Raw genomic sequence first — 56000 nt, forward strand, 5'->3', positions numbered from 1 at the left:
CGCGAGCCCCCATGGCGGCGGCGCCTTCAGCGGCAAGGATCCGACCAAGGTCGACCGCTCTGCCGCCTACATTACCCGCTACCTCGCCAAGAACGTGGTCGCCGCGGGCCTCGCCACGCGCTGCACCATCCAGATCGCCTACGCCATCGGCGTGTCGGAGCCGCTGTCGCTCTATGTCGATACGCACGGCACGGCGGCGGACGGCGTGACGGACGAGGCGCTGGAAGACGCGATCCGCAACACCGGCAAGCTGGGCGGCCTGACCCCGCGCGGCATCCGCACGCATCTGGGCCTCAACAAGCCGATCTATCGCAAGAGCGCCGCCTACGGCCATTTCGGCCGCGACGTGGACGGCGACCACTTCCCGTGGGAACGCACCGACCTGGTCGACGACCTGAAGGCCGCGCTGGGCAAGTGATGCGATGACGGTGGCGGACCGCCCGGCACCGACATCCCTTGATACAGGCGCCGGGCAGGGCGCGCGCATCGTAGCGCTCGATGCGTTGCGCGGCATTGCCGTGGCGGGCATCGCGCTGATGAACGTCTACGTCTTCGCGCTGCCCGCGGTCGCCTATCTCGACCCCGCGGCCCTCGGCCCGCCCGATGCGCTGGGCGGGGCGCTCTGGGCGCTGAGCTTCGTCTTCGTGGAGGACAAGTTCCGCAACCTCTTCGCCATGCTGTTCGGCGCGGGCGTCGCGATCATGCTCGAACGGGCCGGGACGGGCCGGTTGCGCGGACACTACGCCCGCATGGCCGCGCTTCTCCTGATTGGCCTGGTGCACGCGACCTTGCTGGCGAACAACGACGTGCTGCGGCTCTACGCGCTGGCAGGACTGGTGCTGCCGATTGTCGCGGGGCTCAGGCCCCGGACGCTGTTCGCGATCGCGGCGCTCTTGATGACGGCGCATGTAATCGCGGTGGCGTCATACCTGCGCGACTGGTTGGCATACTGGTGGGCGCTCGATCCGGCCTTCGATGCGCAGGGCATGGCCGAGATGGAACGCGCCTTCGGCAGGGGTGCGGATGCGCTGGCCCTTGCGATGGAGCAGGGACGCGAAACCTTCCGCGAGCGTATCCCGCGGCGCATTGCCGGCATTCCGCAGCACCTGCTCACCGCGCTTGCCGCCATGCCCTCGACGCTGGCGGCGATGCTGGGCGGGATCGGCCTGTGGCGCGCGGGTATATTGCAGGGCGGGTCGGAGACGCGATCGCTCTTCGTGGGCGCGGCGCTGCTGGGCATTCCTTCGCTCGTGATACTTGCGCTGATCGGCGCGATGACCGCCGCTGCCGGCTTCCCGCCGATCCTCGTCTCCGTCGCCGCTCTGTCGCTGAGCGCACCCTTCGACCTGCTACTCGCGATCGCCTACGCGCTGGTCGCTATGGCGGTCTGGCAGCAGAAGGGCGGCGCCTTGCGCGCCCGCTTCGCGGCGGCCGGCCGCCTTTCGCTCACCAACTACCTGCTCACGAGCACGATCTTCGCCGCGATCTTCGCCGGGTGGGGGCTGGGCCTGTTCGGAACCCTCTCGCGCAGCGCGGCGCTTGGCGTTGCCCTGCTGCCCATCGCCCTGATGCTCTGGTGGTCACCCCTCTGGCTGCGCCAGTTCCGGCAGGGTCCCTTCGAATGGATATGGCGCCGCCTTGCCGGAGCGAAGCCGGGGCCGATGAGGATCAGCGCGCCGCGCGCATGAACTGGGCGCTCTGCTGCAGGACCGGGGCCTTCCCACGATAGGGCGAGGAAAGCGCCATCACCACGTCCTCGTGATCCAGCCCTTCGTAATTGATGACGGTGACCGGCGCACCCGCCTCTTCCAGCATGGCCGCGAGGTTGATGGCGTTGCGGGGCCGCACAGTCTCGTCTTCGGTCGATGTGATCAGGAGCAGGGGTGGGGCATCGGCGCGCGCGAAACTGATCGGCTGCGTCAGTAGCGGGTCCGGCGCGCCATGCATCGCGTCGATCGATCGCTTTGTATCGAAAGGATAGAAGTCGTAAGGGCCAGACAATCCGACGGCGGAGTCCACGATTTCCGGATCGACATCGACCGCGCGAAGCCAGCGTTCGTCCAAGGCGAGCATTACGGCGATATAGGCGCCCGCCGAATGCCCCGAGAAGGAGATGCGGTCCGGATCGCCGCCGAATCTCCTGGCGTTGTCGCGAGTCCAGCGCACTGCGTCGGCGCCGTCCTGCAGGAATGAGGGGAAGCGCACTCCGGGCACTTTCCGGTAATCCGGAACGACGACTAGGAAGCCTTCGCTGGCAAGCGCGCGGCCCGCGAACGCGTAGGCGTCTCGGTCGCCCTTTACCCAGCCGCCGCCGTACCAGAAAATGACGACGGGGCGCAGGTCGTCGGTCGCCTCGGCAGGTGCCCAGACATCGAGCGTCTGCCCCTGATCACCGAATCCGATCCCCGTACCGACCTTCACGGTGCCGTTTCCGCCGCCAGCCGCGCGATCGAGCAGGGACAGCAGCTTGGGTGGCGATGTGAAGGCGAGGAAAAGTCCGAAGCCGACGATGGCGATCGCAAGGACGCCGAGAACGAAGACCCTCATGCGTTTCGGCTCCAGAATATCGTGGTCGTTACAGCGCGACCTTGTATCGGGCGGTCGTGCTCTGTGCGATCTGGTCTTCGGTCACGTCGGATGCCAGTTCGATGAGGCGGAAGTCGCTGTCATGGTCGGGGCGCTGGAATACGCCCAGATTGGTGATGACCATGTCCACCACGTTGGTCCCGGTCAGCGGCAGGGTGCATTCCGGGATGAACTTGGCAGATCCGTCCTTGGCGGTGTGGTCCATCACCACGATGATCTTCTTGACGCCGGCGACCAGGTCCATGGCGCCGCCCATCCCCTTGATCATCTTTCCCGGGATCATCCAGTTGGCGATGTCGCCGTTCTGCGCCACTTCCATCGCGCCCAGCACGGTCAGGTCGATATGGCCGCCGCGGATCATGCCGAAGCTGGTCGCGCTGTCGAAATAGGCGCTGTGGGGCAGCTCGCTGATGGTCTGCTTGCCCGCATTGATCAGGTCCGCATCGACCTCGTCCGGATAGGGGAACGGGCCGATCCCCAGCATGCCGTTCTCGCTCTGCAAGGTGACATGCATGCCTTCGGGGATGTGGTTCGCGACCAGCGTGGGGATACCGATGCCGAGATTGACGTAATATCCGTCCTGCAGTTCCTTTGCCGCACGCGCGGCCATCTGGTTGCGATCCCATGGCATAGTCTTAGCTTCCTTCCTGCAGGGGCGGCGGCGTCAGGAACCAGCCCGCGCCGACCAGCTCGTCGAGCGGCCGGGCCGCGTCGCGGTCCCTCAGATAGAGATAGAGTTCGTCGAAATCGGAGCGGTCGTCACCGGCGATGGCGATGACGCAATGCGTTTCGCCAAGCTCGCGGCGACGGGTCTGCTTGCGCTCTTCCGGCGTGCGCAGCAGCAGGATCGGATCGCGGCCCAGCGGATCCAGCCCGCTGTCGATCAGGCGCCTGCGAATGGCACCGGCACTGGCGGCACTCTGGGACGAGATCCAGAAGACCTCCACGCCTTCGGCGCGAATGGCGCGCAGTGTGGCGACGAGCGAGGGATCGCCCATGCTCGGCGCATCGGCATCGAACGTGCCGGTCGCGGGGTCCAGATCGACGAGGAAGGCGGGCGGACGGATCGCGCAATCGCTGCGATCCGCCTTCAGCGACCCGGGAGAGGCCAGCAGCGCGGATTGGCGGGCAGTGTCGACCGGATCGCGCAGGGCCTGTTCCTCCACGTAGGAATACAGCGCCTGATAGGTCTCGCCGGAGATGGTCGCGTCGGGATCGACGGCGGCGATGCCGGCCGTTTCGCCCGCTTGCATTCCGGGCATGACCGGTGCCGGTAGCGGAGCCTGTATCTGCGGGGTCGCCCAGTCCGCTGGCCGCGTCTCACTCCCCCCGGCGGAGAAATCTGCCGTCTCCACGTCGCCTTGCGCCGGAACGGCCGCGACTTCGCGGACCGAGCCCTGCGGCGTCTCGTCGGCGAAGGGCGGGGGCGGGACTGCGGTGCCGTTGTCCCGCGCTTCGCCGACCCTGCCGTCCCGGGGACCGAGGACGAGTTCGTCACCGCCCGCGATCGTCCCGCCGGCCAGTACCGGGATCGCCGCAGCCGCAAGGCATCCGCCCAGCAGCGGCGTCGCGCCCATAAGCAGGATGGTGGCAGCGCGGCGGACCATGGATCAGGCCGCTTCCCTTTCGCGCGTGGTCTCGAACTCGATCTTCTTGTCGTAAGGCGCGCCCACGATCATCCGCTGGACGTAGACGCCGGGCAGATGGATCGTGTCGGGATCGAGCGATCCTGCCGGGACGATTTCCTCGACCTCGACCACGCAGACCTTGCCACAGGTCGCGGCGGGCTGGTTGAAATTGCGCGCGGTCTTGCGGAACACCAGGTTGCCGGTCTCGTCCGCCTTCCAGGCCTTCACGATCGCCAGGTCAGCAAAGATGCCGCGTTCGAGGATGAAATCCTCCATCTGGCCGTCGCGATTGGCAAACTGCTTCACTTCCTTGCCTTCGGCGACCTGCGTGCCGACGCCGGTCTTGGTGTAGAAGCCGGGAATGCCTGCGCCGCCGGCGCGCATCCGTTCCGCCAGGGTACCTTGCGGGCAGAATTCGACTTCCAGTTCGCCGGCGAGAAATTGGCGTTCGAATTCCTTGTTCTCGCCGACATAGGAGGAGATCATCTTCTTCACCTGCTGCGTGCGCAGCAGCATGCCGATCCCTTCGTTGTCGATCCCCGCATTGTTGCTGGCAAAGGTCAGGTCCTTCACGCCGCTGTCGCGGATCGCGGTCAGAAGACGTTCGGGAATGCCGCACAGGCCGAAACCGCCGCTCGCGATCAGAAGTCCGTCGGATAGCAGGCCGTCGAGAGCGGCGGCTGCATCGGGATAGAGCTTGTCCATGGATGGTCCCCTGAAACTTGGCCCGGTCCTTAGAGGTCGCGCCGCGCCCTGTCACCATGACAATCTTGTTGCAGTGCAATGCGTTACCACGCCGAGCCCATACAAAATCGTTGAGAATCAGAGATCTATGTGTGTTGCGTTTTGCGCAACCTAATCGGAACTTTTCGCACTTGCACAAAAGTGCGCACCGGCTCATATCGAACCTGCCTTTTAGGCATCCTCTCCCAAGACTTTCAGCCCCGGTCGCAAGGCCGGGGCTTTTTTCTTGTCTCGGGCCTGCGTGTCGCGGACCCGATAATGCGCTCGTTCATTTGCATGGGGTACGCCCGCTTCCTAGCTTGGGCCCGATAGACCCCGGACGAGAGGAAATGTCCCGCCCATGGCCGATGCCGAAAACGCCCCGAAGGACCAGGAAAAGACGGTCCGCCTGCAAGTCGCCGCCGCACGGCAGGAAGAAAGCGGGCAGGGCATTGCCCGCCTGCCGCGTTCCGCCTTCCAGGCGCTCGGCATCACCGAGGGCGACGTGGTCGAGATCGAGGGCAAGAACTCGACTGCCGCCATCGCGATGTCCGCCTATGACGAGGACCAGTCGCTCGAAGTGGTTCGGCTCGACGGTCTCCAGCGCGGCAATGCGGAAACGAGCAGCGGCGAACACGTGAAGATCCGCGCTGCGGAAACGCGCCCGGCGACCCGCGTGGTGTTCGCCCCGGCGCAGCGCGAGATGCGCTTGCAGGGCCCGACACAGGCGCTGAAGCGCAACTTCTTCAAGAAGCCGCTCGTCGCGGGCGACTTGGTGGCGACCACCGGCCAGCAACCGGTTCAGAACATGCCGCCGCAAGTGCAGCGCATGTTCAACGCGCCCGCCTACGCCCTGACCCAGATCCGCTTGCGGGTGGTCTCCACCGTCCCCAAGGGCTTCGTCCATATCGACGAGAATACCGAGGTGGAGTTGCGCGCCGAGTTCGAGGAACCCAAGGGCGGGCGCGGTACGGTCAATTACGACGATGTCGGCGGCATCGGCGACACGATCCAGCAGCTGCGCGAAATGGTCGAACTGCCGCTGCGCTACCCCGAACTGTTCATCCGCCTGGGCGTCGATCCGCCCAAGGGCGTGCTGCTGCACGGACCGCCCGGCACCGGCAAGACACGCCTGGCCCAGGCGGTCGCCAACGAAAGCGACGCGGAGTTCTTCACCATCAACGGCCCCGAGATCATGGGTTCGGGCTATGGCGAGAGCGAGAAGCGCCTACGCGAAGTGTTCGAGGAAGCGAGCCGCACCGCGCCGAGCATCGTCTTCATCGACGAGATCGACTCGATCGCGCCCAAGCGCGGCCAGGTCGCGGGCGAAGCGGAAAAGCGCCTTGTCGCGCAGCTGCTGACGCTGATGGACGGGCTGGAAGCACGCTCGAACCTCGTTGTCATCGCCGCCACCAACCGGCCCGACGCGATCGACGAGGCGCTGCGTCGTCCTGGCCGCTTCGACCGCGAAATCGTGATCGGCGTGCCGGACGAGAACGGCCGCCGGGAAATCCTCGCCATCCATACACGCGGCATGCCGCTGGGCGACAAGGTCGATTTGAAGGAACTGGCCAAGGCGACCTATGGCTTCGTCGGCGCGGACATCGCCGCGCTCGCCCGCGAAGCCGCGATCGAGGCGGTACGGCGCATCATGCCGAAGCTCGACCTCGACGAACGGACCATACCGACCGAAGTGCTCGAGGACCTGTGCGTCACACGCGAGGATTTCCTCGATGCGTTGAAGCGTATCCAGCCTTCCGCCATGCGCGAAGTCATGGTCCAGGTCCCCGACGTCTCGTGGGACGATATCGGCGGCGTCGACGAATCGATCGAGAAGCTGAAGGAAGGTATCGAGCTGCCGATGAAGAACCCGGAGGCGTTCGAGCGACTCGGGATCCGGGCGGCCAAGGGCTTCCTCCTGTACGGACCGCCCGGGACCGGCAAGACGTTGCTCGCCAAGGCCGTCGCGAAGGAGGCCGAGGCGAACTTCATTTCCATGAAGAGCTCCGACCTCCTTAGCAAATGGTACGGCGAAAGCGAACAGCAGATCGCCCGCATGTTCCGCCGGGCCCGCGCCGTGGCGCCTTGCGTGGTCTTCATCGACGAAATCGACAGCCTCGTGCCCGCCCGCGGGTCCGGGCAGGGCGAACCGGCTGTTACCTCGCGCGTCGTCAACACGGTGCTGGCCGAAATGGACGGGCTGGAGGAACTCCAGTCCGTCGTGGTGATCGGCGCGACGAACCGGCCGACATTGGTCGATCCGGCGCTCCTTCGGCCTGGCCGCTTCGACGAGCTGGTCTATGTCGGCACGCCGGACCGCAAGGGACGCGAGCAGATCCTGGGTATCCATACCGCCTCCATGCCGCTGGCCGACGATGTCGATCTGGGCGAGCTGGCAGGCAAGACGGACCGCTTCACCGGGGCAGACCTGGAAGACGTGGTGCGCCGCGCCGGCCTTAACGCGCTGCAGCGCGCGGGTCGGGAAGTGCAGCACGTCACCGCTGCCGACTTCGACGAAGCGCTGGAGGATTCGCGCGCAACCGTCACGCCGAAGATGGAAGAGGAATACAAGAAGATGCGCGGCGAGCTGAAGAAGCGCGCCGCCGAAGCCATGCCGATCGGCTTCATCCACGAAGGCATGGTCGAAAGCACCAGGCCTGCGAAGCACGGCGCGACGGAAGAGGAGCGGCGGCGCGAAGCCGCCACGCGCGAGGACTAGGCTTCGCCCGACGCCCGCTCGTTCGCCGCCGCCACTTCCAGGCGGTGGCGGATGAGCGCCTCGGGCTGGTTCTCACGCAACCAGGCGAGCATGTGCTCGCGCAGTTCGCACCGCAGCGTCCACAGGTCGCCGATGGTGCGCGCGCTGACCGCCAGGCGCAGCTCGATGCTTTCCGGATGCGCTTCCGTCATCAGGATACTGGCGGTCCGGCCGTCATGCAGCGGGTTTGCCGCCACCCACCGCTCGAATTCCGCCCGGATCGGCGTCACGTCGGTGATCGGATCGAGGTTGAGGAAGATCGGGCCGGTCAGCTTCTCGCTGCTGCGCGACCAGTTCTCGAAAGTCTCTTCCAGGAAACGCGTGGTCGGCACGATGATCAGCCGTTCGTCCCAAGTCCGCACGAGCACGAAGCTCATGCGGATTTCCTCGACCCGGCCGGTGTGCCCGTCGACGACCACCATGTCGCCGATGCGGATCGGTTCGGTGAGCGCCATCTGCAACCCGGCGATCAGGGATTTCAGCGCCGGCTGGGCCGCGGCACCGACCGCGATGGCGACGATACCGGCGGACGCCATCATGGTGACGCCGATCTCGCGCACGCCGGGAATGCCGATCAGGACCAGCGCGATGGTGATGACGATGATGACGACGGACGCCGTGCGGCTGAAGATCGCGATCTTGGTCCGGCGGCCGCGGATCGCGATCGGATCGTGCTTCTCGTCCATCCTCTGTTCCATGGCGCCCGCGAAACCGCGGACCACGGACAGGGCCAGCCAGCCGATGATGCCGGGGACGACGAAGCGCGCGACCGCTTCCCAGGGATCGGCGACGAGTTCGTTGCTGTTCGCCACGATCCCGATGGCCATCGCCACCGCCAGCCAGCGCATCGGCTTGTAGATGGTGACGACGAGGATATCGTCCGCCTGCGTATCCGAATGCCGCGTCAGCCGCTTGATCACCATGAAGGCGACCCGGTGGATCACCAGTGCGATGGTGATCGAGACGGCCAGCGCTACGCAGGCGACGGCGAGGTCGTCCCAGGCGATCTGGTAATTTCTCGGATCCAGGCGTTGGAACATCAGCGCCAGTTATGGGACGCGTGGCGGCGCCGCAAGCCCTGCAGGAAGGCGGATCAGTGCGCTTCGCCCCAACTCCTGCCCGATCCTGTCTCGATGCCGAGCGGCACGTCCAGTTCGACAGCGGGAAGCGCTGCCTCCGCCATCACCCGCTCGATGACGGGCGTTGCGTCCGCCACCAGTCCCTCGGGCAGTTCGAAAACCAGTTCGTCGTGGACCTGCAGCAGCATGCGCACATCCGTCAGGCCGGCGTCCGCCAGTGCCGGATTCATCCGCGCCATGGCGCGTTTGATGATGTCCGCGCTGGTGCCCTGGATGGGCGCATTGATCGCTGCGCGCTCGCTGCCCTGCCGTTCGCCCTGGTTCTTCGAATTGATCCGCGGGAACCACGTCTTCCGGCCGAACAGGGTTTCGGAATACCCCTTCTCGCGTACCGTCTCGAGCGTGCGGACGATGTAGCGCTGGATACCCGGGAAGCGCTGGAAGTATCGGTCGATGATGTCCTGCGCCTCGTCCGCCTCGATCCCCAGCCGCCCGGCGAGGCCCCAGCGGCTGATCCCGTAGAGGATGGCGAAATTGATGGTCTTGGCCTGCGCGCGCGTATCGCGGGTCACTTCGCCGTACATTTCCTGCGCGGTGCGGTTGTGGATGTCCTCCTCCTTGGAGAACGCTTCCTTCAACTGGGGCACGTCCGCCATGTGCGCGGCCAGTCGCAGTTCGATCTGGCTGTAGTCCGCCGCGAGCAGCACGTTGCCATCTTCCGCCACGAAGCATTCGCGGATCTGACGGCCGATCTCCGTGCGGATCGGGATGTTCTGCAGGTTGGGATCGGTGCTGGACAGGCGGCCGGTCTGGGCGCCCACCAGGCTGTAACTCGTGTGCACCCGTCCGGTGTCCGGATTGATGGCGGCCTGCAGCGCGTCGGTATAGGTCGTGCGCAGCTTGGTCAGCTGGCGCCATTCGAGTACCTTGCTGGCGATTTCCGCGCCTTGCGCGTCCAGTTTTTCGAGGATGCTCTGATCGGTCGAATACTGGCCGCTCTTGCCCTTGCGGCCGCCCTTGTATGCCATCTTGTCGAACAGGATCTCGCCCAGCTGCTTAGGGCTGCCGACCGAGAATTCCTGCCCCGCGATGGAGTGGATCTCGGTTTCCAGCGTGGCCGTCTGCGCGGCAAATTCCTCGGACAGCTTCGCGAGGCGCGCCTTGTCCACCTTGATGCCGTGCCGCTCCATCTGAGCGACCACCGGGATGATCGGCCGGTCGACCCGCTCGTAGACGCTGGTGCCGCCTTCGATGGCGAGGCGCGGCTTCAGCATCCGGTGGAGGCGCCAGGTCACGTCCGCATCCTCGGCCGCGTACTGCGTCGCCTTGTCGAGCGGAACCTGGCCGAACGGAATCTGCTTCTTGCCGCTGCCGCACACGTCCTTGAACTTGATCGGCGCGTGGGCGAGGTGGCGCTCGCACAATTCGTCCATGCCGTGTCCGCCGCCGATGCCCGTTTCGCTACGGCCGGCGTCGAGCGCGAAGCTGACGATCATGGTATCGTCGATCGGGCCGACCGCGATGCCGTGGCGGGCGAGGACGTTGAGGTCGTACTTGCCGTTCTGGAAGACCTTGAGCACCGCGTCGCTTTCCAACAGCGGCTTCAGCAGCGTCAGCGCCTCCGCCCGGTCGACCTGCCGGGGCCGGTCGTCGAACATGTCGCTGCCGCCGTGGGCGAACGGGATGTAGCAGGCATCGTTCGGCCCGAGGGCGAGGCTGACGCCGACGAGATCGGCACTGATGGCATCGAGACTGCTGGTTTCGGTGTCCACTGCGACGAGGCGCGCGGCAAAGGCGCGATCAATCCATTCGCGCAAGGACTCCATCGTCTGGACGCACTGGTAGGCATCGCGGTCGATGGCGGCCATTTCGGGAACCGGCTGGCGGCTACCTTCGGGCGCGGCGTCGGCGCTCTTGTTCTCGGCCTTGGCGGGATTGAGCCGATTGGGGCGGTCGGGGCTGCCGCTGCCGGCATCGAGCCGGCGCAGCAGGCTGGCGAAGCCGTGCTTCTCGAGGAATTGCGCCAGCGGCTCCTTCGGGACCGTCTTCAGCGCGAAATCCTCCAGCGGCTGCGGAAGGTCGCAATCTTCCTTCAGGGTAACGAGGACGCGCGAGAGTTCGGCATCCGCGCGCCCGTCCAGCAGCCGCTCCTTCAGCTTGGATTTCTTCATGTCGGGCGCCGCATCGAGCGCGCCGGCAAGGCTGCCATGTTCGGCAATCAGCTTGCTGGCCGTCTTGGGACCGATGCCGTAGATGCCGGGCACGTTGTCGACCGTGTCGCCCATCAGGGCCAGCACATCGCCGACGAGTTCGGGCGGAACCCCGAATTTCTCCTCCACCTCTTCCGGGCCGATGCGCACGCTCTTCATGGTGTCGAGCATGTCGATGGTCGCGCCGTCCACCTCGCCCACGATCTGCATCAGGTCCTTGTCGGAGGACACGATGGTCACGTCCCAGCCTTCCTTCTGGGCGGCGCGCGCATAGCTCGCGATGAGATCGTCGGCTTCCAGCCCTTCTTCCTCGATGCAGGCGAGACTGAAGGCGCGGGTGGCATCGCGGATCAGCGGAAACTGGGGGCGAAGGTCCTCGGGCGGTTCGGGCCGGTTGGTCTTGTATTCGGCATAGATGTCGTTGCGGAAACTGCGGCTGTCCTTGTCGAGAATGACGGCGAGGTGCGTCGGGCCGTCCGCCTTGTCGAGATCGTCCGCCAGCTTCCACAGCATGGTGGTGTAACCGTAAACCGCGCCGACCGGCGTCCCTTCCGGATTGGTGAGCGGCGGGAGACGGTGATAGGCGCGGAAGATATAGGCCGAGCCGTCGACGAGGTAGAGGTGATTCCTGTCTGCCATGATTTCGCGGTAGCAGCGCTTTGCAGGATGGTCAGCCGGGAAAGAATCTGGCGGCAAAAAACCGCGCAATCGCGACACTTTGTCGAAAAAATGGCGAGAATAAGGCAGAATGTGGCAAAATCGCTTGCGCGGTCACATTTTCGCCATTATCTGGCAGGCATGAAGTCGGTCCGGGAGGGTCGGTTTCTCACCGAGGCCTCGAGGCCAACGTGCCCCAAACTCGCAATGTAAGGAATTCATCCTATGCGTAAGTTCGTTATTGCTGCCGTCGCCGCTGGCGCCGCTCTCTCGCTCGCCGCTTGCTCGGAAGGCACCCAGGACGCCGCTGAAGAAACCGTCGAAGGCGCCGCCGCCGACACCGAAGCCAACGCCGAAGCCGCTGGTGCGGCCGTCGAAGGCGCCATGGACGACGCCGGCGAAACCGCCGAAGGCGCGATGGCCGAAGCCGACGAAGCTGCTGCCGACGCGGAAGCCGAAATGGACGCCACCATGGACGCCGAAACGACGACCGAAACCGAAGCTCAGTAAGCTTCTGGCGGTCAACGCTTCAAAAAAAGAAGGGCGGCTCGATCGAGCCGCCCTTCTTTCGTCCGGTATGCGCGCGAAAGACCGCGTCAACCCGAAAGACTATTCCGGGCTGTAGTCGGCGCGCGCGTAATTGCGGCCGGTCACCGAATATCCTTCGTAGAGAGCCTGCGTGATGGAGGCGATGCGCTGGTCGCGGCGTAGGCGCGCGGCGCTCTTGTTGCGGGCCTCGTCGCTCATCGAGGCGCTTTGGCCGGTCACGTAGATCGCCGCCGCGATGGGGCGCCCGTCGGGCGTGTAGAAGATACCGATGTCGCTGGCCGTGCGGTTGAGCGTGCCGGTCTTGTGCGCAAGCCGCGCGCTGTCCGGGAGGACGGAGGTCATGCGGCGCGATCCCGTCCGGGTGCCCTGCATGGTATCGACGATGAAGCGCGAACTGGATCGCGAAAGCCAGTCGCCCCGGTGAAGCCCGGCAAGCAGTTGGGCCATCGCCCGCGGGCTGGCGCTGTCGCGCTTGTCGACATAGGTCACCGGATCGAATTCACCGTCGTCGCGCACCAGCGTGGCAATGTCGCGGCTCAGTTCGAAATCCTGGATACCTGCCTTTTCGCGCATCCAGCGATTGACCGCCTTGGGGCCGCCCACGACATCCAGCAACGCATCCGTTGCCGTGTTGCTGCTGCGCGTGATCATCAGGTTGAGGAGGGTGCGCGCCGGGAGATACTTGCCCTTGGACACGGGCGCCTTCGAGCCGGAAAACCGGGCCGAGCGTTGCGGGATCAGGAGCGGAAATTCACTGTTGAGCGACCAGCGCCCATTATCGACCCCCTCCATGAACGTCGCGGCGATGGCGATCTTGCTGGTGCTGGCCATCGGGAAGCGCATGTCGCCGAGGATGGAAATCTCGCGCCCGGTGGTCAGGTCGATCGCGGCCACGCCGATCCGTCCGTCGGCGCCGTCGGCGAGCTGCGCAATGCGCTTCTCGAATCCAGTGTCGTATACCGCTTCGTAAGTGAGCGGTTCGCGGACCTTGGTGCCGAGCTCGCTATCGAAAGCGGCCTCGAAATCGGCGAAGCTGTCCTGCGCCGTGGCCGGTGCGGAAGCCACGCCAAAAGCGCCGAATGCCGCAAAGGCACTCAGCGTCGCGAAGATTTTGCGTCCCATGATCATTCCCGTTGCGTACCCCAATTATCCTTTTCAGGGGGTTAACGGGCCGGGATTCCCTCCTTCAAGCCGTGTCGCGACGAAAAGAGGCGCGAACGCGACGGAAGCCGGTTCGCGTCCCTTTTCGCACGAGTGTGAGGTCACGCGTCGCTGATCGCCTTCTCGATCCGGTCGGTCGGTTCGCCGGTCATCGTCTTGGCAATCTCCCCGGCGAGCCGCTTCTCAAGCTCTGAGTGATAGTGGCGCCGCATCTCGCCCAGCGTCTTGGGGTCGGCGATGATCAGCACATCGTCGAACGATCCGGCGATCGCTTGCTGGTTCAGCCATTCGGCGGCAGCTGCCCCGTGCGCCAGTTCATTGAGATCGGTTGCGCCGGTACGCTGCCCGGCATCGTCCTGGTGCTTCACGCCGGCGCTGAAGTTCGTGGCGGTCAGGTCGTGGCTTTCGGCATTGGCCAGCTTCGGCTCGAACAGCTGGCCTTCGTTACGCATCGTCTTGAACTGTTCGCCGTCGACAATGGCGACGAGGGCGCGTTGCGGCAGTTTCATGCAGGTCTCCTGTTGTTCTGTCGGAGATTCTACGTTCGAGCGGCGCATTCGTTGCGGCCCGGCCGCATCATCGCGCAATTGATCGGCGGAGCGAAACGGCTAGGCAGGTCGGCATGAGCACCTGGACACTCGGCATCATCGGCGGCAGCGGCCTCTACCAGATCGACACGCTGGAAGACGCGCAATGGATCAGGGTCGCTTCGCCCTTCGGCGAGGCGTCGGACGAGATCCTGTGCGGCAGGATCGGGGACGTGAAACTGCGCTTCCTGCCGCGCCACGGACGCGGGCATCGCATCCCGCCGGGCGAGGTGAACGCGCGCGCCAATGTCGACGCGCTGAAGCGGGCCGGGTGCACCGACATCCTCAGTATCAGCTCGGTCGGTTCGCTGCGGGAGGAACTGCTGCCGGGCCGGTTCTGCGTCGCCGACCAGTTCATCGACCGCACGAAGGGGCGCGCATCCAGCTTTTTCGGCACGGGCATGGTCGCCCATGTCAGCATGGCGGAGCCGGTGTGCGAACGCCTGTCCGCCTTCGCAGCCGCGGCGGTGGAGCGGGCCGGAGGCGACGTCGCGCATGGCGGAACCTATCTCGCCATGGAAGGCCCGCAGTTCTCGACCCGCGCGGAAAGCCACCTTTATCGCCAGTGGGGCGCGGACATCATCGGCATGACCGCCATGCCGGAAGCGAAACTGTGCCGCGAGGCGGAGATGCCATATGCGCTGATCGGCATGGTGACCGATTACGATTGCTGGCGCGAGGAAGAAGCCTTCGTGGAAGTCAGCCAGGTCATCGCGCAGATGCAGGCAAACGGAGAGATAGCCCGGCGGGCGATTTCGGAACTCGTCGCGGCGCTACCGGCGGAGCGAGCCGCTTCGCCGCTCGACACGGTCCTGGATCATGCGCTGATCACGGCGGAGGACGCGCGCGATCCCGCCATGCTGGCAAAGCTGGACGCGGTCGCCGGGCGCGTCCTCTAGGCCGAGCAACTCGCCCCGCCCAGCACGCAGAAGCGCGCGCAGTGGGGGTGGTTGAGCGAGACCTCGCCCGACGCTTCGGCCAGCGTCGCGCCCATGTCGAAGCCCTCGTCGTGGGGAATGAGCGTGCAGGCCGCGACGCGCGGTGCCGGTTCGCCCTTCCGGTGCACGACCATCCGGCTGGTGGCGCACATGATGTCGTCCGGCGACTTGCCGAGGATGTCCCAGCAATCGGTGGTGATCTCGGCGACATCTCTGGTCTCGTCCATTTCCGGGAACAGGACGAGCCGCATCGGGTCCTGCGCGTCGATCCGGATGTTCTGCTCCGCGAACAGGTCGGCGTAGCCGGCTCGCGCTTCGACCATACCTTCACCGGGCAGAAGGCGTCCGGCAACCGCGATGTCGAAGCCGTTGTCCGACAGCCACTTCAGACCCGCGATGGCCGGCTCCCAACTCCTCGATCCGCGCTCGCCCTCGTGACCCGCACGCGTGTGGTGGTCGAGGCTGACGCGGATGGTCAGCCGGTCGCCATATCGCCGCTTGAGGTCGAGCAGCGCTTCCTCGTGTCGCCGCATCGGTTTCATCGCATTGCTCAGCACCAGTGCCTCGAACCCTCGGTCCAGCGCATCATCCAGTATCGCTAGGAAGTCCGGGTTCATGAACGGTTCGCCGCCGGTGAAGCCGATTTCCCGCGTGCCGGTGCCCTGCGCCTCGTCGAGAAAGCGGGCGACGTCGCGAGCTTTGATATAGATCAGCGCGTCGTTGGTCGGGCTGCTCTCGATATAGCAGGTGGCACAGGCGAGATTGCACAGAGTGCCGGTGTTGAACCAGAGCGTTTCCAGCTGCTTGAGGCCGACCGTGGCCCGGCGTTCGCCTTTCGCGGTCAGAACGGGATCGGAGAACTTCTCGGCCGGGAGCGCAGCGGCATCGACGCGGAAGGGCGAGGGGCCTTGTGGCGCATTGCGTCCTGCCCCGCGCGTCCGCGGCTTATCCTCTCGGGCGGGGGCGTCGGCCATCAGGCGAATGTCCTGCGCAGGCCGGCGACGAAGGCGACCCAGCGCTTGGGTATCTTGCCGAACACGGTCGGCTCCCATGCGCTGAAAGCCGTGGCCTTGGTGATTTCCGAACGCGTGGGATAGGCGACGATCGCGCTGCCAATGGCAAAGCTGCTCGCCTTGCCGGTGATCAACTGGCTGAAGGGCAGGATGAGCTCCCCTGCATTCTTGCCACAGATGCTCGCTCCGACGACCTTTTTCCCCTTGAGCATGACCTTCAAATGGCCTCTGGTCTGGCCCTCGGCAATGGCTCGCTCGTTGTGGTCGAACCCTTCGCGCACGACCTTGAGTTTCTCGCCATAGGCTTCGCGCGCCTCGGCCTCCGTCATGCCGATCTGTGCGACTTCGGGCTCGGTGTAGGTGCACCAGGGCAGCGCCTTGAAGTCGACCTTGGTCGGCAGGCCGGTCGTGATCTCGAGCGCCACGTTGGAACCTTCGTAGCCTGAGACATGCGTGAGGCGCGGCCCCTCGCGGCAATCCCCGATGGCGTAGATATTGCTGACAGAGGTCCGCCGGCGCTTGTCGACCACGAAGCCGTTGCTGCCGGTCTCGATCCCGATCTCCTTCGCCCCGAAACCGTCCACCCGGGCCTTGCGCCCGGTCGCGACGAGCAGATGGGTGCCGGTGACCCGGTCGCCGCCTTCGAGTTCGACCGACACCGAACCGGCCGATCCGGCGACCCGGACGGCGGTGTCCTTCACGAAGACGACGCCTTCTGCCTTCATCGTATCGACCACGACATCGACCGATTCCGGATCGTCGCGTCCCATCGGGCGGCCGGGCTCGATCACGGTGACCTTGCTGCCGAGGCGGCAGAAGCTTTGCGCCATCTCCATGCCGACGACACCGCCGCCCAGCACGACCAGTTCGCCAGGCAGTTCGGTCAGTTCGAACAGGTTCTCGTTGGTGAGGTATGGCACGCCGCCAATCCCGGGGATGGGCGGCACCATTGGTTCGGAACCGGTGGCCAGCACGATCCGGGGTGCGCGCAGGATTTCGCCGCCGACCTCCACGCTCTGCCGGTCCTTCAGGGTCGCACGAGCACGCAGGACCTCGCAGCCCATTTCCTCGAACCGCTCTTCGGAATCGTGCGGGGCGATCTGCGCGATCGCGTCGTGGATGTGGCGATGGACGGCGGGGTAGTCGATCCGGGGCTCCGCCAGCCCCACGCCGAAGCGCGTACCTTCGCGACCCTGCTGCGCCCGGCGCGCCGCAGTGATCAGCGCCTTGGACGGCACGCAGCCATTGTTGAGGCACTCCCCGCCCATGGCATTCGCCTCGATCAGGGCGACCTTGAGGCCGAACAGCGCGCAGCCGCCCGCCGCGGTTAGCCCTGCGGCCCCGCCGCCGATCACGATCACGTCATGGGTGAATTTCATTGTCCGTCCGCCTTAACCCGATAGGGACGGGGCATGGAAGCAATCTCTGGCCTCGCGGTCGAATACCTGCGCCCGTTCTGATGCAGATCCTCGTCACCGGAGCCGCCGGCCTCGTCGGCGGAGAAGTCTGCGCCCGCCTGGTCGCAGACGGGCACCAGGTCACGGCAATGGTCCATCGCAATCCGGACATTCTCGCCAATGACGGCACGCCGGTTCCGGTGGCAGGGAGTGTCGCGGGAGACGTGCGGCAGGCACGGTTCGGCTGGTCCGAAGAGGAATTCCGGACAGTGGCATCCGACCACGACCTCCTGATCCATTGCGCGGCCACGGTGCGGTTCGATCTGCCGGAAGAGGACTACCTCACGACCAATGTGGGCGGAACTGCTCACGCGCTGGAACTCGCTCGCGAGGGCGACATGGATTTTCTCCACGTTGGTACCGCCTATGTCTGCGGCGCTCGGGATGGCCTTGTTCGCGAGGACGATCCACTCCCGGAAAGCGGCTTCGCCAACGGTTACGAAGCGAGCAAGGCGGCCGGCGAACGGCTGGTCCGCGCAAGCGACGTTCGCTGGGCGATCGCACGTCCCAGCATCGTTGTCGGGGCTTCCGATAGCGGCGAGATCCGGCAATTCGACACGACCTATGCCGCGTTCAAGTTGATCGCGGAAGGGCGCGTACGGCACATGCCGGCGCGGGCGGGGGCGACGCTGGATTTCGTCCCGATCGACCACGTGGCTGGCGGCATCGTGGCCATCGCCGACCGGATGGCGCGGGCCCGGGGCGGCACGTTCCATCTCGCGAGTTGCCAGCCTCTCCCGGTCGATCGCTTCACAGCCGCAATCGGCGCCTACCCGCAGTTCCACGAGCCCGAACTGGTCCCGCCGTACGCGTTCGATCCGTCCGGCCTGCCGGCGATGGAACGACGGCTGTTCCGCCGAGTGGCAGGTCTCTACGCCAGCTATTTCCAGCGCGATCCGCGCTTCGACGATCGCCGGTTCCGGGATCTGACCGGGATGGCGTGCCCGGCAACCGGGGAAGCCTATATCCGCCGGCTGATCGATCACTGCATCGCGGTCCGCTTCCTTCCGGACGGATGATCAGCGCACGTGGGGGTAGTGCTTTTCCATGCGTGAGCGGGCGCCCACCGCCCACAGGATGCCGACCTTGAAGTAGATCCAGTTCGCCCGCAACGGACCCCATGCCGCGATGCGGCGGTCCGACGTGACGATCCGGCGCGGGACCATCCGGATCTTGCCCAGGCGCGCGAACTTCACGCACAAGTCGGCTTCTTCCATGACCGCGTCGCCCGGCGTGCAGCCGCCGATTTCCAGGAACTGGGCGCGGCGGAAGAACATGGCATGGTCCCCGAACAGCAGGCGGACGCCGCGGAAGAAGAGGTGCGGCCTTGTGATGAGGGGCGCGTACCAGGTCTTGAGATAATTGTGCGCGCTCGTCACCCAGCGGGTTTTTTCCGGCCCGCGGATCAGCGGCGTGAAGCTGGCGAGGGCGATCCGCTCGTCGGAGAGGGTCCGGCGGATGACGCCCACCATGTCGACCGGCGGGATCGAGTCGGCGTGCAGGACGCAGACGAGGGGCGCCCGGGTCGCCTCGACGCCTGCGTTGATCTGTCCCGCACGGCCCGCCTCGCGTTCCAGCAGGCGCCAGCCCGCATCCTTCGCCAGCGCGCAGGTTCGATCTTTGCTGCCCCCGTCCACGACGACCACTTCGGCCGGTAGCGGATCCAGTGCCCGGATCGCGCGGACGAGGTCGGGCAACGCCTTTTCCTCGTCCAGTACCGGTATGACCAGCGCGACACCCGGATCGCTCACGGCAGGAACTCAGGCCAGTGTTCGAGGTCGGCCGCCGTATCGATGTCCGCCAGCTCGGGCAGGACGGCGGGCCTGATGCCGCGCTCCGCAAAGCGCCGCAGCGTTTCGGCGAAGACCGTGCTGGTGCTCCATTCCATTCCGGCGAAGGCGAAGTCCGATGGTTCGCGGTATCCCAGCAGATAGTATCCGCCGTCGCTGGCCGGACCGATGACCATCGGATCGGTCTCCAGCGTGTCGCGCGCCGCGCGCAGGACGGCCGGGCTAAGGCCGGGGCAGTCACTGCCGATCAGGATGGCGGGCGCGGGTACCCGGCCGAGTTTCGCGGTCAGGTCTCCGTCGCCCTGGTCCACGACTGCCAGGTCGTCGCCGAGCCCCTTGCGGAATTGCTCCGGCGGCGCGCCGGTCACGCGCAGTTCGAACGGGATTTCGCTGGCGCGGGCCACTTCCACCGTATGCGCCAGCAGTTTGGTGTAGATCGCGGCGGCGCCTTCTGCACCGAAACCCGGGATCAGGCGGGTCTTCGCCTTGCCCGGCTCGGGCCAGCGGCAGAATATGGAGATCAGCGGATCGGCCATCGCGCCTGCCCTAACCGCTTGGCCTTGGCGGGACCATAGGGCATGAGGGGACCTGATGGGGCTCGGCAGGACGCTATTCACGATCGCGGGGGCGGCAGCGCTGGTCGGCCTGCTGGTGGCCGAACGCAGGCGCCCCCTCAGGCGGCAGCATCATTCCGACCTGCCCCGCAACCTTCGCAATTTCGCCATGGGCGCAAGCTGCGCTGCCGTGGTCGCGGTCGTCGAGGTCCCGATCGGGCAGCGCATCGCGCGCGACAACCTTCGGCGCAGGCGCGGTTTCGCGCAGGCCCTTCCGCGCCCACTGCGACTGATCGGCGCAGGGCTGGCGATGGATTACGGTTTCTACTGGTGGCACGTCGCGACGCACCGCGTGCCGTTCCTGTGGCGCTTCCACCGGGTACACCATATCGATCCGGACATGGATGCGAGTACCGCCGTGCGCTTCCATTTCCTCGACATGCTGGTGAGCCTGCCGTGGCGGATCGTGCAGATCAGGCTCGCCGGGGCCAGCCCGAAATCGCTGCGCTGGTGGCGCCGGTTCTTCAACGCATCGATCCTGTTCCATCATGCGAACCTGCGCTTGCCCAAGGGCTGGGACCGTGCATTGCGGACCGTCCTCACCACGCCGGAAATGCACGGCATCCACCATTCGAAGGTCCGGCAGGAGCGGGACAGCAATTACACGAGCGGCATCAGCGTCTGGGACCGGCTGCACGGCACCTACCGCGACCGGCCCGCACCGCGCGCGATCGCGATCGGGGTGGACGAGCGGGACGAGGCGGACCTGCCGATCGCCCGTTCGCTCACCGCGCCGTTCCGGCGCACGCCGGCAGACACGAACGCCGACAGGACAGGATAACCCATGAACCTTGCGATCGAGACACGGGGCCTGACGAAGCGGCTCGGCGGGAAACCGGTGGTGCGCGATCTGGACCTGCGCGTGCCGGAAGGGTCGATCTTCGGCTTCCTCGGTCCCAACGGGGCGGGAAAGACGACCGCCATGCGCCTGCTGCTGGGCCTGCTGCGGCCCGACGCGGGGGACGTCCGCCTGTTGGGCAGCGACTTTCCGAAGAACCGCATCGCGCTTCTGGGGCAGATCGGCGCCTTTATCGAGACGCACGGCCTTTACGAACAACTTTCGGGCCGCGCCAATCTCGCCATCGCCTGCAGGCTGCGCGGACTCGACCCGTCCGAGATCGAGCCGGCGCTCGACATGGTGTCCATGCGCCATGCTGCGGACCGACGCGTGCGGTCCTATTCGCTCGGCATGAAGCAGCGCATGGCGCTCGCCCGCGCGCTGCTTGGCCGGCCGAAGCTGCTCCTGCTGGACGAGCCGACGAACGGGCTCGACCCGGATGGCATCATGGCCATGCGCGAACTGATCCGCGACTTGCCGTCCCGGCTGGGCGCAACCGTGTTCCTGTCCAGCCACCTGCTGGGCGAGGTGGAGGCCATCGCCACGGATATTGCCCTGCTGCGCAAGGGCGAGTTGCTGCACCAGGGCCCGTTGGCCGACTTCGCGGCGGACCATGCCGTGCTCCGGATCGGGGTGGAGCGTCCCGAAGACGCTGTATCGCTGCTCGCCTCGAATGGCATCGCCGCCGAAATCGAACCGGGTACGGCGCACCTGCTCGTCCGGCTCGCGAAGGACGGCGCCCGGCCGGCATCCGCCGATGCGGCCGGTATCAACACGCTGCTGGTCCGGGAGGGCTTTCCGGTTTCGCTGCTGAAGGAAGACAGACGCGGGCTCGAGGATCTGTACCGCGACATGATCGGGCCGGTCGGGACCGGGGAAGGGGACGGCGAATGATCGCTCTGCTGAGGTCCGAAATCGCGAAGCTGCGCGGTTCGCTGATCCTGCTGCTCGTGCTCGTGCCGCCACTGCTGCCGGGCCTGCTCATCTTCCTCGCCGTGGCCACGAACGAGGGGGCGCCGAGCTGGGCGCAACTGATCGGGCAGCTGACGATGCCGCTCTGGGCCATGTTCCTCAACGCTATGCTGCTCGCGACGCTGGCGACGCTGATGGGGCAGGTGGAATACCGGACCAACGGCTGGGCGTTCGTGCTCGTCCAGCCGGTCCCCCGGTGGCAGGTGTTCGTGACCAAGCTGATGATCCTGGTCGTGCTGCACGTGGCGATGATCGCGATGTGCATCCTGGGCGCGATCGTCAGCGCGCTGGCCGCCGGATATGCCTTCGACCGCGTCCCGACCGGCGACACCCCTCTGCGGCCGGCTCTCGACTTCGTCCTCGCCATGACCGGTGGGAGTTTCGCGATCCTCGTGCTTCAGCTGTGGGCGGCGCTGCGCTGGAACAATTTCACCGTGCCGCTCGCGATGGGCATCGGCGGAACGCTGGTCGGTCTCGCCGTGCTGATCGCGGGGACCGAGCAGGCGGACTGGTTTCCGTGGGTTCTCGCGCTGAAAGCGGGCGTGGCGGATTCGCCCCGATGGTTCATCACCACCGGGCTGGTGGCAGGCATCGTCGCTGCCGTGGCGATGGTCCTCGACTTCCAGCGGCACACCTTTCGATGATTGCAGGATGCTAAGCGGTCGCCACGAAAAAAGGCCCGGCAGGAGCGATCCTGCCGGGCCTTTTCGTTCGGTCGGGTGACCGGGTGGCGGGCTTAGAAGCCCATGCCGCCCATGCCGCCGCCCATGCCGCCCATGTCGGGCATGCCGCCGCCGCCGGAGTTCTTGTCTTCCGGCTTTTCGACGATCGCGGCTTCGGTCGTGATCAGCAGACCGGCCACCGAAGCGGCGTCCTGCAGCGCGGTGCGTACGACCTTGGTCGGGTCGATGACACCGGCCGAGACCAGGTTCTCGTACGTGTCGGTCGCGGCGTTGAAGCCCATGGTCTCGTCATTGCCGTCCATCAGCTTGCCCGCGACGACCGCGCCGTCATGGCCGGCGTTCGAGGCGATCTGGCGGACCGGAGCCTGCAGGGCACGACGCACGATGTCGACACCGCGGGTCTGGTCGTCATTGTCGCCTTCGAGACCGCTGAGGGCCTTGGTGGCGTAGAGCAGCGCGGTACCGCCGCCCGGGACGATGCCTTCTTCCACCGCGGCGCGGGTCGCGTGCAGCGCGTCGTCGACGCGGTCCTTGCGTTCCTTCACCTCGACTTCGGTGGCACCGCCGACCTTGATCACGGCAACCCCGCCGGCGAGCTTCGCCAGACGTTCCTGCAGCTTTTCCTTGTCGTAGTCGCTGGAGGTGTTGTCGATCTGCGTGCGGATTTCGCCGACGCGGGCCTTGATGTCCTCTTCGGCACCGGCACCGTCGACGATGGTCGTGTTGTCCTTGTCGATGGTGACGCGCTTGGCTTCACCCAGCATGCCGAGCGTGACGTTCTCGAGCTTGATGCCGAGGTCTTCGGAAATCATCTCGCCCTTGGTCAGGATCGCGATGTCCTGCAGCATCGCCTTGCGACGATCGCCGAAGCCCGGAGCCTTGACCGCCGCGACCTTCAGGCCGCCGCGCAGCTTGTTGACCACGAGGGTCGCCAGCGCTTCGCCTTCGATGTCTTCCGCGATGATCAGCAGCGGACGGCCCGACTGGACGGCCGCTTCGAGCACCGGCAGCATCGACTGAAGGTTCGACAGCTTCTTCTCGTGGATCAGGATGTACGGGTTTTCGAGTTCGACCGTCATCTTGTCCGGGTTGGTGATGAAGTAGGGGCTGAGATAGCCGCGGTCGAACTGCATGCCTTCGACGGTCTCGAGCTCGAATTCGAGGCCCTTGCTTTCGTCGACGGTGATCACGCCTTCCTTGCCGACCTTTTCCATGGCTTCGGCGATCTTCTCGCCGACTTCACGGTCGCCGTTCGCGGAAATGACGCCGACCTGCGAGATCTCGCTGGAGCCGGAAACGTCTTTGGAACGCGCCTTCAGGTCTTCGACGACCTTGGTGACGGCGAGGTCGATGCCGCGCTTCAGGTCCATCGGGTTCATGCCGGCCGCAACCGACTTCATGCCTTCGGTCACGATCGACTGGGCCAGAACGGTCGCGGTGGTGGTGCCGTCACCGGCGGCGTCGTTCGCCTTCGATGCGACTTCCTTGATCATCTGCGCGCCCATGTTCTCGAACTTGTCCTTCAGTTCGATTTCCTTGGCGACAGTGACACCGTCCTTGGTGATGCGCGGCGCGCCGAAGCTCTTGTCGATGACGACGTTGCGACCCTTCGGGCCGAGAGTCACCTTCACGGCATTGGCGAGCGTGTCGACGCCCCGGAGGATGCCTTCGCGGGCATCGCGGCTAAATTTTACGTCCTTGGCAGCCATCATGCTGTCCTTTCGGTTCAGATTTCAAATCAGGTTGATGAATGAAGTTGACACAGTTGACAGTGTCCTGAAGCGAAGAAGCGGATCAGGAAATGATCCCCATGATATCGCTTTCCTTCATGATCAGCAGCTCTTCGCCGTCGATCGTGACTTCGGTGCCGCCCCACTTGCCGAACAGCACGCGGTCGCCGGCCTTGACGTCGAGCGCGACACGGTCGCCGTCGTCGTCACGGACGCCGTCGCCCACGGCGACGACTTCGCCTTCGCTCGGCTTTTCCTTGGCGCTGTCGGGGATGATGATGCCGCCGGCGGTCTTTTCCTCGGCTTCGATGCGACGGACCAGAACGCGGTCATGCAACGGACGAAATGCCATATTGCACCTCTTTCATTAGAGTGGATGTTTCTGTTGGCACTCCCTGATGCAGAGTGCCAGCGCGGCGCATCTGGTGTCGCGGCGGCAGGGAGTCAACACGTCGCGAAGCAAAAAATCGTGCGCTGCGGGACGGGGCGGGCGGCGCGCCGGACGGTCCGTTGGACAATCGCGCCCCCGCTTGCCACATGCAGCCCCACAAAGCAGCCGGAGACTTAAGGAATGATCGCGGAAACCGATATCGCAGCCCTCAGCGTGCCGGAGCAGATATGGCTCTGGCTGCGCGTCAACATGGTCGAGATCGCGGGCGCCTTCGCCGTGCTCGTCATCGGCCTGCTGATCGCGAGCTTCGTGTCGCGCTGGGTGGAGCGGACTCTCACGAAATCGCCGCGCTTCGACCAGACCATTGCCGCTTTCCTGTCCAACCTCGTGAAATACGCGCTGTGGGCGCTGGTGCTGGTGACGGTGCTGTCCCAGTTCGGCGTGGAGACGACCAGCATCCTGGCCGCGCTGGGAGGACTTGCCCTGGCGGTCGGCCTCGCGCTGCAGGGCACGCTCAGCAATGTGGCGTCGGGCGTGATGATCCTGGTGCAGAAGCCCTTCAAGGTGGGCGAGGCGATCTCGGTCAACGAATTCACCGCCGTGGTCCAGCAGATCGGCCTGTTCACCACAGAGCTGAAGCAGTTCGACGGATTGTTCGTGATGGTGCCCAATTCCGAACTCTGGAACCAGCCGATCGTCAACCTGCATCGCCACCCCACCCGCCGTTTCGAACTGATCGTGGGGATCGGTTACGACGACAGCATGGAGCAGGCGCGCAAGGAACTGCTCGCGCTGGCCGAGGCCGACGAGCGGGTGCTGGACGATCCCGCACCGCAGGCCTTCGTCAATTCGCTGGACGACAGTTCCGTAGGCATCGGCCTGCGCGTCTGGTGCGCGACCGGCGATTACATGGCGGTGTCCTGGGACCTCACCGAAAAGGCCAAGGCGCGGTTCGACGCGGTCGGCCTCAACATCCCGTTCCCGCAGCGCGAAGTCACGATGAAGGCTGCCTGACGGGGCGCTGCGTCAGCCCCAGCGCATCGCGCCGCAGCCAGCGCCAGACCAGCAGGATCGCCGCGACCAGCAGCCCGGTCGCGAGGCCGATCCAGACGCCGGTCCCTTCCAGCGGGGTGCCGAAGCCGAGCGCGACCGCCGTGCCGAAGCCGGGCACCCAGTAGGCGAAGATCGCGATGACCATCGGGATGCGCGTGTCCTGCAACCCGCGCAGTGCGCCCGCAGCGACGGCCTGCAACCCGTCGGCAAGCTGGAAGGCGGCGGCGATGACCAGGTATTGCAGGGCGAAACCGATGAGGGCCGCGTTGGCGGCGGCATAGGGATCGACATAGATCGAGAGCAGGGCCCTGGGCGCAAGGATCATCGCGCCGGCGGTCAGCACCATGAAACCTGTGCCCAGCGCGATGCCCACCCAGCCGGCACGGCCCATGCCCTCGCTGTCGCGCGCGCCATAGAAATAGCCCACGCGGATGGTGCTCGCCTGGCCGATGCCGAAGGGGATCTGGAAGGCGAGCGCCGCGATCTGCAGTGCGATGGTGTGCCCCGCCAGCTGCGCCGCGCCGATATTGCCCATCAGGAACGCCGCGGCGCCGAAAATGCCCGCCTCTGCCGTAATGGTCAGTGCGATGGGCGTGCCGATCCGCACGATCTGCCACAGGCGCTGCCAGTCCGGTGCCCACCAGCGGCCGAGGATGCGGTAGCGGTGCAGCTTCGGGTCGAGCCGGATGGCCAGCAGGTAAGCGGCCAGCGTGACGAAAGACGTGATGATCGTCGCCATCGCCGCGCCGCGCAGGCCCAGTTCCGGCGCGCCGAAATTGCCGAAGATGAAGGCGTAATTGGCGAGCGCGTTCACGCCGATGCCCGCCGCGGTGATCAGCGTTGCGAAGATCGGCCGGTCCAGCGCCGATACGAAGCAGCGCAGGACGTTGTTGAACAGCATCGGGATCAGCGAGAAGATGATCAGCAGATTGTATTCGTTGGCGAGCGCGGTGATGCGCGGCTCCTGCCCGCTGGCGACCATCAGCGGGCCGAGCAGCAGGCACGCACCCATGCCCAGCAGCCCCGCGCCGATGGACAGCCACAGCGCCATGCGCATCCCGCGCCGCACCGGTCGCAAGGCGGGCGCTCGCTCGCCCAGTTCCGCCGAAATGACCGGCGCCACCGCCCCCGTCAGCCCGCTGAGCGCCCACAGCACCATGCCGAAAAGCGCGACCGCCAGCGCGGATGCCGCCAGCTGGTCTTCCCCCAGCCGCGCGATGAAGATCACGTCGACCGCGTAGGTCAGCATCTGCAGCAGGTTGGCGAGCGCGAGCGGCCAGCTCAGCCGCAGGGTCGCGGCAAGCTCGGTGCGCCAGGGTTTTTCGGGATCGACCTGGAGGGGAAGCGAATCGGACATAAAGCCGTCCCGGATAGCGGCGCCCCCATGACGGGGGAAGGCGGGATACGGCAATCCCGCGAATTCGCATTGTGGGCGGGTAGGACAAGGGTGTATGGGCCCGGTTCTGTATCCGGAGGGTCCGCATGAAATCCGTTGTTCTATCCGTCGCGCTGGCCGGTGCCGCGCTTCTCGTTCCCGGCGCGCAGGCGCAGGTCGTCACCGAAGAGATGACGGCCGAAAACGCCATGCACTGCAGCGCGTTCAGCGGCTTCACCGGCGGCATGGTGATGGAAGAAGACCCGGTCTTCGCGGCCGACCTGATGAAGGCTGCCTACACGTTCGGAACCTTCGCCTACGACCTCTACGAAGGTCCGGAAGAAGAAATGGACGTGGCGGCCGAGAACAAGATCGACTGGATCGACGACCAGCTCGACGGGTTCGGCGCGGACGAGGAAGCCACCATCTCGTTCATGGAAACGCATCTCGCGGCCTGCACCAAGCTGCGCGAGGCCAATCTCGAGGAATATTCTGAGGTCGAGGCGATCGTCGCGCGTGACTACGCCGCGCAGCTCGGCGCGATGGCCGGCGGGCAGGGGCTCATCGAAAACAACTGAGGGTCGTAGCGCGAGCGGCGGGCATCCCGGCCGCTCGCGCCCGATACTTCACCCGCCGTTGCGTAGGTTCGCCGCGATCCCGCGCAGGACGCCGGCCATGCGCTGGCCGCGCACATCGCTCTCGGTCATGCCGTCGGCCGCCGTTTCCAGCTGGTCCGCGACGCTGGCATCGCCGTCCTGTGCCCGCGCCAGCAGCGTGCGCAGCTCCGTCACCATCGGCATCTGCGCTTCGCCGGCCTCGTCCCGCTCGTACTGGTCGAGATAGGCGAGGGCGACCACCGGATCGTCCGGCCAGGTGACCGGCATCTGCTGCTGCGGATTGAAGAACTCGCCCTGGTCGGCGAGCTTGGCCGCGGCGATCTCGTTCTCGGTCAGCATCTCCGTCGGCACGAGCTCCAGCACGTCGAGGCCGCGCACGATCTCGGTGCCGTAGATCTTGCCGTCGAAGTAATAGACCGACCAGAAACCGCCGACCAGCGACTGGTCCTCGTCGATCGGGCCGCGGTCGAAATAGCCGATCTCGACCGGGTTGCTGCTGTCGGTGAAGTCGATCAGCGAGATGCCGCCCTGGTACCAGGCCTGAACGAAGATGTCGCGGCCCGGGACCGGCACCAGCGAGCCGTTGTGGGCGACGCAGTTCTCGGTCTCGCTTTGCGCGCTCGGGATCTTGAACAGGCTGCGCTGCACCAGCTTGCCGTCCACGATGTCGTAGATCGCGTCCGCGCCCCAGGTCATCGGGTCCTGGCTGCGGCAGCGCGGGCGGGCACCGCCGCCCCACTCGTCCGTGAACAGCACCTTGGTGCCGTCATTGTTGAAGGTGGCGGAGTGCCAGTAGGCGAAACCCTTGTCGGTCACGTCGTCCACGCGGACCGGCTTGCGCGGGTCCGAGATGTCGAGGACGATGCCGTTGCCCGAACACGCGCCCGCGGCGATGTTCTTCGCCGGGAAGATGGTGATGTCGTGGCACTGGTCCGTGGTCGCGGTGTCCTGCGTACCCGGACCGTGGTCGCCGCCCCGCCACAGGCCGGCAATGCGTCCGTCCTTGGCGAAGATGCGCGGGGAATCGATGATCCGCGCCTGCGAGGGATCGGCCTTGGGGATCTCGATCACGTCGATGCTGAAGAGCGCGCTTTCCTCGCCCCCGAAGCCGATCGTGCAGCCGGCCAGCTCCTCCTCGTCGCGCACGCGCGAGATGCCGGAATTGTAGACCAGCAGCGAATTGGCATCGTCCGCCACGATCGAGTGCGTGTGGCTGCCGCGGCAGGTCTGCACCTGGCCGACCTGGCGCGGGCGGTCGATGTCCGAAATGTCGAAGATGCGCAGGCCGCGGAACCGGTCGGGGCTGACGTCTTCGGACACGCCGCCGAGGCCGCAATCGGTCCGGCCGCGATTGTCCTCGACCGACATGATCAGCAGGTCGCCGGCGATCGACACGTCGCCCTGGCCCCCCGGGCACACGACCGAGCTAATAAGGTTCGGCATGCCCTCGTCCGACAGGCGGTAGATGTTGAAGCCGTGGTAATTGCCCGCGATCAGCAGATCGCGCGAGAACGCCATGTCGGTATTGCCGAAGCTGAGCAGGGGGAATCGCGGATTGGTCTGGGACGGGCGGGCATTGGCCGGCATGTCCTCGTCCGGTTCCGCGCCGATGGCGGAGACGGCGGCCATCGCCTCGTTCAGCTTGCGGAGCGCTTCGCTGCGCGGATCGGCCTCGTCGCTGTCGGCAGCCGCGCCACCGTCGATCGGGCTACGCTCCACGGGATCTTCGAGCACGGCCGGCAGGCGCAGACCGGCCGGGTTTTCCGGATCGAAGAAGCCTGCAGGCTTGGGCAGCGAGCGGACGAGCCGCAGGCCCTTCGCGGCCTGCTCCGCGTCGCGGAATCCGGCGGCAAGGCCGGTCCGCGGATCGGTCGCAACGTCGGCCAGGAGGTTGCTCATCACGGTGATTTCCGCCGACTGGTCGGCGACCACGTCGTTGACGAAGCGCGACAGGATCGGGTCGTAGGCCGCGCCCGGCGCGTCGTTCAGCATGTCCACCATGTCCAGCGCTCCCGCATGGTGGGCGATCATCAGCTGGAGGTACATGCGGTCGAACTCGGTCCCCGACAGCGAGGCGAGCTGTTCCATCTGTTCGGGCGTCGCCATGCCCTTCATCATCACGGGGCCGCCATCGGATGCGTGCATCATGTGGTGGGCGTGACCCTGCGCCGCGGCGGGGTCGGGAACGTCCTGCCCGCGCTCGCGCAGCCAGCTTTGCATGAAGGCGATCTCGTCCGCCTGGCTGACCTGGATCTTGCGGGCGATTTCCACGATGTCGTCGGTCGCAGTCCGGCCGTCTACCAAGCGGCCCATCTCCACCGCCTGGAAGTGGTGCCAGATCATGTTCTGCATGAAGTCGACATCGGCCTGGATGTAACGGTCGGCGACGATGCTGATCGCGTCGTTCGCGTCGATTTCCCGCGCGTCCTGGCCCACGCCGCCCGGCTGGACGATGGTCGCGTCCTGGGCGAGGGCGGGGCTGGCGAGCAGGGTGGCGCACGCCGCGGTGGCGAGCAGGCGGGTCTTGGCGAACATGTCGGGTGTCTCTCCGGTTTCGTTTGCAATCATGCTGGCGAAATTTCGTCGATGCCACAAGGCCGTTCGCCGACGCCCGTCACCCGCCGATGGAATAGCGGCACGAAAAAGGGGCGGCGCCTTGCGGCACCGCCCCCGTTCCTTTTCGCCTGAAGCGAGAAGAGCTTACTTGAGCTCGACGGTACCGCCGGCAGCTTCGATCTTGCTCTTGATGTCTTCGGCTTCCGCCTTGTTGACGCCTTCCTTGAGCGGCTTCGGCGCGCCTTCGACGAGCGCCTTGGCTTCGCCCAGGCCGAGGCCCGTGATGCCACGGACTTCCTTGATGACCTGGATCTTCTTGCCACCGTCGCCGGTGAGGATGACGTCGAATTCGTCCTTCTCTTCGGCGGGGGCAGCGGCATCGCCACCACCGGCGGGGCCGGCCACGGCCACGGCTGCGGCGGCGCTCACGCCCCACTCATCTTCGAGCGCGGTGGCGAGTTCGGCGGCTTCCAGAACGGTCAGCTTCGAAAGTTCTTCTACGAGGGCTTTGATATCGGCCATTGTTCAATACTCCTGAGATTCGTTTGGGGCGTCGTGCCCCGGCGAAATACGCTTGGAAAAACGGTCTATGCAGCTTCCTTGGCGCCGTAGGCACCAAAGACGCGGGCCAGCTTGCTGGCAGGGGCGTTGACGACCTGGGCGACCTTGGTCGCAGGCGCATTCATCAGACCCACCAGCTTGGCACGCAGCTCGTCGAGGCTCGGCATCGAGGCCAGCGACCTGATACCTGCTTCGTCGAGAACCTGCCCGCCCATCGAACCGCCGACGATTTCCAGCCGGTCGTTCGATTTGGCGAAGTCCACCGCGGCCTTGGCCGCCGCCACCGGATCCTCGGAGTAACCGAGGGCCGTCGGGCCCGAAAGCATGCCTTCGATGCCTTCGTAGGGAGTGTCCTTCAGGGCGAGCTTGGCAAGACGGTTCTTCGCAACCTTGTAGGACGCGCCGGCTTCGCGCATCTTCCCGCGCAGATCGGTGGATTCCGCCACCGTCAGGCCGAGGTTGCGGGTGATGACCACCACGCCGACCTCGTTGAAGACCGCATTGAGCTGGGCGACCGCGTCGGTTTTCTGCGAACGATCCATGCCTTACTCCTTCACTGTGGTCGCGATGGCCCGAAGGCCGCCGCGACCGGCTCAAACAGTCCCGGCGCGGATGCACCGGGACAAAGTCCAATGATGGGGAAGGAGGATGCGCCGGGGACGCACAGGGCCAGGCCGCTTGGGCAAGGCCGAAAAATCTCGTTTCCCCGTCTAGGCTGGAAATTAAGACCGGCATATTCCGGTCACCAACTGTCTCGGACGGATGATCGCGAACACCTGCAAAGGCTTTCGCGAACGGGCGCGCATCTAGCGCATGGCGGCGCAAAGTCAATCGGTATCCGCCGTCGCCGGCCGCGACCCGTCAGGCGATGAAGTCGCGCACTTCGGCGAGGAAATCGTCGAACCGGTCGTGATGCACCCAGTGGCCCGCGCGATCGTATTCGGTGACGCTGGCATTCGCGCCCCAGTGCTTCATCCGGCCGTCGGACTTCGGATTGGAAGCCCAGCTGTCGGCGCCATAGATCAGCCTCGTCGGGCAGGTGATCCGTTCCCAAAGCATCCGGGTCTGTTCCGGCGTGAAATCGTCCGGCGGCCAGGCGTGCAGGTGCGGATCGAACTTCCAGCTGAAGGTGCCGTCCTCGTTGCGGATGACCGCGTGCAGCGTCAGGTGGTGGGCTTGCGCGCGGCTGAGATAGCTGTTCGCCTCGTGCATGCGGTCGAGCGCGTCCTCGAAACTGTCGTACTTGCGGATCTGGCGGGCGCTTGCCTCGCGCTTCTTGTCGATCCAGTTGGTCCAGTGCTCGTGGAACGGCGTCTTCTGCATCTCGGTGAGACGATCGGGACTGGGGCCCAGCCCCTCGATCGCGACCAGCTTGCGGACATTGTCGGGGTAGAGGCCGGCATACCGGATCGCCACATTGCCGCCGAGCGAGTGGGCGACGATGGTCACCGGCGCCAGTTCCAGCTGGTGGATCAGCTGGCCGAGGTCGTAGACGTAATGCATCACCGGGTAATGCCCGGTCTCGTTCCAGTCGCTGTCCCCGTGGCCACGCAGGTCCGGGCAGATGACATGCCAGTCCTTGCGCAATTCCTCCGCCGTCCAGTCCCAGCTGCGCGAATGGTCGCGCCCGCCATGCAGCAGGATGAGCGGCGGCGCATCCGGATTGCCCCAGTCCACGTAGTGGAGGCGCGTGCGCATGGAGATGAGGACCTGCGAGGTGGGGCCGACGAGTTCGGTGCCGCTCATTTGCTTCCCTTCACGTAAGCGGAAAATGCGTTGCGGATCGCTACCGATGGGATAGGATCGAAGGCAACTATAAATTCGAGGAGAGGACAATAGCCATGCCCGTGATCGACGTCGCTCAGCCCGGTTTTGTGGAAGACGAGGAGATCGCGATCTTCTCAGACGCGGTCGGGAAATTCTACGAAAAGCACGCGCCCGAAAAGCGCGTCCTGAAATGGCGCGAGGACGGGCAGGTGGAACGCGAGTTCTGGACCGAGGCCGGTGCGGCGGGCCTGCTGGGCGCATCGGTGCCCGAGGAATATGGCGGGCATGGCGGCGATTTCCGGCACGAGATGGTGGTGATCGACCAGCAGGGCCGGCACAATGTGGACGGCTTCGCGGCCAGCCTGCACAACACGATCATCCTGCCCTACCTCGTGCGTCACGGGACCGAGGAGCAGAAGAAGAAATACCTGCCCAAGCTGGTTTCGGGCGAACTGGTCAGCGCGATCGCGATGACCGAACCGGGCGTGGGATCGGACCTGCAGAGCATAACCACGACCGCGCTGAAGGACGGCAACGGCTACCGCATCAACGGGGCCAAGACGTACATCTCCAACGGGCAGATCGCGGACTTCATCATCGTCGTCGCCAAGACCGACCCGGCCGAGCGGGCCAAGGGCATTTCGCTCATGCTGCTGGAGACGGAAGGGGCCGAGGGCTTCCAGCGGGGCAAGAAGCTCGACAAGATCGGGCTGGATGCACAGGACACCTCGGAACTCTTCTTCGACGACGTCTTCGTGCCGAGCGACGCGGTGCTGGGCGGCGAGGAAGGCAAGGGCTTCTACCAGCTGATGGGCGAACTGCCGCAGGAACGGCTGATCATCGCGATGGGCGCCATGACCACGATCGAGCGCGCGCTGGAGGAAACGGTCGCCTTCACCAAGGAGCGCAAGGCTTTCGGCAAGACGATCTGGGACTTCCAGAACACGCAGTTCGTCCTCGCCGACCTCAAGGCGCGCGGCACTGCGGCCAAGGTGTTCGTCAACGACTGCATCGCCAAGCACCTGGAAGGCAAGCTGGACGTTCCCACCGCCTGCATGGCCAAATACTGGCTGACCGAATTGCAGGGCGAAGTCGTCGACAAGTGCCTGCAGCTCCATGGCGGATCGGGCTACATCAACGATTACCCGATCGCGCGCATGTTCCGGGACAGCCGGGTCAGCCGCATTTTCGGCGGATCGAACGAGATCATGAAGATGGTGATCGCCCGCGCGATGTAGGCGGGGGTGCGCCCGCCTATTCGGGGATAGGTTCGCGGCCCACGACTTTCAGGCCGTACCCTTCGAGGCCGACGACGGTGCGTTCGCTGTCCGACAGAAGGATCATCTCGGTCACGCCGCGATCGACCAGGATCTGCGCTCCGATCCCGTAATCCCGCAATTCGCCGTCGGGATGGGGGCGGCGGCCGATTTCGGCCTGCAGCATTTCGGGGCGGTCCGGCATGATGAGGACGATGAGGCCCGACCCGCGTTCGCCGATGGCCGCCATGGACCGTTGCAACTGCCGCTTGCGCGGCCCCGACTGGCCCAGCACGTCATCGAAGATCGAGATGGCATGCATGCGCACCAGCGTCGGCTCGTCCGGCGAAGTCCGACCCTTCTGCAGCACGGCATGCGTCGCGCCGGACACCTTGCTGCGATAGGTCATCGCGCGCCATTCGCCGCCGTAATCGGACTGCAGCGTGCTCTCGCTCACCTGTTCGACCAGGTGATCGTTGCGCAGGCGATAGGCGATGAGGTCGCGGATGGTGCCGATCTTGAGTTCGTGCCGCCTTGCAAAGGCGATCAGATCGTCCAGCCGGCTCATCGTGCCGTCTTCGTTCATGATCTCGCAGATCACGCCCGAGGGATTGAGGCCCGCAAGGCGCGAGATGTCGACGGCCGCTTCGGTATGGCCCGCGCGCACCAGCACGCCGCCGTCGCGCGCCTGCAGCGGGAAGACGTGACCCGGCGTGACGATGTCGTCGGGGCCCTTCGACGCGTCGATCGCGACCGATATGGTGCGCGCCCGGTCGGCGGCGGAAATCCCGGTCGTGACGCCCTCTGCCGCCTCGATGGAAACGGTGAAGGCGGTCTGCATGGATTCGCGGTTGTTGCGGCTCATCGGCTCGAGGCCGAGACGCTCCACACGGGTCCGGTCGAGCGAGAGGCAGATCAGCCCCTTGCCGTGGGTGGCCATGAAATTGATCGCGGACGGCGTCGCCATCTGCGCGGGAATGACCAGGTCGCCCTCGTTCTCCCGGTCCTCGTCGTCGACCAGCACGAACATGCGGCCGTTGCGCGCCTCATCGATGATTTCCTCGATCGTCGCGAGCACCGGGCGATCCTCGTTGTCGCGCAGGAAGCCTTCCAGCTTGCCGAGCGTGTCGGCGGTCGGGTTCCAGTCGGCTTCGAAGCAGTCGCGCAGCGAATTGGCATGAAGACCCGCCGCGCGCGCTATGCCGGTTCGCGACATGGCGCCGCTTTCCACGAGTTCGAGGATCTGGCGGCGAATCTTGTCGGTTGCGGGCGTGGTCATGACCGCCGCGTAACACCGCAATGTTACCCATGCAATCAGGTATCACATTACAATGTGAAAATCAGGCGACGTTGAGAAGCTGGTCCATGTGCAAGTCGCCTTCGCCGTAGAGGTAGGTAGGATCGAACTCCCCGAATTCCTCCAGCGCGTTGCGATCGTGGCAGATCACGATGCCACGCCGGAATTCCACGATACCCTGGCGGCGCAAGTCGCCCAGCGCGCGGTTCATGTGGATGGGCGTGGTACCGCACATCTCGGCGAGGTCGGTTTGCGTCAGCGGCGTGCGGAAGCCGTCCTTTCGCGCAAGGCCCACCTGGTCCAGCCGGGTCCAGATTTCAGCGAACAGGTGCGCGGTCCGGCGGCTTGCCTTCAGCTGGCCGACCTTGAGGATCCATTGCCGGTGGATCGAAGCATCCAGCAGGGTCGAGAACCAGAAGAGCCGCGACAGATGCGGTTCGCTGCGTGCCAGTTCTTCCAGCCGGCTGTGCTTCACGCGTGCGATCTTGGCCGGGCCGATCGTGCACAGATCGTGGTCCAGTCGTTTGAGGGCGTAGGCGTGGAGGTCCATGAAATCGCCCGGCACCTGCATCCCGACGATGTAGCGCTTGTCGTTCTCGTAGATCGAGCGGACGGCAAAGCCTTCGATCAGCATGGTGCTGTAATCGACGACTTTGCCTCGGCGCAGGATTTCGTGGGAGGTCTTGTAGCTCTCGATCGTGTCGATGGACGTTTCGAGGATGTCCTTTTCACGCTCGGTCATGGCATGCCGCAAGCGCCCCGTGAGGAAGCGGCCCGTCAGTGGATACTTGTCCAGCTCTGCCTTCATACCGTCCCCAAGCATCCGGGCCATGGAATGTTCCACGCGGGCGGGACAAACTGCGGCGCGCGTTACGGAAATTCCGCAGCAGCCGGCCGAAAACGGAAAGGCCGCCCCGATCGGGACGGCCTTTCGCAACACATTCCGGCAATGGTCAGAATTCGGCGGACACCGAAAGGCTGTAGCTCTGACCGACCTGGTACGAGTTGATCTCGATCCGGTTGTCGCCGACTTCCTGGTATTCGAACTGGTCGCGTCCGGTGATGTTGCGCGCGGTGAATTTCAGTTCCAGCGGCACATTGAACAGCTCGATGCCCTGCCGTGCCACTAGGTCCAGGCGGAAGCCGGGGTCCTCGACGATGTCGGGCAGTCCGCCCGCACCACGGCTGGTCACGCGTTCGCTGGCATAGGACATGAGGACCGTGAGCTGCTGCAGCTTGTCCTCGTCCTCGATACCGAACTGGACGTTCGCCAGGTGGTCGGACTGGCCGGTCAGCGGCGCCCCGTCGAAGAAGAAGTTGGCGGCGGGCTGCGCCACGGCACCCACGCCCGGCGTGAAGGTGAACGTCTGATCGTCCGCGTTCACCTGCAGCTCGGAATTCGTGTAGGTGTAGTTCGCAAGGAAAAAGAGGTTCTTCGATTCCCAGAAGCCCCCCCAGTCCATCGTCGAATAATTGTAGAGGAACTCGACTTCCGCGCCGTAGAGCTGCGCCGCGGGGGCATTGGCGAACTGGGTGATCTGGGCATTGTCCGAGAAGCTCGAATAGGGCTCGATCGGGTTGTCGATATCCTTGTAGAAGCCTGCGAGCGATACCCGGTTGCTGCCGTCGAAATAATATTCGGCGCGCACTTCGGCATTGATCAGTTCGCCGTCCTGCAGGGCAGGGTTGCCGAGGAACTGCCGGGTACCGACGGGATCGATATAGGGCTGGAAGATCAGTTCGCGGAACTGCGGACGTGCAATGGTCTTTGACGCGCTCGCCCGGACCTGCAGGCCGTTGTCGAAATCGTAGGTGATCGTCGCGGCCGGCAGGAAGTAGTCGTTGTTTAGGCTCGTCACCGCGCCCAGATTGGCCTGGTTCTCGAAGATCTGCACCGGCGATGCGGTCTGCGAACCGTCCTCGTAGCGCACGCCGACATCCATGGTCAGGTTCAGCGTTGGATTGATGATAGCCTTGGCATACGCGCCGTGCGTCGTGAGCTCGGCGTCGAAGACCGGGAAGGTCTGCGTCGTTTCGAACAGGTTGATGTCGTAGAATTCGATCACCGCATCGCCCAAAAGCAGGTCGGGCCGGAGCAGCGCGACGCCTTGCGGGAAATTCGAATCGGAATCGAAGATGAATTCGCGACGCTCGGACCTGCGGTCGGTGTCGGTGTAGGCATATCCGACCGTCAGCGTGACCTCGTCGATCACCGGGTAGGACACGTCGATTCCGCCGTAATACACCTTCTCGGTGAGGTCGGAAAAGGCCACGCTGGCGAGATCGCCGCGGATACGGTTGAGCGGATTGACGAACAGGTCCCCGAACGGATCGTTCTCGTTGTTCGTGCGCACGTATTCGAACGTGTATTCGTACGGGCTTTCGCGGTCGGACTGGGCAAAGCCTGCGCGGATGTCGACGTCGAGCTGTCCGAATTCCAGTTCGGCGACCAGCTGGCTGTCGATCAGCTGGCGTTCGAACCAGGCGGTGAACTGCTGGACTTCGCTGTCGCCGTTCTGGAGGTCCTCCACGAAGGACAGCTGCGCCTGCTTGAGCACGTCCCTGATGAACAGGTTCGTCAGGCGGAACTGCTGGTCGCCAAGCTCCAGGCCGAAGCCGAGCAACGCATTGGCATTGATCTGGTTGTCGGTGGTGAACTCGCGCGCGTCCGTCCGGATGTTCAGATCGGCGCTGTCCGGCGTCTGCGCCGTGATGTCGCGATTGCGCAGCGAGTTGGACAGGTTGGCGGTGGCGATGATGCCCAGCCGGCCGTCAGAACCCACTTCAAAGCTGGTCCCGGCATTGATCCCGCCCGAAAGGTTGGGACGGGCGGTGTCGGTCTGCTGGATCAGCAGCAGGTTCGGGCTGATCAGATCCTTGGCGATCGACTGCCGCTGTTCCTGCGTCAGGTTGCTCAGCTGCTGGTCCTGATCGAAAAAGGCCTGGAGCGCAGGCGGGGCGTCGCGGCGGCCGGTGTCGAACCCGAACCAGTCGAAGTCCGATCCGTAATACAGCAGCGCGTTGTCGAAGGTCGTCTCGGTATCGCCGCTGATGCCGACGCCGATCTCGAGAAAGCTTTCGTCGGGCACGGCAACGGTGGTGAGGTTGATCAGGCCGCCGCCGAATTCGCCCGTGAAGTTCGCCGAATAGGTCTTCTGCACGAGGCTGGAGGCGACGATGCTGGTCGGGAAGATGTCCAGCGGGACGACGCGGCTGAGCGGTTCGGGCGAGGGGAGCGGGAGGCCGTTCAGGAGGGCGAGCGAGTAGCGATCGCCGAGGCCGCGCACGAAAACGCGGCCGTCGCCGTTGTCGGACAGGCCCGTAACGCGGCTGAGGGCGCCGGCGATATCGCCTTCACCGGTGCGCGCGATCTGCTCGGCGGAAAGGATGTTCACGACCTGGCTGGAACTGCGCGTGATGTCGCGTGGGCCGCGCCGGCCGGTGACGGTGATGATGGTGCCTTCGCCGCCGGGGATGGAGACTTCCGGCTGGTCCTCGAACGCGTCGTCCTGGCCGGTTTCGTCGATGCCGGTCACCTCTTCGGCGAGGTTGTCGTCGTCTTCCGGGTCGGGGGAGGTCGGATTCTGCGCGCCGGTCGCCGGTTGGCCGCCGGTCCCCTGGGCCATCGCGTAGCCGGGGAAGGTCAGGGCGCTGGACAGCAGGAACAGCCCGGCCAGTTTCTTGGCTGTGCTCATTTTGGAAGACCCCCTCATTCTGTAGGTCCTTGAAGGAAGGCCGGGCCGCGTGGCCCGGCAGGATTGCGGATCGAAGAGAAACGGGCGCCCGACACCGGGCAGGTGCGGGGCGCCCGTACTCATGGCTCGATCAGGGCGTCGGCAGCGAGGTGCAGGCGCCGGTGTTGGCGGTACCGAAATTGATCACCGCGGTGTTGCAGGTGAACTGCGAGAAACGGCCGTCCGAAGCGTTCTGCACGGCGCCGACGAAGCCGGCATCGACGAAGAAGCCGGTGGTGCCGCCGGTTTCCTCACCCGTGGGATCGGTATCCGTCAGGGCGGTCTCGTTCGCACCGTTGATGTAGCTCATCTGGAGCGTGTTGGTGAACGCCTTGTTGTTGTTCGAACCCGCGTCGAAGGCGGCTTCCGCTTCGGCGGCCGGATTGTCGGTACCGTTGCGGAAGTTGGTGGTGCAGTCGAGCACGACCGAATCGAAGGTGGGCGGGCCGTTTTCGTCCGGCTGCGAACCGGCGGCCGCAAGCGTGCCGTCTTCGTCGATCCGGATGCAGGGGGTGCCGGCGCTGTTGTCCACCACCACGGTGTTCAGCAGGCTGAAGTCCGCCTCGCCGCGAATACGCAGGACCTGGTCGCCGACACCGCTGTTGGCAATGAAGGTCGCGTTGGAGATCGTGACGTCGGAACGCGGCGTGTTGTCGCTGTTGGCGTTGCTGGAATCGAATTCCATGATCGTGTCGCCGACGCCCGGACGCTGCGCCGCGAGGACGAACTGCAGATTGCCCTGCACGCCGGTGTCGAAGTCCAGCGAATCGTCTTCCGCGCCGATCACGGCGAGGTTGGTGACGTTCACTTCGCCGCCGAAGAACTCCACGCCGTCATCCGAGCTGTTGACGCTCTGGATCGAGTCGAACGTGGTGCCGTTGCCGACGCCGCCCGTCGTCAGCGACTGCAGTTCGTCGCCATTGGTGAGGACGAAACCGGAATAACGGATCTGGATGAAGGCGTAGTCGCCCGAATCGTCCGCCGGGTTCGCGCCGCCATATTCCGGCGGGGTGGGCGTACCTTCGACCAGGCGGTTGCAGCCGACCGTGCCCGGGGTGGCGGCGGGCGCGCTGCAGTCGGTGATCGGAGCGCGGCCGTTGATGATCAGGCCGCCCCACTGGCCGGACGAATTGTCGTTGTTGAGGCCCAGCACGTTGTCGCGGCTGGTCAGGATGATCGGATCGGTCGCGGTACCCACGGCATTGATCTGGTTGCCGCGGTTGACGTTGAGGAAGGCCGAACCCTGGCCGTAGATAATGACGCCCGGCTCGATCGTCAGGACGACGCCGGTCCCGGTGCTGGCCGCGCCCTGGTCGGTGCCGACATCGACCTGGCCGTCCAGCTGGTAGACGAGGCCGTCGATCTGGCGGAGCGTCGAGCTGACCGCGAACCGGCTGGGGAGCGTGCAGACGCGGTATACGCCGGTCGGGCCGGAAATGGTGCCGCCGTCCGTCAGGCCCTGCGGATCGGAGATCGTCGGGCAGCCTGCGGCCGGGGTCACGCCAGCCGTCGGAGTCGGCGTGGGCGTAGGCGTCGGGGCCGGTGCGGGCGGGTTGTTGATGGTGATGTTGCCGCCGGTACCCGGCGAGACGATTTCGTCGGCACCGCAACCGGCAAGCGCCAGCATGCTGCAGCCAAGAACGAGCGAGCGTGTCATTTTCTTCACGGGTGCGGTCCCCTCAAAAACCAAAAAGCAAGAATGCGAGTCTGGTGTCGCGGGGGTTTCGCTAGAGCGTGTGGGTGACGCTTTCGGGGCTGTCCGGTGACGCTTTCGCGACAATGTTACGGTTGCGTGTCGCGGAGCGCGCGTATCTCCCGATCCTCGTCCTTCGGGGTGGTCCGAAGCCGAACAAACCACTGAAAATCAAGCTGAAAAAAAAAGAGGTTTCAAAGATGTGACAAACAGTCACGAAAGTGTCATATTGTTGTACGGAGAAGGAGATACGAGATGAGGACATTGCTGATCGGGGCTGCGGTCCTGTTGACCATTCCGGGCGGTCCGGCCCTCGCGCAGACTCAGGAAGCGCAGGCGCAGGACGTGGCTTACGAGGAACTACAGCGCGGCCAGAACGATGCCGCGATCCGGAAGATCGACCAGGACGAAGCTCTGCGCGAAGCTGACGCGGCATCGCTGATCAATCTGGGCGTCGCCCTCGCGCGCGAGGGGCGTGCCGAAGAGGCGCGCAGGATGTTCGAAGCCGCCGCACGCTCGGAAGACCGGCGTCCGCTGGAAACGGCGGACGGCCGCTGGGTCGATTCCCGCAAGCTCGCGCGTGATGCCATTCGCAGGCTGGCCAGCGACGGCTTCCGCACCGGGCGCTGATAACGGACGTTGGTAACAGGCCGGGCCGGACCGCGGTTCGGTACCGGACACTTCCTTATCCACCGCGGCTTCGGCCTTTATGTCACCGGCGTGTCATGTAAGATGCGCAGGGGGCTGCGATGGAGGGAACGATGATTCTCAATGCAGTGGCCCGGCTCGGAATGGTATCCGGCTTGGCCCTTGCGCCCGTCCCGGCTTGGGCGGACGTGATCGAAGTGAGCGAGGATGGAGCGCGCTGGATTGCCGGCGGGCCCCAGGTCCTGCCCGTCGAAAATCTCTCCCAGACCGAAGTCATTCCGGCCGAACCGCCGGTCGAACTCGACGCGGATTTCTTCGTCCCGCCCGAAGCGATCGCCAGCGCGGCCCGGCAGGCGGGCTACGTGCCGGCCGAATACATCGCGAAGGTGCAGGAACTCGCCGTCCGGTTCGATATCAGTCCCGCCCTGATCGAAGCACTCGTCTGGCAGGAAAGCCGCTGGCGGCACCGGTCCGTCAGCCATGCCGGCGCGCGCGGCCTTGCCCAGCTGATGCCCGGCACCGCGCGGGAAATGGGCGTGAATGCCGACGATCCGTTCCAGAATCTCGAAGGCGGGGCGCGATATCTGCGCGAGCAGCTCGACCGCTTCGAAGGCGATCTCGAAAGGGCGCTGGCCGCCTACAATGCGGGGCCGGGCCGAGTAATCCGCGCCGGCGGCGTCCCGCGCATCCGCGAAACACAGAATTACGTGGCGGCCATCATGGGCCGCCTGGCAAGCCACTCCCGGAGTACCGACTGACATGCGTTTAATTGCCCGTTCCGCCGCCGCCCTGCTGGCGGCCCTTTCCGCCGGCCTGCCCACGGCGGCACTCGCGCAGGCTGCCGATCCGGCCGGTTCCGGCCCGGTCGTCGCCGCGCTCGGCTGGCTGCAGGGCACGCTGCTCGGCAATGTCGCCACGGCGGTCGCCGTGATGGCCGTGGCCGCGGTGGGGTTCATGATGCTGACCGGCCGGTTGAACTGGCGCTTCGGCGCGACCGTCATCATCGGGGTCTTCATCCTGTTCGGCGCGAGCTCGATCGTCGCCGGCATCCAGGGCGCGGCCGGCGGCTGACGGGCCATGACCGCACTCGTCCGCCATCCCGTCCACCGTTCGCTGACCCGGCCGCAGATGTTCGCGGGCGTCACCTATAACTATTTCATTATCAATGGTATGGTGACGACGGAGCTGTTCCTGGTGACGGGGAGCTGGCTGGCGTTGCTGGGCGCCGTGATCATGCACGGGGTCGGATATTTCGCCTGCCTTCGCGAGCCGCGGGTGTTCGACCTGTGGCTCACCAAGGTCAGCAAGTGCCCGCGGGTGAAGAACTACAAGCACTGGGGCTGCAACAGCTACGCCGCCTGAGTGCGGATGGCGTGATGCCTCCGGAAGGATCGTGGATCGATGAACAAGTGGTTGGGAGCAGCGGCCTGGAGCGCGAAGGAAGCCCGCGCCGGCGACCGCCTGCCCTATAGCCGGCTGGTCGACGACAGCACCGTATTGCTGCGCGACGGATCGCTGATGACGGCGCTCCAGGTGCCGGGGCTGCTGTTCGAGACCGAGGATACCGACGCGCTGAACGGTCATGCCGCGACGCGGGAGGTCATGCTGCGCTCCACGCTCGATGCGCGCTTCGTCATGTACCACCACGTCGTCCGGCGGCGGGTGGAAGTGGAGCTCGACGCGCAGTTCGACGATCCGCTGTCCGCGCATATCGACGCGCGATGGAAGGACCGGCTCGGCAAGGGCGCGCTGTTCATCAACGACCAGTTCGTGACGCTCATCCGGCGTCCGGCGCGCGGCAAGGCCGGGTGGCCGGAGAAAGTCTCCCGCATGCTCGGTCGCAAGAAGACCGACGAATTCGATTACGATCCCAAGGACCTGCGGTCGCTGAAAGCGGCGGCGACCGGATTGCTGGCCTCGCTGTCCAGCTACGGCGCGTCCCAGCTGGGCGATTACGAAGCGAGCGAAGGCCGCACCAACAACGAACTGCTGGAACTGCTGAGCGCGCTCTACAATGGCGAGATGCGGCCGGTGCGCCGGCCCGGCGACGAGGTCGATATCGGGCACATGCTGCCCTATCGCCGGGTGTCCTTCGGCCTCGACGCGATGGAACAGCGCGGGGCGGGCGATCCGGACTTCGCCGCGATCCTGAGCCTCAAGGACTATCCCGACGCGACCAGCCCGGGCCTGATGGATGGCCTGCTGCGGCTGCCGTTCGAAATGATCGTGACCGAAAGCTACGCCCCGACGGAACGGACGACGGCGCGCGAGCGGATGGACCTCGCGATCCGGCGCCTGCGCAGCGCGGACGAGGAAGCGCAGGCGGAGCGCAACGACATGCTCGCCGCGCGCGACGAGCTCGGCAATGGCGCGGTCGGCTTCGGGGACCATCACCTCACCGTGCAGGTGCGAGAGAGCACCCTGCCGCGGCTGGACGATGCCGCAGCGGCCTGTGCCGCGGCGCTGGCGGATACCGGCGCGATCGCGGTGCGCGAGGATACCAATCTGGAACCTGCCTTCTGGGCGCAGTTCCCCGGGAACGAGCCGTTCATCGTGCGCCGCGCCATGATCAGTTCGGCCAACATGGCGAGCTTCGGCAGCTTCCACGGCTTCGCGCTGGGGCAGGCGTCTGGCAATAACTGGGGCGACGCGGTCACGCTGCTGGAAACGACCAGCGCCACACCCTTCTTTTTCAACTTCCACCACGGCGATCTGGGCAATTTCTCGGTCATCGGGCCGAGCGGTTCGGGCAAGACGGTGGTGATGAACTTCCTCGCCGCGCAGGCGCAGAAGTTCAGCCCGCGGACCATCCTGTTCGACAAGGATCGCGGGGCGGAACTGTTCGTGCGCGGGATCGGCGGGCGGTACGATGCCATCCGGTCGGGCGAACCGGCCGGCTTCAACCCGCTCGCCCTGCCGGACACGCCGTCCAACAAGGCCTTCCTGCGCGACTGGCTGGGCGTCATGCTGAAGGCGGAAGGTCCGGAGGAAAGCGCGACCATCGCGAGCGCGGTCGATGCGGCCTATGCCAACGATGCCTCGCTGCGCCGGCTGCGGCATTTCAAGGAATTGCTGTCCGGAACGCGGCGACCGCAGCCGGGGGACCTGGCGGACCGCCTGTCCGCCTGGATCGGGGAGGGCGAGAACGCCTGGCTGTTCGACAACGAGCGGGACGAGCTCGACATGCAGCGGCGCGTGTTGGGGTTCGACATGACCGCGCTGCTCGAGAACCCGAAGCTGCGCACGCCGACCATGATGTACCTGTTCCACCGCATCGAGGAGCGGCTGGACGGCGAACCCACAATGATCCTCATCGACGAGGGCTGGAAGGCGCTCGACGACGAGGTGTTCGCCGCGCGTATCCGCGACTGGCTGAAAACGCTGCGCAAGCGCAACGCGCTGGTCGGCTTCGCCACGCAGAGCGCGCGCGATGCGCTGGAAAGCCGCATCTCGACCGCGCTGGTCGAACAGACCGCCACCATGGTCTTCATGCCGAACAGCCGGGCCCGTCCCGAAGACTATTGCGAAGGCTTCGGCCTGACCGAACACGAGCTGGCCCTGATCCGCAGCCTGCCGGCGCACAGCCGCTGCTTCCTGGTGCGCCAGCCCGATGCGAGCGTGGTGGTTCGGCTCGATCTCGGCAACGCGCCCGAGGTCCTGACCATCCTGTCGGGCCGCGAAGCCGCGGTCCGGCGGCTCGACCTGCTGCGCGAGGCCGTGGGTGACGAACCGGCCGAATGGTATCCGGCGCTCACGGGTCACGAATGGCCCGGCATCGGCCCCGTCGAAGCCATGGACGCCTATCCCATGCACGAGGCGGCCGAGTGACCGTCGCCGCGCAAACGGCCGGCACCTGCGACCAGGTGATGAACGAAGCGATCGGCGGCGTGGCCGCGGCGCTGCGTGCGGTCGATTGCGTGGCGAACGAAGCGACCGGCGTCGCCTTCGGCCGGCTGTTCGCACCGGGCGGCGTGCTGGTCCCGGTGCTGACGGTTTTGCTGACGCTCTATGTCGCGTTCTTCGCGTTCCAGCTGATCACGGGCCGGTCCAGCATCGGCGTCAAGGCGTTGACGCCGCGATTCCTGACGATCGGCCTGGTCATGACCTTCGCGACCAGCTGGGTCGCCTACCAAAGCGTCGTCTTGAACCTGTTCGTCCTCGGGCCGGACTGGCTGGCATCCGCGCTGATGGGCACGCAGGAATCCGCGACCGAGGCTTTCGCGGACAAGATCGACATCGTGTTCGCCGCGGTCGAGGCGGTGTCCAATCCCGGGCAGATTCCCGGCGTCCCGGGGCAGGAAGCGGCCCCGCCGGCACAGGACATCGACACGTTCTCGCCCAAGGGTCTCCTTTGGATGGGCGCGGTCGCACTGCTTCTGGGCACGGTGGGCCTGCTGGTCACCGCGCGGATCGGCCTTGCCATCCTCGTCGGCCTCGGGCCGGTCTTCGTCGTGCTCGGCCTGTTCCAGGGCACGCGCGGCCTGTTCACCGGATGGCTGAAAGGCGTGGTCCTGCTCGGCATCACGCCGCTGTTCGCCGTACTGGGCGGCAGCCTGATGCTGGAAATGACGGTCCCGATCCTGAACGGGCTGGCCTCCACGCCCGGGGACATACCGGCGCGGCCCGCCATGGCGTTCTTCATGATCGGCATGGTCCATGTCGCGCTGATGATCATGGTCGTGAAGGTGGCATCGACGATGGTCGCCGGATGGAGCGTGTTCGGCCTCGTGCCCGAAAAGGGCGAGAGCAGCGGGCGGTCCATGGCATCGTCGCCGCCACCCGCAACCGTCGTCAATACGACGGCGCCTTCTGGCAATGCGGGCGTCATGTCCACGGCGCAGGCCGCGGCGGCGGGCTCCTATGCGCCGTCGCGCCGGATCGAGATGTCCGGCATCACGCCTTCGCCCGCGGCCAACGACGCGGCAGGCACGAGTTCCGCGGCCGGCGGCATGCGGACGACCAATGTCTATGCCACCTCGTCCGGCAACACCCGGCCCCAGCCCCTCACCGGAACGCAATCGCGCACTCACGGGATCGGCAACCGCTTCCGGTCCCCCGAAAAGCGCACCACGGAGAAGTTGAAATGATACGCGCCGCGCTTCCCGCGCTCGCCCTGATGTTTGTTGCCGCGCCCGCGCTGGCCGACGATCCGCGGCTGGTGGAACGCTTCTACGATCCGGCCGAAGTCGTCCGGATCGAAGGGCGTACCAAGGTCCAGGCCACGATCCGCTTCGGCAAGGACGAATCGATCGAGAACGTCGCCATCGGCGACAGCGAAGCCTGGCAGGTCACGCCCAACAAGCGTGCGAACCTGCTGTTCGTCAAACCGCTGACCAACACCTCGCGCACGAACCTGACGGTCATCACCAGCAAGCGCGTCTACCTGTTCGACCTGGTCGCCAACGCCAATGCGCGGCCCATGTACCTGCTGAGCTTCACCTATCCCGAGGAACCGGAGCTGGAGGACGACGGGGAAGAACAGTTCGCCGACATGGGCCCCGAGGAACGGCTGAGCCCGGTCGAGGTCGCGGCCGCCACCGACCCGCTGGCCGTGATCGATCCGACGCAGATCAATTTCGAATGGGCGCGCGAGGGCGACACCGCGCTGATGCCGAGCGAAATCTACGACGACGGCAACGCGACCTACCTCGTCTGGCCGGCGGGCGAGGCGATCCCCGCCATACTGGTGAAGAACGCCAAGGAAGACGAAGGCCCCGTCAACTACACGACGCGGGGCGAGGCAATCGTCGTGGAAGGCGTGCCGGCCGAAATCATCCTGCGGTCCGGAAGCGACGAAGCGATCCTGACCAACGAAGGTCCCGTCCGTACGGCGTTCTCGTCGCAGCGATGACGGCGATAGTATCATCAAGGGCGGCCGTCGTGGCCCGCCAGGGGAGTTAGATCATGCGTCTTGCGATGCGTATGCCCGAGAAGAAGTCCGGCTCTGCCGCCGGAGACGTCGATCCGCGCGAGAACCAGTCGGCGGAAATCATCGACCTCGCCAGCCGCAATTCCTACCCAGCCGTGGCGCGCAAGGGCGGGTCCGATGGCCTCACCATGGCGGTGGGGATCGGCGTGGTCGCCCTGCTGGGCGCGGCGGCGTTCTGGGGCATGTCCACGACCCGGACCGCGGGCGACGAGGCGCAGGCGGTCGGCGGCGAAGGTGTCGCCGGCGAAGTCGCGGCGCAGCAGGTCCCGGCCGTTCCCGTGTCGCAGGTCCCGATCCAGCAGCCGGTCGACGGCTCGATCCAGCCGGTCGGCAATGTCGGCGTGGGTCAGGCGGATCCGGTCCCGTCGCCCATCTATGCCACGTCTCCGACGCCGCGCGCGGGTCCGGTCGGCAATCCCAACGCATCGCCTACGCTCGTGTTCGACGCAGGCGGCGCGCCGATCGGGAGCGTCGCCATTCCCGCCGCGGCCGTGGCCGCCGCGGGCAGTGCCGAGGCGCAGCAGTCGGGCGCCGGCGGCGCGGCGGGCGATTTCGCCAGCCGTATCGGCGGCGTGGGCGGCGGCCCGGCGCAAGCGACCGCGATGGTCAATCCCGGCACCACGGTGACGCAAGGCACCCTGATCCCCGCGATCCTCGAGACGGCGATCGATACCAACGTCCCCGGCTTCACCCGTGCTGTCGTCAGCCAAGACGTGCGCAGCTTCGACGGCAAGCGTGTGCTGATCCCGCGCTCCAGCCGGCTGATCGGCCAGTACCAGTCCGGCCTGCAGAACGGTCAGAAGCGCGCTTACGTCATCTGGACCCGGCTCATCCGTCCCGACGGGGCATCGGTGAACCTGCAATCGCCCGCAGTCGCTTTCGACGGGACGACCGGCCTTCGGGGGAAGGTGAATTCGAACTTCTTCCAGCGGTTCGGATCGGCCCTCCTGCTCTCGGTAGTCGAGGGCGCGGCAGCCGTTGCGTCCGGCGGTGCTTCGCTGGTGATCGGCGGCGGATCGAGCGCTGCATCCGCAGCCCTGCAGCAGGACGGCCAGATCGGGCCGACCATCCGCGTGCGCCAGGGCGAGCCGATCCGCGTGTTCACCGCCCGCGATCTCGATTTCTCCGGCGTCTGACCTGCCGGACGAACCGCCCGTGACCGCAGACATCCACCCCTTCCAGCCCGGAGAGGACCGCGGTACCAGCGCCGTTCCCGGCAACGAAGGTGGCGCAATGTCGCAGGAACGCAGCGTCTATCTCGACGCCTATCTCGCGCCCTTTCGCGAGTGGCTGGACCGGGACACCGTCACGGAAATCCTCGTCAACCGGCCGGGCGAGGTATGGGTGGAAGACGCCGCTCTCGGCGGAATGCAGAAGATCGCGACGCCGGGGATCGACGACAAGCTGGTCCAGCGCTTGGCCGAGCAGGTCGCCCGGGTCAGCCACCAGGGCATCAACCGCGAACATCCGCTGCTGGGCGCGACGCTGCCGGACGGCGCGCGCGTGCAGTTCTGCGGACCGCCGGCCAGCCGCAAGCACTGGGTCATGGCGATCAGGCGGCACCGGCGGCTCGACCTGCCGCTCGACGCGTACGACACCGGCCCGCTGACGGGGGCCGAGCCGCCGGCGATGCCCGACCCGCAAGCGCAGCCGATCGCGTTCCTGCGCGAGGCGATCCGGCAGAAAAAGACGATTCTGATTTCCGGCGGCACGTCGACCGGGAAGACGACCTTTCTCAACGCCATGCTGGGCGAGATCCCGGCGCACGAGCGGGTCGTGCTCGTCGAGGACACGCCCGAACTGCGCCTGCCCGGAGAGAACGGTGTGGGGCTGGTGGCCGTGAAGGGCGAGCTCGGCGAAGCGAAGGTGACGGCCAACGAACTTCTCCAGGCGGCGCTTCGCTTGAGGCCGGACCGCGTCGTACTGGGCGAGCTGCGCGGCGCGGAAAGCGTCAGCTTCCTGCGCGCGATCAATACGGGGCATCCCGGAAGCTTTTCCACGATCCACGCCAATTCGCTGAGCGGCGCGCTGGAACAGCTTTCGCTGATGGTCATGCAGACCGGCATCGGCCTCACGCGTCCGGACACCATCGCCTACGCCTCCAGCGTGATCGACGTGCTGGTGCAGCTGGGGCGCGACGAGCAGGGACGCCGGGGCATCACGCAGATCGCCGAAAGCGCTTCCCTGGTCTGAGAGATTTGTCCCAAAGGAAAGTGGGTTAACACCCTTGCGCGGAACGCGACTGCCATGGAATCGTAGCTAATGCGCGGCAGGGGGAGAATCCGCGTCACTCTATCCCTTGTCGCGCACCTTCAACCGACTGCAGGCCCGATGAGCACAGCCCGGACGATCGCCAACGACATTATCCCAACCGTCGTCGACGATGGGCATGAACGCTACTTCAACCGTGAGCTGAGCTGGCTCGCCTTCAACGAACGGGTCCTCGCGGAGGCCTGCAACCCCGATTATCCCTTGCTCGAACGCCTGCGGTTCCTGTCGATTTCCGGCAGCAACCTGGACGAGTTCATGCAGATCCGCGTCGCGGGCCTCATCGGGCAGGTACAGCGCGGGATCGAACGCACGTCCATAGAAGGGCGGACCCCGTCGCAGCAACTGACCTGCATCCGCAAGGCTCTGGCGACGATCACGGAGGACCAGCAGGCGATCTGGCGCGACCTGCGATCGCTGCTGGCCGATGCGGGCATCCATATCGCCGACGAGCGCAGGATCGACCGCGAGGCGCACGAATGGCTGCGCCAGTTCTTCCTCGACGAAATCCTGCCGATCATCACGCCCCAGGCGCTCGATCCGGCCCATCCGTTCCCGTTCGTCGCGAACGAAGGGCTTGGGGTCCTGTTCACGGTGAAGCGCAAGAAGGAGCAGTTGGTCGAGATGATCCTCATCCCGTCCGCGCTGCCGCGCTTCATCCGGGTGCCGGGCGGCGAGGACGGGACGGGCGATGCGACCTATATCAGCATCGAAAGCCTCATCGGCCGGTTTGCGGAGCACCTCTTTCCCGGCTTCGACATCAAGGGCGATGGCGTGTTCCGCGTGCTGCGCGACAGCGACATCGAGATCGAGGAAGAGGCCGAAGATCTCGTCCGCACCTTCCGCAGCGCGATCCAGCGGCGCCGGCGTGGACAGGTCATCCAGCTGGAACTGGACGCCGATTTCGATCCCACGGCGGAACAGATGCTGCGCGAGCAGCTGGCCCCCTCCGGCGTCAGCGTCGTCAAGACCGATGGCATGCTGGGTATAGAGGGCCTCTCCGCAATCATCGAGGAAGACCGGCCGGACCTCAAGTTCGACAGCTACACCCCCCGCTATCCCGAACGCATCCTGGAGCATGACGGGGACGCCTTCGCCGCGATCCGCGAGAAGGACATCGTCATCCACCACCCGTACGAAAGCTTCGACGTGGTGGTCGACTTCATCCGCCAAGCGGCGCACGATCGTAACGTGGTCGCCATCAAGCAGGCGCTGTACCGCGCCGGGACCCAGTCCGCGGTGATCGAGGCGCTCGTGGAAGCGGCCGAGAACGGCAAGTCGGTCACGGCCGTGGTGGAACTGAAGGCCCGCTTTGACGAAGAGCAGAACCTCTACTGGGCCAACAAGCTCGAACGGGCCGGCGTGCAGGTGATCTACGGCTTCGTCGACTGGAAGACCCACGCCAAGTGCGCGATGGTCGTGCGCCGCGAAGACGAGGGCTTCCGCACCTATTGCCACTTCGGCACGGGCAATTATCACCCGGTCACGGCCAAGGTGTACACCGATCTCAGCTTCTTCACCGCCAGCCCGAAACTGGGGCGCGATGCGGCCAAGCTGTTCAATTTCGTGACCGGCTATGTCGAGCCGCGCGAGACCGAAATGCTTGGCATTTCCCCGATAGACCTGCGCGAAAAGCTTTATACCGCAATCGACCGGGAGATCGAGAACGTGCGCCGCGGGAAGCCGGCGGCGATCTGGGCAAAGATGAACCAGCTGACCGACAGCGGCATGATAGAGCGGCTGTATGCGGCGAGCGATGCGGGTGTCGAAATCCAGCTGATCGTGCGCGGCATCTGCTGCATCAAGCCCGGGGTGGAGGGGCTGTCCGACCACATCAACGTGCGCTCCATCATCGGGCGGTTCCTTGAGCACAGCCGCATCTACGCCTTTGCCAATGGCGAACCAATGCCGTCGCCCAGGGCCAGCGTGTACATCTCCTCCGCCGACCTCATGAGCCGCAATCTCGATCGCCGGGTCGAGGCGCTCGTCCCGATCACGAACCGGACCGTTCACGATCAGGTGCTGCAGCAGGTGCTGCTCGCCAATCTGCTGGACACGGAGCGCAGCTGGGAACTCCAGCCGGATGGCAGCTATCGCAGACTGGAAGGTGACGGGAAGCCGTTCAACTGCCATCGCTATTTCATGACCAATCCCTCCCTCTCCGGACGCGGCGGTGCGCTGGAAGTCGGCGGTGTACCCAAGCTGGCGCTGCGCAAGGGGGCCACCTGAGCGCCCCCGCGACCATGCAGGCGGCAGAAGATGCACCGCCGGAACCGATTGCGGCGTTCCTCGGCACGCCAGCGACGCATGCGGTCGTCGACATCGGATCGAACACCGTGCGCCTCGTCCTCTATGGCGGATCGCCCCGCGCACCGATGGTGCTTCTCAACGAGAAAGTTACTGCGCGGCTGGGCCGCGAACTCGGCGAAACCGGCCGGCTGGCGGACGAAGCGGTCGATCTCGCCATGCGCGGCCTTCGCCGTTTCGCGCTGCTGATCGATGCGCATGGCGTCGAAGACGTGCAGACCGTCGCCACCGCGGCGGTGCGCGATGCGGAGAACGGACCGCAATTCCTGGCGCAGGTCCGCGAGATCGGCCTTTCGCCGCGCCTTCTCACCGGCGTGGAGGAAGCGCTGACGGGGGCCGAAGGCATCATCGGCGCATTTCCCGGTGCCTGCGGCATCGTCGCGGACCTTGGCGGGGGGAGCCTGGAGCTCGCGCGCGTCGCCAAGGGCGTGGCGCAGGAAGCGGTCAGTTTTCCGCTCGGAACCCTGCGCCTGCCCGAATATCGCGGCGAAACCGACAAGGCGACGCGCAAAGCCTTGATGAAGGCGATCGAAGGCGCGCCGGCCATGCCCAAGCGCGGTTGCCTCTACCTCGTCGGCGGCACGTTGCGTGCGCTGGCGACGTTCGAAATCGGCGAAACCGACTATCCGGTGACCGACCCTCACGGATTTTCTCTATCGGCAAAGGACGCGCTGGCCATTGCGGAAGGCGTCGCCGCCATGACGCCCGAGGACCTGCAGGCGCGGCCGCGGGTCAGCGGAAGCCGGGCGTCGACCTTGCCCGACGCGGCCATCCTGCTGTCGGCACTGATCCGCAAGCTGGAGCCCGAACGGATCGTGTTCTCGTCATGGGGGATACGCGAAGGCCTTTTGCAATCGGCCCTGACGCAGGACCTGCGCGCGCAGGATCCCCTGCTGGCAGGGATCGAGGCCTTCGGTGCAACGCGCGGCTGCTCGCCCGAACTGGCGCGGCGGATCAATGCGTGGTCGCGGCCCGCACTGAAAGCGACGAGCGACGCGGACAAGCGGACTCGCCTGGCGGCGACGATACTCTCGCTCGCCTCGATGCAGATCGAACCGAACCTGCGCGTCGCCATCGCCACGGGCTGGGCGCTGGAAAAACGCTGGATCGGCCTGTCGGCAAAGGATCGGGCGAAGATCGCGACGGCCATCATGGCGAACGGGAACAAGGACTACGCGGGCGGTCGGTGGGCGACCATGCTCGACACGGAGGAACTGGAAGAAGCGGCGGTCTGGGGTCTGCTGGTCAGGCTGGCGCGGCGCTTGGGCGGCCGGACGAGCGCCGTGTTCGATTCCAGCCGGCTGCGCATCGCGGACGGCAAACTGATCCTCGAGATCGAAAGCGAACACGCGGCCATCTTCGGCATTCCCAGCGAAAAGGACATGGCACTGCTGGGCGAAAAACTGGCGCTGGAACCCGAGGTGCGGACGCTGGACGCCTTGCCGTCGGACTAGCGGGCGGTGGAGAAGGGCGAGAAGTCCGTCTGCGTGTCGAAGATGTCGACGCCCTCCCGCTTCTTCAGCGTGCCGACGACCCAGTACGTCACCGGAGTCAGCAGCGCTTCCCACGCGACCTTCAGTGCCCAGTTGGTGACCATCACGGTCACGACGGCTTCCGTGCTCCAGATCCCGAGAAACGCAACCGGATAGAAGATCAGGCTGTCCACGCCCTGGCCTACCAGCGTCGATCCAATGGTGCGCGTCCATAACGCCTTCCCGCGCGTCCAGACCTTCATCTTTGCCATGACGTAGGAATTGACGAATTCGCCGGCCCAGAACGCGGTGATGGAAGCAAGGACGATCCGCCACGTGCTGCCGAACACGGAGACATAGGTCTGCTGGCAGACGGTCCCCGCTGCCGCATTGGCCTCGCCCGTCATGGTGAGCGTTTCGCTGGCGGAACAGGTCCAGCCCTCGAACGGCGGCAGTCCTACGACCACGAAACTCATGATGGCGAGGAAGATCATCGCGGCGAACCCGGTCCAGATGACGCGGCGTGCGCGCGCGAAGCCGTAGATCTCCGTCAGCACGTCACCGATCACGTAACCGAGCGGGAAGAAAAGGATGCCCGCACCATAGATGAAGACGCCGTCGGGCGCCGGCCACCAGCCGTCGGGCCAGAAAGGTACTTCCACGAAGGTCAGCTTCGCGGCCCCGATGATGTTGGACAGCAGCAGGATCGCAACGAAGGCCGCCATGACGAAATCGTAGTAGCGGAAGCTGATCGGGGTGCTTCCCCCGGTTTCCAGACGTTGCGGCGGCCTATCCATGAAAGCGTCTGCTATCGCGATTTCCACGCCACGCAAAGCACGCTATGGCGCTGCCGGTGCGCGCCCGTAGCTCATCTGGATAGAGCGCGAGACTTCTAATCTTGAGGCAGCAGGTTCGAGTCCTGCCGGGCGCGCCACCTATGCTTCCGGGACCCTGTCGTCGCTGGGCGCCAATTCCGTCGTGTCGAGGTCCTTCGAGGAGCGGTCGCCGCGGGCTACCGTTGCGGTGACGGTCAGGTTGGCACTGGCGCTGGCGACCGTGCGGGTCATGTCCAGCAGCCTGTCGAACGGCAGTACGAACCCGATTACGAGCGCGGTCTGGGCGGTCGATACCCCTACGGAAGCCAGCACCGCCGCGAGCATGAAGAGGGAGGCCGACGGGATCGGAGCCGTCCCGAATGCGGCCAGCGCGGCGGTCAGGAACACGATCCCGAGCATGGGCAGATCGGGTGTTACGCCCAGCGCCTGCAGGCTGAAGACGCTGAGCAGGCCGACATACATGGCGGTTCCGTCCTTCCCGATGCTCGCGCCGATCGGCAGGACGGTGGAGGCGACGCCGCGGTCGATCCGCATCTTGTCGATCGCGACGCGCAAGGCGACGGGGAGGGTCGCGGCCGAGGACGCCGTCGCGAAGGCCACCGCCAGCGCGTCGAGAGCGGCGCGGTAGAACCGGCCGATTTGACGCCGGGCGACGAGCGCGATCATGGGCATGTGGACCAGCACGATCTGCGCGAGCACGCCGATGACGACGCATAGGGCGAGCAGGCCGATATTCGCGAACACGGCGACGCCGTTCTGCGCGACTGCGACCGCAATAAGGGCAAAGACGCCGTAGGGCGTGAATTCCATGACGAGCGCCACCAGGCGGAACAGGACGCGCGCGGTCGATTGCAGCAGACTGGCGACCGGGCGCCCTTCTTCGCCGGCGAGGACGACGCTGACCCCGAAGGCGATCGAGAAGAATATGATCGCGAGCATGTCACCCGCGACCAGCGCTTCCACGATGTTGACCGGCACGATGCCCATCAACTGGTCGTAGACCGGGACCGGCTCGCCAAGCGCGTAGGCTTCGCCGGATCCGATCGCGGCGCCGACACCCGGGCGGACGAGCAGGCCCGCCGCCATGCCGATGGAGACCGCGCAGGCGGTCGTGAAGGCGAACAGGGCGACCGTCCGGCCACCGACCGCGCCCAGCCTTCGCGGATCGGCCAGCGCGGTCACGCCCGAGGCGATGCTGATGAAGACGATGGGCACCACTAGCATCCGGATCAGCCGGACGAACAGGTCACCCACGAACGCGATGTAGGGGGGCGCCGCCGGAGCGAGCACGCCGAGCAGTATTCCGCTGACCAGTCCGACCAGCACCCGCTGCCACAGGGGGATCGCCTGCCAGCGCCGAAGCCAAGCCATCTGCAGTCTCCCTCCTAGACGCTCCCGCCCCAGAAATCCGTCCGGGGCGGCACCAGCATCCCGTGATCGTTGGCGATGCCGCCGGGCCGGTCTTCGGCCAGCCAGAACGGTCCGTCCAGATCGACGAAGGCGCTGTCCGCAGCGATGGCGAGGGCAGGGGCGATAGACAGCGACGAACTGATCATGCAGCCGGTCATCAGACCCAGTCCGCGAGCCTGCGCGGCGTCCCGAAGTTCAAGCGCGGCGGTCAGTCCGCCGGTCTTGTCCAGCTTCACGTTCACCACCGAATACCCGTCGGGCAGATCGCCCAGGTCCTGCGCCGTATGGAGCGATTCATCGGCAGCGATCGGAATGCCGGACACAAAGCCGCGCAGCCCTTCATCCTGTCCGGCGGGCAGCGGCTGCTCGAGAAGATCGACGCGCAGATCGACCATCAGATCCTGCAGGTCGCGGACCTCGTCGAGGCTCCAGCTTTCGTTGGGATCGACAATCAGGCGCGGGTGCGGCGCCCCGTCCCGCACGGCCCGCAACTGTGCGGCGGGATCGCTCGCGTCCACCTTAACCTTGATCAGCGGTGCGTCGCGCAATTCATGGGCCGCCGCGCGCATCCGGTCCGGCTCGTCCAGGCCGACCGTCAGCGCTGTCGGGACGGGCGCGAGCGGATCGGGCAGTCCGAGCCGATCGAAAACGCGACGTCCCGACAGCCGCGCTTCGAGATCCCACAGCGCGCAATCGACGGCATTGCGGGCAGCGCCCGCCGACATCGCGCGGAGCAGGTCTTCCCGGCTCGCCCCCGCGCGGATGGCATCGCCCACCGCCTGTAAGGCGGCGAGCGAGCCCGCCACGTCCTCTCCGTACCGGGCGTAGGGCACGCCTTCGCCGCGCCCGACGATTCC

49 protein-coding genes and 1 tRNA gene (2 of these 50 only partly in view) are annotated in these 56000 nt (G+C 65.9%); 24 read left to right on the plus strand and 26 right to left on the minus strand.

What is annotated here, in order from left to right; all coding sequences use genetic code 11:
- Positions 1-418, plus strand: the 3' portion of a protein-coding gene (gene metK / locus AB1K63_RS12405) for a methionine adenosyltransferase (RefSeq protein ID WP_366960485.1). The gene continues 833 nt to the left of window position 1, outside the view; only the last 418 of its 1251 coding nucleotides appear in the window; its start codon lies off the left edge, out of view; its stop codon occupies positions 416-418.
- A gap of 4 nt (positions 419-422) precedes the next feature.
- Positions 423-1688, plus strand: coding sequence for a DUF418 domain-containing protein (locus AB1K63_RS12410; RefSeq protein WP_366960486.1), 1266 nt, complete (start codon positions 423-425; stop codon positions 1686-1688).
- On the opposite strand, the gene AB1K63_RS12415 is transcribed toward AB1K63_RS12410, so the two are convergent.
- From AB1K63_RS12415 to AB1K63_RS12430, 4 genes are read right to left on the minus strand one after another with little or no spacing between them, the layout of a single operon-like run.
- Positions 1669-2547: an alpha/beta hydrolase gene (locus tag AB1K63_RS12415; protein ID WP_366960487.1), complete on the minus strand. Its 879-nt coding sequence runs from the start codon at positions 2545-2547 to the stop codon at positions 1669-1671. The genes AB1K63_RS12410 and AB1K63_RS12415 overlap by 20 nt on opposite strands.
- 28 nt (positions 2548-2575) lie before the next feature.
- Positions 2576-3217, minus strand: coding sequence for a CoA transferase subunit B (locus tag AB1K63_RS12420; RefSeq protein WP_366960489.1), 642 nt, complete (start codon positions 3215-3217; stop codon positions 2576-2578).
- Positions 3218-3221: 4 nt separating this feature from the next.
- Entirely contained in the window at positions 3222-4193 is a 972-nt protein-coding gene (locus AB1K63_RS12425; RefSeq protein ID WP_366960490.1) for a hypothetical protein, read from the minus strand.
- Between the two features lie 3 nt (positions 4194-4196).
- Positions 4197-4919 carry a CoA transferase subunit A gene (locus tag AB1K63_RS12430; RefSeq protein ID WP_366960491.1) on the minus strand — a complete coding sequence of 241 codons (723 nt, stop codon included), beginning with the start codon at positions 4917-4919 and terminating at the stop codon, positions 4197-4199.
- Positions 4920-5298: 379 nt separating this feature from the next.
- Between AB1K63_RS12430 and AB1K63_RS12435 the strand changes: the two genes are divergently transcribed.
- The gene (locus tag AB1K63_RS12435; protein ID WP_366960492.1) at positions 5299-7656 is read left to right on the plus strand and encodes a CDC48 family AAA ATPase; all 2358 of its coding nucleotides are present in this window, start codon (positions 5299-5301) and stop codon (positions 7654-7656) included.
- Here the strand turns inward: AB1K63_RS12435 and AB1K63_RS12440 are convergent.
- Both AB1K63_RS12440 and polA read right to left on the minus strand, forming a co-directional pair.
- A complete protein-coding gene (locus tag AB1K63_RS12440) occupies positions 7653-8735 on the minus strand; it encodes a mechanosensitive ion channel domain-containing protein (protein ID WP_366960493.1) in 1083 nt (360 codons plus the stop codon). The genes AB1K63_RS12435 and AB1K63_RS12440 overlap by 4 nt on opposite strands.
- Positions 8736-8788: 53 nt before the next feature.
- Entirely contained in the window at positions 8789-11623 is a 2835-nt protein-coding gene (gene polA, locus AB1K63_RS12445) for a DNA polymerase I (RefSeq protein WP_366960494.1), read from the minus strand.
- 243 nt (positions 11624-11866) lie between these two features.
- On the opposite strand from polA, the gene AB1K63_RS12450 reads away from it, so the two are divergent.
- Entirely contained in the window at positions 11867-12151 is a 285-nt protein-coding gene (locus tag AB1K63_RS12450; protein WP_366960495.1) for a hypothetical protein, read from the plus strand.
- A 99-nt stretch (positions 12152-12250) separates the two neighbouring features.
- Here AB1K63_RS12450 and AB1K63_RS12455 read toward each other — a convergent pair whose 3' ends face one another.
- Both AB1K63_RS12455 and AB1K63_RS12460 read right to left on the minus strand, forming a co-directional pair.
- On the minus strand, positions 12251-13312 hold the full coding sequence (locus AB1K63_RS12455; RefSeq protein WP_366960496.1) for a serine hydrolase: 1062 nt from the start codon (positions 13310-13312) through the stop codon (positions 12251-12253).
- A 140-nt stretch (positions 13313-13452) separates the two neighbouring features.
- Positions 13453-13860, minus strand: coding sequence for a host attachment protein (locus AB1K63_RS12460; RefSeq protein ID WP_366960497.1), 408 nt, complete (start codon positions 13858-13860; stop codon positions 13453-13455).
- 113 nt (positions 13861-13973) lie between these two features.
- Between AB1K63_RS12460 and mtnP the strand changes: the two genes are divergently transcribed.
- Entirely contained in the window at positions 13974-14837 is an 864-nt protein-coding gene (gene mtnP, locus AB1K63_RS12465) for an S-methyl-5'-thioadenosine phosphorylase (protein WP_366960499.1), read from the plus strand.
- On the opposite strand, the gene AB1K63_RS12470 is transcribed toward mtnP, so the two are convergent.
- Both AB1K63_RS12470 and AB1K63_RS12475 read right to left on the minus strand, forming a co-directional pair.
- The gene (locus tag AB1K63_RS12470; RefSeq protein ID WP_366960500.1) at positions 14834-15850 is read right to left on the minus strand and encodes a radical SAM protein; all 1017 of its coding nucleotides are present in this window, start codon (positions 15848-15850) and stop codon (positions 14834-14836) included. The two genes, mtnP and AB1K63_RS12470, sit on opposite strands and share 4 nt — an antisense overlap.
- Positions 15850-17268 (minus strand): FAD-dependent oxidoreductase, encoded by a 1419-nt coding sequence (locus tag AB1K63_RS12475; protein WP_366960501.1) that lies wholly within the window; start codon positions 17266-17268, stop codon positions 15850-15852. Before AB1K63_RS12475 ends, AB1K63_RS12470 begins: the two co-directional genes overlap by 1 nt.
- 80 nt (positions 17269-17348) lie before the next feature.
- Here AB1K63_RS12475 and AB1K63_RS12480 point away from each other — a divergent pair, with 80 nt between their 5' ends.
- The gene (locus tag AB1K63_RS12480; protein WP_366960502.1) at positions 17349-18365 is read left to right on the plus strand and encodes an SDR family oxidoreductase; all 1017 of its coding nucleotides are present in this window, start codon (positions 17349-17351) and stop codon (positions 18363-18365) included.
- Here AB1K63_RS12480 and AB1K63_RS12485 read toward each other — a convergent pair whose 3' ends face one another.
- Complete coding sequence (locus AB1K63_RS12485) at positions 18366-19097, minus strand: glycosyltransferase (protein WP_366960503.1); 732 nt, start codon at positions 19095-19097, stop codon at positions 18366-18368.
- On the minus strand, positions 19094-19672 hold the full coding sequence (locus tag AB1K63_RS12490; protein ID WP_366960504.1) for a TIGR04282 family arsenosugar biosynthesis glycosyltransferase: 579 nt from the start codon (positions 19670-19672) through the stop codon (positions 19094-19096). The genes AB1K63_RS12485 and AB1K63_RS12490 overlap by 4 nt, the downstream gene beginning before the upstream one ends.
- Positions 19673-19727: 55 nt before the next feature.
- On the opposite strand from AB1K63_RS12490, the gene AB1K63_RS12495 reads away from it, so the two are divergent.
- From AB1K63_RS12495 to AB1K63_RS12505, 3 genes are read left to right on the plus strand one after another with little or no spacing between them, the layout of a single operon-like run.
- The gene (locus AB1K63_RS12495) at positions 19728-20531 is read left to right on the plus strand and encodes a sterol desaturase family protein (RefSeq protein ID WP_366960505.1); all 804 of its coding nucleotides are present in this window, start codon (positions 19728-19730) and stop codon (positions 20529-20531) included.
- 3 nt (positions 20532-20534) lie between these two features.
- The gene (locus AB1K63_RS12500) at positions 20535-21482 is read left to right on the plus strand and encodes an ATP-binding cassette domain-containing protein (protein ID WP_366960506.1); all 948 of its coding nucleotides are present in this window, start codon (positions 20535-20537) and stop codon (positions 21480-21482) included.
- Positions 21479-22204 carry an ABC transporter permease gene (locus AB1K63_RS12505; protein WP_366960508.1) on the plus strand — a complete coding sequence of 242 codons (726 nt, stop codon included), beginning with the start codon at positions 21479-21481 and terminating at the stop codon, positions 22202-22204. Before AB1K63_RS12500 ends, AB1K63_RS12505 begins: the two co-directional genes overlap by 4 nt.
- A 92-nt stretch (positions 22205-22296) precedes the next feature.
- On the opposite strand, the gene groL is transcribed toward AB1K63_RS12505, so the two are convergent.
- The gene (groL, locus tag AB1K63_RS12510; RefSeq protein WP_366960723.1) at positions 22297-23952 is read right to left on the minus strand and encodes a chaperonin GroEL; all 1656 of its coding nucleotides are present in this window, start codon (positions 23950-23952) and stop codon (positions 22297-22299) included.
- A gap of 85 nt (positions 23953-24037) precedes the next feature.
- The gene (gene groES, locus AB1K63_RS12515) at positions 24038-24325 is read right to left on the minus strand and encodes a co-chaperone GroES (RefSeq protein WP_366960510.1); all 288 of its coding nucleotides are present in this window, start codon (positions 24323-24325) and stop codon (positions 24038-24040) included.
- A 219-nt stretch (positions 24326-24544) separates the two neighbouring features.
- Here groES and AB1K63_RS12520 point away from each other — a divergent pair, with 219 nt between their 5' ends.
- The gene (locus AB1K63_RS12520) at positions 24545-25378 is read left to right on the plus strand and encodes a mechanosensitive ion channel domain-containing protein (RefSeq protein ID WP_366960511.1); all 834 of its coding nucleotides are present in this window, start codon (positions 24545-24547) and stop codon (positions 25376-25378) included.
- On the opposite strand, the gene AB1K63_RS12525 is transcribed toward AB1K63_RS12520, so the two are convergent.
- Complete coding sequence (locus AB1K63_RS12525; protein ID WP_366960512.1) at positions 25359-26774, minus strand: MATE family efflux transporter; 1416 nt, start codon at positions 26772-26774, stop codon at positions 25359-25361. The two genes, AB1K63_RS12520 and AB1K63_RS12525, sit on opposite strands and share 20 nt — an antisense overlap.
- Positions 26775-26899: 125 nt before the next feature.
- Here AB1K63_RS12525 and AB1K63_RS12530 point away from each other — a divergent pair, with 125 nt between their 5' ends.
- On the plus strand, positions 26900-27370 hold the full coding sequence (locus AB1K63_RS12530) for a hypothetical protein (protein WP_366960513.1): 471 nt from the start codon (positions 26900-26902) through the stop codon (positions 27368-27370).
- A 48-nt stretch (positions 27371-27418) separates the two neighbouring features.
- Here AB1K63_RS12530 and AB1K63_RS12535 read toward each other — a convergent pair whose 3' ends face one another.
- From AB1K63_RS12535 to AB1K63_RS12550, 4 genes are all read right to left on the minus strand, one after another.
- A complete protein-coding gene (locus tag AB1K63_RS12535; protein WP_366960514.1) occupies positions 27419-29977 on the minus strand; it encodes a DUF305 domain-containing protein in 2559 nt (852 codons plus the stop codon).
- A gap of 132 nt (positions 29978-30109) precedes the next feature.
- Entirely contained in the window at positions 30110-30487 is a 378-nt protein-coding gene (gene rplL, locus AB1K63_RS12540; RefSeq protein WP_366960515.1) for a 50S ribosomal protein L7/L12, read from the minus strand.
- Positions 30488-30552: 65 nt separating this feature from the next.
- A complete protein-coding gene (rplJ, locus tag AB1K63_RS12545; protein WP_366960516.1) occupies positions 30553-31068 on the minus strand; it encodes a 50S ribosomal protein L10 in 516 nt (171 codons plus the stop codon).
- A 319-nt stretch (positions 31069-31387) separates the two neighbouring features.
- Positions 31388-32272, minus strand: coding sequence for an alpha/beta hydrolase (locus AB1K63_RS12550; protein ID WP_366960517.1), 885 nt, complete (start codon positions 32270-32272; stop codon positions 31388-31390).
- A 95-nt stretch (positions 32273-32367) separates the two neighbouring features.
- Here AB1K63_RS12550 and AB1K63_RS12555 point away from each other — a divergent pair, with 95 nt between their 5' ends.
- Complete coding sequence (locus AB1K63_RS12555; RefSeq protein WP_366960518.1) at positions 32368-33531, plus strand: acyl-CoA dehydrogenase family protein; 1164 nt, start codon at positions 32368-32370, stop codon at positions 33529-33531.
- Between the two features lie 16 nt (positions 33532-33547).
- On the opposite strand, the gene ribB is transcribed toward AB1K63_RS12555, so the two are convergent.
- The 4 genes from ribB to AB1K63_RS12575 form a co-directional block, all read right to left on the minus strand.
- Complete coding sequence (gene ribB / locus AB1K63_RS12560) at positions 33548-34828, minus strand: 3,4-dihydroxy-2-butanone-4-phosphate synthase (protein WP_366960519.1); 1281 nt, start codon at positions 34826-34828, stop codon at positions 33548-33550.
- A gap of 61 nt (positions 34829-34889) precedes the next feature.
- Positions 34890-35678 (minus strand): Crp/Fnr family transcriptional regulator, encoded by a 789-nt coding sequence (locus AB1K63_RS12565; protein ID WP_366960520.1) that lies wholly within the window; start codon positions 35676-35678, stop codon positions 34890-34892.
- A gap of 121 nt (positions 35679-35799) precedes the next feature.
- Positions 35800-38541, minus strand: a complete 2742-nt coding sequence (locus AB1K63_RS12570) for a TonB-dependent receptor (RefSeq protein WP_366960521.1) — start codon at positions 38539-38541, stop codon at positions 35800-35802.
- A gap of 130 nt (positions 38542-38671) precedes the next feature.
- Positions 38672-40237, minus strand: a complete 1566-nt coding sequence (locus AB1K63_RS12575) for a hypothetical protein (RefSeq protein ID WP_366960522.1) — start codon at positions 40235-40237, stop codon at positions 38672-38674.
- A gap of 291 nt (positions 40238-40528) precedes the next feature.
- Between AB1K63_RS12575 and AB1K63_RS12580 the strand changes: the two genes are divergently transcribed.
- The 11 genes from AB1K63_RS12580 (at position 40529) to AB1K63_RS12630 (ending at position 52879) form a co-directional block, all read left to right on the plus strand.
- Entirely contained in the window at positions 40529-40903 is a 375-nt protein-coding gene (locus AB1K63_RS12580) for a hypothetical protein (RefSeq protein WP_366960524.1), read from the plus strand.
- Between the two features lie 131 nt (positions 40904-41034).
- Complete coding sequence (locus tag AB1K63_RS12585) at positions 41035-41679, plus strand: lytic transglycosylase domain-containing protein (RefSeq protein ID WP_366960525.1); 645 nt, start codon at positions 41035-41037, stop codon at positions 41677-41679.
- A gap of 1 nt (position 41680) precedes the next feature.
- Positions 41681-41992 (plus strand): TrbC/VirB2 family protein, encoded by a 312-nt coding sequence (locus AB1K63_RS12590; protein ID WP_366960526.1) that lies wholly within the window; start codon positions 41681-41683, stop codon positions 41990-41992.
- Between the two features lie 6 nt (positions 41993-41998).
- Positions 41999-42283 carry a VirB3 family type IV secretion system protein gene (locus tag AB1K63_RS12595; protein WP_366960527.1) on the plus strand — a complete coding sequence of 95 codons (285 nt, stop codon included), beginning with the start codon at positions 41999-42001 and terminating at the stop codon, positions 42281-42283.
- 39 nt (positions 42284-42322) lie between these two features.
- A complete protein-coding gene (locus AB1K63_RS12600) occupies positions 42323-44749 on the plus strand; it encodes a VirB4 family type IV secretion/conjugal transfer ATPase (protein ID WP_366960528.1) in 2427 nt (808 codons plus the stop codon).
- Positions 44746-46008, plus strand: a complete 1263-nt coding sequence (locus tag AB1K63_RS12605) for a type IV secretion system protein (RefSeq protein WP_366960529.1) — start codon at positions 44746-44748, stop codon at positions 46006-46008. Before AB1K63_RS12600 ends, AB1K63_RS12605 begins: the two co-directional genes overlap by 4 nt.
- Positions 46005-46772: a TrbG/VirB9 family P-type conjugative transfer protein gene (locus AB1K63_RS12610; RefSeq protein WP_366960530.1), complete on the plus strand. Its 768-nt coding sequence runs from the start codon at positions 46005-46007 to the stop codon at positions 46770-46772. Before AB1K63_RS12605 ends, AB1K63_RS12610 begins: the two co-directional genes overlap by 4 nt.
- Positions 46773-46825: 53 nt before the next feature.
- On the plus strand, positions 46826-47986 hold the full coding sequence (locus tag AB1K63_RS12615; RefSeq protein WP_366960531.1) for a TrbI/VirB10 family protein: 1161 nt from the start codon (positions 46826-46828) through the stop codon (positions 47984-47986).
- 97 nt (positions 47987-48083) lie between these two features.
- Positions 48084-49043 carry a P-type DNA transfer ATPase VirB11 gene (virB11, locus tag AB1K63_RS12620; RefSeq protein WP_366960724.1) on the plus strand — a complete coding sequence of 320 codons (960 nt, stop codon included), beginning with the start codon at positions 48084-48086 and terminating at the stop codon, positions 49041-49043.
- A 138-nt stretch (positions 49044-49181) separates the two neighbouring features.
- Positions 49182-51347, plus strand: a complete 2166-nt coding sequence (locus AB1K63_RS12625; RefSeq protein ID WP_366960532.1) for an RNA degradosome polyphosphate kinase — start codon at positions 49182-49184, stop codon at positions 51345-51347.
- Positions 51348-51361: 14 nt separating this feature from the next.
- Positions 51362-52879: a Ppx/GppA family phosphatase gene (locus tag AB1K63_RS12630; RefSeq protein ID WP_366960534.1), complete on the plus strand. Its 1518-nt coding sequence runs from the start codon at positions 51362-51364 to the stop codon at positions 52877-52879.
- On the opposite strand, the gene AB1K63_RS12635 is transcribed toward AB1K63_RS12630, so the two are convergent.
- Entirely contained in the window at positions 52876-53694 is an 819-nt protein-coding gene (locus AB1K63_RS12635) for a queuosine precursor transporter (RefSeq protein WP_366960535.1), read from the minus strand. The genes AB1K63_RS12630 and AB1K63_RS12635 overlap by 4 nt on opposite strands.
- Before the next feature lie 60 nt (positions 53695-53754).
- Here AB1K63_RS12635 and AB1K63_RS12640 point away from each other — a divergent pair.
- Positions 53755-53831, plus strand: a tRNA-Arg gene (locus AB1K63_RS12640).
- A 1-nt stretch (position 53832) separates the two neighbouring features.
- Here AB1K63_RS12640 and AB1K63_RS12645 read toward each other — a convergent pair.
- Positions 53833-55104 (minus strand): dicarboxylate/amino acid:cation symporter, encoded by a 1272-nt coding sequence (locus AB1K63_RS12645; RefSeq protein ID WP_366960536.1) that lies wholly within the window; start codon positions 55102-55104, stop codon positions 53833-53835.
- 14 nt (positions 55105-55118) lie between these two features.
- Positions 55119-56000, minus strand: partial view of an N-acetyl-D-Glu racemase DgcA gene (gene dgcA / locus AB1K63_RS12650; RefSeq protein WP_366960537.1) — the 3' portion only. The gene runs 117 nt beyond the window's last position; only the last 882 of its 999 coding nucleotides appear in the window; its start codon lies beyond the right edge, outside the window; its stop codon occupies positions 55119-55121.

The sequence above is a fragment of the Qipengyuania sp. JC766 genome (genome assembly GCF_040717445.1).
GTDB lineage: Bacteria > Pseudomonadota > Alphaproteobacteria > Sphingomonadales > Sphingomonadaceae > JC766.

What these genes read in the sequence shown, in the direction of transcription:
- AB1K63_RS12420 (WP_366960489.1), bottom strand. Translation starts at nt 3,217, where the DNA reads ATGCCATGGGATCGCAACCAGATGGCCGCGCGTGCGGCAAAGGAACTG.
- AB1K63_RS12470 (WP_366960500.1), bottom strand. Translation starts at nt 15,850, where the DNA reads ATGGCCGACGCCCCCGCCCGAGAGGATAAGCCGCGGACGCGCGGGGCA.
- AB1K63_RS12530 (WP_366960513.1), top strand. Translation starts at nt 26,900, where the DNA reads ATGAAATCCGTTGTTCTATCCGTCGCGCTGGCCGGTGCCGCGCTTCTC.
- AB1K63_RS12570 (WP_366960521.1), bottom strand. Translation starts at nt 38,541, where the DNA reads ATGAGCACAGCCAAGAAACTGGCCGGGCTGTTCCTGCTGTCCAGCGCC.
- AB1K63_RS12590 (WP_366960526.1), top strand. Translation starts at nt 41,681, where the DNA reads ATGCGTTTAATTGCCCGTTCCGCCGCCGCCCTGCTGGCGGCCCTTTCC.
- AB1K63_RS12490 (WP_366960504.1), bottom strand. Translation starts at nt 19,672, where the DNA reads ATGGCCGATCCGCTGATCTCCATATTCTGCCGCTGGCCCGAGCCGGGC.
- AB1K63_RS12520 (WP_366960511.1), top strand. Translation starts at nt 24,545, where the DNA reads ATGATCGCGGAAACCGATATCGCAGCCCTCAGCGTGCCGGAGCAGATA.
- rplL (WP_366960515.1), bottom strand. Translation starts at nt 30,487, where the DNA reads ATGGCCGATATCAAAGCCCTCGTAGAAGAACTTTCGAAGCTGACCGTT.
- virB11 (WP_366960724.1), top strand. Translation starts at nt 48,084, where the DNA reads ATGTCGCAGGAACGCAGCGTCTATCTCGACGCCTATCTCGCGCCCTTT.
- AB1K63_RS12630 (WP_366960534.1), top strand. Translation starts at nt 51,362, where the DNA reads ATGCAGGCGGCAGAAGATGCACCGCCGGAACCGATTGCGGCGTTCCTC.
- AB1K63_RS12595 (WP_366960527.1), top strand. Translation starts at nt 41,999, where the DNA reads ATGACCGCACTCGTCCGCCATCCCGTCCACCGTTCGCTGACCCGGCCG.
- AB1K63_RS12495 (WP_366960505.1), top strand. Translation starts at nt 19,728, where the DNA reads ATGGGGCTCGGCAGGACGCTATTCACGATCGCGGGGGCGGCAGCGCTG.
- polA (WP_366960494.1), bottom strand. Translation starts at nt 11,623, where the DNA reads ATGGCAGACAGGAATCACCTCTACCTCGTCGACGGCTCGGCCTATATC.
- AB1K63_RS12625 (WP_366960532.1), top strand. Translation starts at nt 49,182, where the DNA reads ATGAGCACAGCCCGGACGATCGCCAACGACATTATCCCAACCGTCGTC.
- AB1K63_RS12645 (WP_366960536.1), bottom strand. Translation starts at nt 55,104, where the DNA reads ATGGCTTGGCTTCGGCGCTGGCAGGCGATCCCCCTGTGGCAGCGGGTG.
- AB1K63_RS12450 (WP_366960495.1), top strand. Translation starts at nt 11,867, where the DNA reads ATGCGTAAGTTCGTTATTGCTGCCGTCGCCGCTGGCGCCGCTCTCTCG.
- AB1K63_RS12550 (WP_366960517.1), bottom strand. Translation starts at nt 32,272, where the DNA reads ATGAGCGGCACCGAACTCGTCGGCCCCACCTCGCAGGTCCTCATCTCC.
- AB1K63_RS12415 (WP_366960487.1), bottom strand. Translation starts at nt 2,547, where the DNA reads ATGAGGGTCTTCGTTCTCGGCGTCCTTGCGATCGCCATCGTCGGCTTC.
- ribB (WP_366960519.1), bottom strand. Translation starts at nt 34,828, where the DNA reads ATGACCACGCCCGCAACCGACAAGATTCGCCGCCAGATCCTCGAACTC.
- AB1K63_RS12600 (WP_366960528.1), top strand. Translation starts at nt 42,323, where the DNA reads ATGAACAAGTGGTTGGGAGCAGCGGCCTGGAGCGCGAAGGAAGCCCGC.
- AB1K63_RS12480 (WP_366960502.1), top strand. Translation starts at nt 17,349, where the DNA reads ATGCAGATCCTCGTCACCGGAGCCGCCGGCCTCGTCGGCGGAGAAGTC.
- AB1K63_RS12500 (WP_366960506.1), top strand. Translation starts at nt 20,535, where the DNA reads ATGAACCTTGCGATCGAGACACGGGGCCTGACGAAGCGGCTCGGCGGG.
- rplJ (WP_366960516.1), bottom strand. Translation starts at nt 31,068, where the DNA reads ATGGATCGTTCGCAGAAAACCGACGCGGTCGCCCAGCTCAATGCGGTC.
- AB1K63_RS12585 (WP_366960525.1), top strand. Translation starts at nt 41,035, where the DNA reads ATGATTCTCAATGCAGTGGCCCGGCTCGGAATGGTATCCGGCTTGGCC.
- AB1K63_RS12410 (WP_366960486.1), top strand. Translation starts at nt 423, where the DNA reads ATGACGGTGGCGGACCGCCCGGCACCGACATCCCTTGATACAGGCGCC.
- AB1K63_RS12615 (WP_366960531.1), top strand. Translation starts at nt 46,826, where the DNA reads ATGCGTCTTGCGATGCGTATGCCCGAGAAGAAGTCCGGCTCTGCCGCC.
- AB1K63_RS12555 (WP_366960518.1), top strand. Translation starts at nt 32,368, where the DNA reads ATGCCCGTGATCGACGTCGCTCAGCCCGGTTTTGTGGAAGACGAGGAG.
- AB1K63_RS12505 (WP_366960508.1), top strand. Translation starts at nt 21,479, where the DNA reads ATGATCGCTCTGCTGAGGTCCGAAATCGCGAAGCTGCGCGGTTCGCTG.
- AB1K63_RS12435 (WP_366960492.1), top strand. Translation starts at nt 5,299, where the DNA reads ATGGCCGATGCCGAAAACGCCCCGAAGGACCAGGAAAAGACGGTCCGC.
- AB1K63_RS12460 (WP_366960497.1), bottom strand. Translation starts at nt 13,860, where the DNA reads ATGAAACTGCCGCAACGCGCCCTCGTCGCCATTGTCGACGGCGAACAG.
- AB1K63_RS12525 (WP_366960512.1), bottom strand. Translation starts at nt 26,774, where the DNA reads ATGTCCGATTCGCTTCCCCTCCAGGTCGATCCCGAAAAACCCTGGCGC.
- AB1K63_RS12635 (WP_366960535.1), bottom strand. Translation starts at nt 53,694, where the DNA reads ATGGATAGGCCGCCGCAACGTCTGGAAACCGGGGGAAGCACCCCGATC.
- AB1K63_RS12610 (WP_366960530.1), top strand. Translation starts at nt 46,005, where the DNA reads ATGATACGCGCCGCGCTTCCCGCGCTCGCCCTGATGTTTGTTGCCGCG.
- groL (WP_366960723.1), bottom strand. Translation starts at nt 23,952, where the DNA reads ATGGCTGCCAAGGACGTAAAATTTAGCCGCGATGCCCGCGAAGGCATC.
- AB1K63_RS12425 (WP_366960490.1), bottom strand. Translation starts at nt 4,193, where the DNA reads ATGGTCCGCCGCGCTGCCACCATCCTGCTTATGGGCGCGACGCCGCTG.
- AB1K63_RS12565 (WP_366960520.1), bottom strand. Translation starts at nt 35,678, where the DNA reads ATGGCCCGGATGCTTGGGGACGGTATGAAGGCAGAGCTGGACAAGTAT.
- AB1K63_RS12475 (WP_366960501.1), bottom strand. Translation starts at nt 17,268, where the DNA reads ATGAAATTCACCCATGACGTGATCGTGATCGGCGGCGGGGCCGCAGGG.
- AB1K63_RS12455 (WP_366960496.1), bottom strand. Translation starts at nt 13,312, where the DNA reads ATGGGACGCAAAATCTTCGCGACGCTGAGTGCCTTTGCGGCATTCGGC.
- AB1K63_RS12430 (WP_366960491.1), bottom strand. Translation starts at nt 4,919, where the DNA reads ATGGACAAGCTCTATCCCGATGCAGCCGCCGCTCTCGACGGCCTGCTA.
- mtnP (WP_366960499.1), top strand. Translation starts at nt 13,974, where the DNA reads ATGAGCACCTGGACACTCGGCATCATCGGCGGCAGCGGCCTCTACCAG.
- AB1K63_RS12575 (WP_366960522.1), bottom strand. Translation starts at nt 40,237, where the DNA reads ATGACACGCTCGCTCGTTCTTGGCTGCAGCATGCTGGCGCTTGCCGGT.
- groES (WP_366960510.1), bottom strand. Translation starts at nt 24,325, where the DNA reads ATGGCATTTCGTCCGTTGCATGACCGCGTTCTGGTCCGTCGCATCGAA.
- AB1K63_RS12440 (WP_366960493.1), bottom strand. Translation starts at nt 8,735, where the DNA reads ATGTTCCAACGCCTGGATCCGAGAAATTACCAGATCGCCTGGGACGAC.
- AB1K63_RS12580 (WP_366960524.1), top strand. Translation starts at nt 40,529, where the DNA reads ATGAGGACATTGCTGATCGGGGCTGCGGTCCTGTTGACCATTCCGGGC.
- AB1K63_RS12535 (WP_366960514.1), bottom strand. Translation starts at nt 29,977, where the DNA reads ATGATTGCAAACGAAACCGGAGAGACACCCGACATGTTCGCCAAGACC.